The 57,671-nt window shown below is 33.4% G+C and carries 47 protein-coding genes, 1 other RNA gene and 1 riboswitch (2 of these 49 cut by a window edge); of the genes, 25 read left to right on the forward strand and 23 right to left on the reverse strand.

Going from position 1 to position 57,671, the window contains the following annotated elements; translation table 11 throughout:
• Window positions 1-161, reverse strand: the beginning of a protein-coding gene (locus BUE95_RS11655; protein ID WP_084530295.1) for a helix-turn-helix and ligand-binding sensor domain-containing protein. It extends 2,659 nt beyond the left edge of the window; 161 of the gene's 2,820 nt are visible here — the first part of the coding sequence; its start codon is at window positions 159-161; its stop codon lies beyond the left edge, outside the window.
• Window positions 162-323: 162 nt separating this feature from the next.
• Between BUE95_RS11655 and BUE95_RS11660 the strand changes: the two genes are divergently transcribed.
• The 6 genes from BUE95_RS11660 (at window position 324) to creD (ending at window position 4,236) form a co-directional block, all read left to right on the forward strand.
• On the forward strand, window positions 324-947 hold the full coding sequence (locus BUE95_RS11660) for a hypothetical protein (RefSeq protein WP_073584709.1): 624 nt from the start codon (window positions 324-326) through the stop codon (window positions 945-947).
• Window positions 934-1,575: a YiiX family permuted papain-like enzyme gene (locus BUE95_RS11665; RefSeq protein WP_200778620.1), complete on the forward strand. Its 642-nt coding sequence runs from the start codon at window positions 934-936 to the stop codon at window positions 1,573-1,575. The genes BUE95_RS11660 and BUE95_RS11665 overlap by 14 nt, the downstream gene beginning before the upstream one ends.
• Window positions 1,576-1,689: 114 nt before the next feature.
• A complete protein-coding gene (locus BUE95_RS11670) occupies window positions 1,690-1,986 on the forward strand; it encodes a winged helix-turn-helix domain-containing protein (RefSeq protein WP_073584711.1) in 297 nt (98 codons plus the stop codon).
• Between the two features lie 52 nt (window positions 1,987-2,038).
• Window positions 2,039-2,494 (forward strand): hypothetical protein, encoded by a 456-nt coding sequence (locus BUE95_RS11675; protein ID WP_073584713.1) that lies wholly within the window; start codon window positions 2,039-2,041, stop codon window positions 2,492-2,494.
• A 108-nt stretch (window positions 2,495-2,602) separates the two neighbouring features.
• The gene (locus BUE95_RS11680; protein WP_143165289.1) at window positions 2,603-2,920 is read left to right on the forward strand and encodes a hypothetical protein; all 318 of its coding nucleotides are present in this window, start codon (window positions 2,603-2,605) and stop codon (window positions 2,918-2,920) included.
• Window positions 2,921-2,940: 20 nt separating this feature from the next.
• Window positions 2,941-4,236 (forward strand): cell envelope integrity protein CreD, encoded by a 1,296-nt coding sequence (creD, locus tag BUE95_RS11685; protein ID WP_073584717.1) that lies wholly within the window; start codon window positions 2,941-2,943, stop codon window positions 4,234-4,236.
• A gap of 51 nt (window positions 4,237-4,287) precedes the next feature.
• On the opposite strand, the gene BUE95_RS11690 is transcribed toward creD, so the two are convergent.
• From BUE95_RS11690 to BUE95_RS11705, 3 genes are all read right to left on the reverse strand, one after another.
• Complete coding sequence (locus BUE95_RS11690) at window positions 4,288-5,598, reverse strand: Na+/H+ antiporter NhaC family protein (protein ID WP_073584719.1); 1,311 nt, start codon at window positions 5,596-5,598, stop codon at window positions 4,288-4,290.
• Between the two features lie 58 nt (window positions 5,599-5,656).
• A riboswitch (SAM-I-IV-variant riboswitch) is annotated at window positions 5,657-5,752 on the reverse strand.
• Window positions 5,753-5,878: 126 nt separating this feature from the next.
• Window positions 5,879-7,315: an MFS transporter gene (locus BUE95_RS11700; RefSeq protein WP_073584723.1), complete on the reverse strand. Its 1,437-nt coding sequence runs from the start codon at window positions 7,313-7,315 to the stop codon at window positions 5,879-5,881.
• A 220-nt stretch (window positions 7,316-7,535) separates the two neighbouring features.
• Window positions 7,536-8,738 (reverse strand): NAD(P)-dependent oxidoreductase, encoded by a 1,203-nt coding sequence (locus tag BUE95_RS11705; protein WP_073584725.1) that lies wholly within the window; start codon window positions 8,736-8,738, stop codon window positions 7,536-7,538.
• 170 nt (window positions 8,739-8,908) lie between these two features.
• Here BUE95_RS11705 and ssrA point away from each other — a divergent pair.
• From ssrA to BUE95_RS11725, 4 genes are all read left to right on the forward strand, one after another.
• Window positions 8,909-9,306, forward strand: a transfer-messenger RNA (tmRNA) gene (gene ssrA, locus BUE95_RS11710).
• Window positions 9,307-9,563: 257 nt separating this feature from the next.
• Window positions 9,564-9,947 (forward strand): Arm DNA-binding domain-containing protein, encoded by a 384-nt coding sequence (locus BUE95_RS11715; RefSeq protein WP_234977653.1) that lies wholly within the window; start codon window positions 9,564-9,566, stop codon window positions 9,945-9,947.
• Between the two features lie 125 nt (window positions 9,948-10,072).
• Window positions 10,073-10,792 (forward strand): glycosyltransferase family 2 protein, encoded by a 720-nt coding sequence (locus BUE95_RS11720; RefSeq protein WP_073584729.1) that lies wholly within the window; start codon window positions 10,073-10,075, stop codon window positions 10,790-10,792.
• A 54-nt stretch (window positions 10,793-10,846) separates the two neighbouring features.
• Window positions 10,847-12,793, forward strand: coding sequence for a tetratricopeptide repeat protein (locus tag BUE95_RS11725; protein WP_073584731.1), 1,947 nt, complete (start codon window positions 10,847-10,849; stop codon window positions 12,791-12,793).
• Window positions 12,794-12,846: 53 nt separating this feature from the next.
• Here the strand turns inward: BUE95_RS11725 and BUE95_RS11730 are convergent, their stop codons facing one another.
• The 5 genes from BUE95_RS11730 to BUE95_RS11750 form a co-directional block, all read right to left on the reverse strand.
• The gene (locus tag BUE95_RS11730) at window positions 12,847-13,362 is read right to left on the reverse strand and encodes a hypothetical protein (RefSeq protein ID WP_143165290.1); all 516 of its coding nucleotides are present in this window, start codon (window positions 13,360-13,362) and stop codon (window positions 12,847-12,849) included.
• Window positions 13,363-13,455: 93 nt separating this feature from the next.
• Window positions 13,456-17,244, reverse strand: a complete 3,789-nt coding sequence (locus BUE95_RS11735) for a T9SS type A sorting domain-containing protein (protein WP_073584735.1) — start codon at window positions 17,242-17,244, stop codon at window positions 13,456-13,458.
• Window positions 17,245-17,277: 33 nt separating this feature from the next.
• A complete protein-coding gene (locus BUE95_RS11740) occupies window positions 17,278-18,213 on the reverse strand; it encodes a methionyl-tRNA formyltransferase (protein WP_073584737.1) in 936 nt (311 codons plus the stop codon).
• Window positions 18,213-19,361, reverse strand: coding sequence for an ABC transporter substrate-binding protein (locus BUE95_RS11745; protein WP_073584738.1), 1,149 nt, complete (start codon window positions 19,359-19,361; stop codon window positions 18,213-18,215). The genes BUE95_RS11740 and BUE95_RS11745 overlap by 1 nt, the downstream gene beginning before the upstream one ends.
• Before the next feature lie 74 nt (window positions 19,362-19,435).
• Window positions 19,436-19,990: a phage tail protein gene (locus BUE95_RS11750; RefSeq protein ID WP_073584740.1), complete on the reverse strand. Its 555-nt coding sequence runs from the start codon at window positions 19,988-19,990 to the stop codon at window positions 19,436-19,438.
• Between the two features lie 158 nt (window positions 19,991-20,148).
• Here BUE95_RS11750 and BUE95_RS11755 point away from each other — a divergent pair, with 158 nt between their 5' ends.
• Window positions 20,149-20,658 (forward strand): hypothetical protein, encoded by a 510-nt coding sequence (locus BUE95_RS11755; RefSeq protein ID WP_073584742.1) that lies wholly within the window; start codon window positions 20,149-20,151, stop codon window positions 20,656-20,658.
• Window positions 20,659-20,661: 3 nt separating this feature from the next.
• Entirely contained in the window at window positions 20,662-21,354 is a 693-nt protein-coding gene (locus tag BUE95_RS11760; RefSeq protein WP_073584744.1) for an aspartyl/asparaginyl beta-hydroxylase domain-containing protein, read from the forward strand.
• Window positions 21,355-21,358: 4 nt separating this feature from the next.
• Here BUE95_RS11760 and BUE95_RS11765 read toward each other — a convergent pair whose 3' ends face one another.
• Together BUE95_RS11765 and BUE95_RS13675 are read right to left on the reverse strand one after the other, a co-directional pair.
• On the reverse strand, window positions 21,359-23,056 hold the full coding sequence (locus tag BUE95_RS11765; protein ID WP_073584746.1) for a carbamoyltransferase family protein: 1,698 nt from the start codon (window positions 23,054-23,056) through the stop codon (window positions 21,359-21,361).
• The gene (locus BUE95_RS13675; RefSeq protein ID WP_159433514.1) at window positions 23,013-23,153 is read right to left on the reverse strand and encodes a hypothetical protein; all 141 of its coding nucleotides are present in this window, start codon (window positions 23,151-23,153) and stop codon (window positions 23,013-23,015) included. The genes BUE95_RS11765 and BUE95_RS13675 overlap by 44 nt, the downstream gene beginning before the upstream one ends.
• A 117-nt stretch (window positions 23,154-23,270) precedes the next feature.
• Here BUE95_RS13675 and BUE95_RS11770 point away from each other — a divergent pair, with 117 nt between their 5' ends.
• Complete coding sequence (locus BUE95_RS11770) at window positions 23,271-24,179, forward strand: phytanoyl-CoA dioxygenase family protein (protein WP_073584748.1); 909 nt, start codon at window positions 23,271-23,273, stop codon at window positions 24,177-24,179.
• A gap of 1,093 nt (window positions 24,180-25,272) precedes the next feature.
• On the opposite strand, the gene BUE95_RS11775 is transcribed toward BUE95_RS11770, so the two are convergent.
• Entirely contained in the window at window positions 25,273-29,331 is a 4,059-nt protein-coding gene (locus tag BUE95_RS11775) for a PAS domain S-box protein (protein WP_159433515.1), read from the reverse strand.
• A gap of 390 nt (window positions 29,332-29,721) precedes the next feature.
• Between BUE95_RS11775 and BUE95_RS11780 the strand changes: the two genes are divergently transcribed.
• From BUE95_RS11780 to BUE95_RS11835, 12 genes are all read left to right on the forward strand, one after another.
• On the forward strand, window positions 29,722-30,561 hold the full coding sequence (locus BUE95_RS11780; protein WP_073584752.1) for an RteC domain-containing protein: 840 nt from the start codon (window positions 29,722-29,724) through the stop codon (window positions 30,559-30,561).
• A gap of 681 nt (window positions 30,562-31,242) precedes the next feature.
• Window positions 31,243-32,142: a hypothetical protein gene (locus BUE95_RS11785; protein WP_159433516.1), complete on the forward strand. Its 900-nt coding sequence runs from the start codon at window positions 31,243-31,245 to the stop codon at window positions 32,140-32,142.
• Window positions 32,126-32,785 carry a P-loop NTPase family protein gene (locus tag BUE95_RS11790; RefSeq protein WP_073584756.1) on the forward strand — a complete coding sequence of 220 codons (660 nt, stop codon included), beginning with the start codon at window positions 32,126-32,128 and terminating at the stop codon, window positions 32,783-32,785. The genes BUE95_RS11785 and BUE95_RS11790 overlap by 17 nt, the downstream gene beginning before the upstream one ends.
• Window positions 32,786-33,110: 325 nt before the next feature.
• The gene (locus BUE95_RS11795) at window positions 33,111-33,773 is read left to right on the forward strand and encodes a hypothetical protein (RefSeq protein WP_073584758.1); all 663 of its coding nucleotides are present in this window, start codon (window positions 33,111-33,113) and stop codon (window positions 33,771-33,773) included.
• Window positions 33,774-34,181: 408 nt separating this feature from the next.
• Window positions 34,182-37,883, forward strand: a complete 3,702-nt coding sequence (locus BUE95_RS11800; RefSeq protein ID WP_073584760.1) for a YobI family P-loop NTPase — start codon at window positions 34,182-34,184, stop codon at window positions 37,881-37,883.
• A 20-nt stretch (window positions 37,884-37,903) separates the two neighbouring features.
• Window positions 37,904-38,788 carry a phospholipase D family protein gene (locus BUE95_RS11805; protein WP_073584762.1) on the forward strand — a complete coding sequence of 295 codons (885 nt, stop codon included), beginning with the start codon at window positions 37,904-37,906 and terminating at the stop codon, window positions 38,786-38,788.
• Between the two features lie 22 nt (window positions 38,789-38,810).
• Entirely contained in the window at window positions 38,811-39,695 is an 885-nt protein-coding gene (locus BUE95_RS11810; RefSeq protein WP_143165292.1) for a hypothetical protein, read from the forward strand.
• Entirely contained in the window at window positions 39,688-41,487 is a 1,800-nt protein-coding gene (locus BUE95_RS11815; protein ID WP_073584766.1) for a DUF6119 family protein, read from the forward strand. The genes BUE95_RS11810 and BUE95_RS11815 overlap by 8 nt, the downstream gene beginning before the upstream one ends.
• A complete protein-coding gene (locus tag BUE95_RS13590; RefSeq protein ID WP_143165293.1) occupies window positions 41,488-42,684 on the forward strand; it encodes a putative phage abortive infection protein in 1,197 nt (398 codons plus the stop codon).
• Window positions 42,685-42,694: 10 nt separating this feature from the next.
• Complete coding sequence (locus BUE95_RS11825) at window positions 42,695-43,378, forward strand: hypothetical protein (RefSeq protein ID WP_073584770.1); 684 nt, start codon at window positions 42,695-42,697, stop codon at window positions 43,376-43,378.
• A gap of 11 nt (window positions 43,379-43,389) precedes the next feature.
• On the forward strand, window positions 43,390-44,448 hold the full coding sequence (locus BUE95_RS11830; protein ID WP_073584772.1) for a phosphoribosyltransferase-like protein: 1,059 nt from the start codon (window positions 43,390-43,392) through the stop codon (window positions 44,446-44,448).
• Window positions 44,449-44,481: 33 nt separating this feature from the next.
• Window positions 44,482-45,102 (forward strand): NADAR family protein, encoded by a 621-nt coding sequence (locus BUE95_RS11835; protein WP_073584774.1) that lies wholly within the window; start codon window positions 44,482-44,484, stop codon window positions 45,100-45,102.
• A gap of 466 nt (window positions 45,103-45,568) precedes the next feature.
• On the opposite strand, the gene BUE95_RS11840 is transcribed toward BUE95_RS11835, so the two are convergent.
• The 11 genes from BUE95_RS11840 to BUE95_RS11890 all read right to left on the reverse strand — a co-directional run.
• Complete coding sequence (locus BUE95_RS11840) at window positions 45,569-46,102, reverse strand: PIN domain-containing protein (protein WP_143165294.1); 534 nt, start codon at window positions 46,100-46,102, stop codon at window positions 45,569-45,571.
• Window positions 46,086-46,829, reverse strand: a complete 744-nt coding sequence (locus BUE95_RS11845; protein ID WP_073584776.1) for an ImmA/IrrE family metallo-endopeptidase — start codon at window positions 46,827-46,829, stop codon at window positions 46,086-46,088. The genes BUE95_RS11840 and BUE95_RS11845 overlap by 17 nt, the downstream gene beginning before the upstream one ends.
• On the reverse strand, window positions 46,819-47,223 hold the full coding sequence (locus tag BUE95_RS11850) for a helix-turn-helix domain-containing protein (protein ID WP_084530297.1): 405 nt from the start codon (window positions 47,221-47,223) through the stop codon (window positions 46,819-46,821). Before BUE95_RS11850 ends, BUE95_RS11845 begins: the two co-directional genes overlap by 11 nt.
• A gap of 1,425 nt (window positions 47,224-48,648) precedes the next feature.
• Complete coding sequence (locus tag BUE95_RS13745) at window positions 48,649-48,822, reverse strand: hypothetical protein (RefSeq protein ID WP_200778621.1); 174 nt, start codon at window positions 48,820-48,822, stop codon at window positions 48,649-48,651.
• On the reverse strand, window positions 48,815-49,108 hold the full coding sequence (locus BUE95_RS11855) for a hypothetical protein (protein WP_073584778.1): 294 nt from the start codon (window positions 49,106-49,108) through the stop codon (window positions 48,815-48,817). The genes BUE95_RS13745 and BUE95_RS11855 overlap by 8 nt, the downstream gene beginning before the upstream one ends.
• A gap of 30 nt (window positions 49,109-49,138) precedes the next feature.
• On the reverse strand, window positions 49,139-49,531 hold the full coding sequence (locus tag BUE95_RS11860; protein WP_073584780.1) for a DUF5675 family protein: 393 nt from the start codon (window positions 49,529-49,531) through the stop codon (window positions 49,139-49,141).
• 32 nt (window positions 49,532-49,563) lie between these two features.
• A complete protein-coding gene (locus BUE95_RS11865) occupies window positions 49,564-50,322 on the reverse strand; it encodes a hypothetical protein (RefSeq protein WP_073584782.1) in 759 nt (252 codons plus the stop codon).
• A 732-nt stretch (window positions 50,323-51,054) separates the two neighbouring features.
• Complete coding sequence (locus tag BUE95_RS11875; protein WP_073584786.1) at window positions 51,055-52,095, reverse strand: cysteate synthase; 1,041 nt, start codon at window positions 52,093-52,095, stop codon at window positions 51,055-51,057.
• A gap of 124 nt (window positions 52,096-52,219) precedes the next feature.
• Entirely contained in the window at window positions 52,220-54,355 is a 2,136-nt protein-coding gene (locus BUE95_RS11880) for a S9 family peptidase (RefSeq protein WP_073584788.1), read from the reverse strand.
• Window positions 54,356-54,441: 86 nt separating this feature from the next.
• Window positions 54,442-56,409, reverse strand: a complete 1,968-nt coding sequence (locus BUE95_RS11885) for a PA14 domain-containing protein (protein WP_159433517.1) — start codon at window positions 56,407-56,409, stop codon at window positions 54,442-54,444.
• Window positions 56,410-56,419: 10 nt separating this feature from the next.
• On the reverse strand, window positions 56,420-57,671 hold the 3' end of the coding sequence (locus tag BUE95_RS11890; protein WP_073584792.1) for a beta strand repeat-containing protein. The gene runs 2,072 nt beyond the window's last position; the window shows 1,252 of its 3,324 coding nt (coding positions 2,073-3,324); the start codon falls outside the window, past its right edge; the stop codon is at window positions 56,420-56,422.

The following is a 57,671-nucleotide window of genomic DNA, read 5'->3' on the forward strand; positions in this document are numbered from 1 at the left end:
ACAAATTGTTTTTTATCCTGCGCTATCATCCAATTCTGATTGCCAGCATTATAAGTGTTAGGGGCATATTTTACTATAGGAGGTAACTCTTGAGCACTACTTGCGATGACAACAAGGCATATAAAAATAGAGAAAATTCTTTTGCGTATAATTGAATTCATTGTACAATTTTAGGATAACAATCATAAAAGTATTGATAAAAAATAGAAAAGTAAAATAATACGTAAAGAATCCGTTAACGTTCGCCTCGTTTCAAAATAGTTTAGAAAAAATTTGGTCAAGAAAATATTTCTACTTTACTTTGCAATTCAAAGTACTTTAAAATGGAAAATCACAACTATCTAAATGACATTAGCGAAATTAAAAACTTGATGGACAAATCATCACGCTTTATTTCTTTAAGTGGTTTGTCTGGAATTCTGGCGGGTATTTATGCGCTCATAGGGGCTTGGATGGCTTATAAAACCATATACTTTGACACGTCAACAATGGGAAGTTATCGAGATTTAGTGATTTCGGAAGCAGCTGTAATGCGTTTATTAGCAATTGCTACTGTTGTTTTGGTAGCATCGATAGTAACCGGAATTCTATTAAGCATTCGAAAGGCTAGAAAAAGCAACGAAAATGTTTGGAACAGTGCTTCCAAAAGATTGGTAATCAATTTCATGATTCCATTAGCTACCGGCGGTTTTTTCATTCTTTTTTTAATTGAAAAAGAGATGTTGGGTCTCATCGCACCTCTTACCTTAATTTTTTATGGACTTGCCTGTGTAAACGCTAGTAAATATACCTTAGGCGATGTTCGTTATTTAGGTATTACAATGATCGCATTAGGTTTGTTATCAACATGGTTTTTAGGATATGGCTTGTTGTTTTGGGCACTAGGTTTCGGAGGATGTCATATTGTTTATGGAAGTCTGATGTATTACAAATATGAGAATAATTAATATGCATAATTCAATTGTATTTCTTTTTCTTGGGGTAATTTTTATTTCCCTCAATTGTAAAGAAAAGGAAGCTCAGCATATTAATTTTAAAAATGGAGATATTATTTTTCAGACCTCTCAATCCGAACAAAGTGAAGCAATAAAATTGGCAACCCATTCCAAATTTTCTCATTGTGGTATCCTCTTTATTGAAAAAGGTAGAACTTATGTATATGAAGCGGTTCAACCTGTTAAAATGACGCTATTAGAAGATTGGATATCTCGTGGAAAAGAAGGTAAATATGTTGTAAAAAGATTAAAAAGTGCTGATACAATTTTAACCAAAAAGGTTTTAGAAAAAATGAAATCATACGGAATGACAATGCGCAACAAAGATTATGATTTGTATTTTGAATGGAGCGATGCTAAAATCTATTGTTCCGAATTGGTTTGGAAAATATATAAATATGGTGCTCACATCGAACTATGTAAAACCAAAAAACTGAAAGATTTCAATTTGAAAAATCCTGTGGTAAAAAATATTATGACAGAAAGGTATGGAAATAATATTCCATTAAATGAAATTGTAGTTGCCCCTTCTCAACTATACGAATCCAAAATGGTTGTTACCATTTTCAACAACTTTTAAACCTGAAACTCCAAACTCAAAACTCAAAACTCCAAACTCAAAACTCCAAACTCAAAACTCCAAACTCCAAACTCCAAACTCAAAACTCCAAACTCAAAACTCAAAACTCAAAACATGCTCAACATCATCCAAAATATCAACAAAGCCTTTGACCACCGAATTCGTTTGGGGATAATGTCGATATTAATGGTGAATGAAAGCGCGGATTTTAACATGTTGAAAGAGTTACTAGGTGTAACCGATGGCAATTTAGCTTCCCACACCAAAGCGTTAGAATCCGAAAATTACATCCAAATTGAAAAACAATTTATTGGTAAAAAACCGAATACCAAATACAGTGCTACTATAGAAGGCCGTAAAGCTTTTACCGCTCATATTGAAGCGCTTGAAAAATTAATAAAGAGCAGTTAAACTATTTTTTTATCTATTTACTTTGAAATTCAAAGTACTTTAATAATTACTTATGAGAGCACTATTCATCGAAAAAATGTACGAAATCACAAAAAAGCCCTATCAAAAATTCTTTAAAAAAGGGAAAGCATGGGATATAAATGTCAATCAGTTGATACAACTGCCTAATGATAGCTTTGGTTTTCATTTAGGATGCTTTTTACTGAAATATAATTTTGAAATCCAACCCAAATTAGAAGACCATGATTGTATTCATGTGCTAACCAACACCGGAATTACAGTAGAAGAAGAAATTGGTATGCAATATTACTTGTACGGAAATGGCAAACGAAGCGTGTACTTGTGGATGGTAATTCTTTCCGGAACACTCTTCTACCCTACGCGATTTTCGTATTTCAAACAACAATATCAAAGAGGAAAGCAAGCACATGAATTCTACGGTTTGGATTTTTTAAATATGCTTACCATTCCTATTGCTAACATTCAACAAACCTTTAATATCAAATAGCATGAACCAACGCATCAACATTAGTATGAAAATTGGAATTTTATTCTTCATCGGAATGGAAATCAGCAAAAACGTAGCATCAGAAACAAAAACACAAATCCTTACATCGTGGAAAAAGATTTTTTAAAACTAGCACTACCCACTCAAATGGCAATGGTTTCATTTGGAATTGGGACATTATTATTTGGACTATTCTTTCTTTTCAAAACCTCAGACAATCTTATTAAAATAGGAATGATTTATATCGCAGTTGCATTTATTGCAAATGGTCTTATGCTACTAAAACTAATTTATGATGGTTTTTTTATACCAAATCAAAGATCAAATGCCATAAAGCAAATCTTGATTTTATTAATAAATCTGCCTATTGCATTCCTCTATTTTGTAATAATACTTTATACAATTCTTGACAATCAACCTTTTTAACTAACAATAAATCAAACATCATGGAAACACCTATGCAACAAGAACCAAAAGTACCGTTCTTTCAAACCACAACTGCAAAAATGATTATGGTAGGCTTACTCACCATAATTCTTATCATTCCACTCGCTTTAGTACAAGAATTAATCGTAGAAAGAAGCCAGCGCCAAAAAGAAGTCATTACTGAAACCACCGCTAAATGGGGAAATTCGGTTTATTTTTACGGACCCATTTTAAAAGTACCATACAAAGATCCGATCTCTGGGGCGAGTTGTAATGCCTATTTCTTTCCTGAAACTTTGAATAATAAAACCGAAGTTACTATGGTAAAGCCTTTGGAAAGAAGTATTTACAAATCAAATGTTTTTACCACAAAAATGCAATTTGATGGAAATTATACTACTCCAAATTTTGCTTCAAAAGGCATTCCTGCCGAAAACATTTATTGGAATCGCGCCAAAATTCTAATACGCACCACCAACTTAAAAAGTTTAAAAGATGAAGTAAAAATAAAAATGGGCAATCAGAACCTTGCTTTTGAATCGGTGGCCACCGGTTCAAATGATAGCATCGAAAGCCTAGAAACCAATTATTTTGAATATCAAAATCTTTCGAATCAATTAAAATTTAACTTTACGATTTCGTTCAATGGCAGCAAACAAGTAAAAATGGTTCCGATAGGGAAAACTACTGATGCCAAAATAACCTCCAATTGGAATTCACCCAATTTCAATGGTAACTTCTCTCCCATTTCAAGAGCAATTACCGATAAAGGCTTTGAAGCGAACTGGAAAATACTACACTTCAATCGTCCGTTTGCCCAAAACTATTTTGAAGTTTTACCTGAATTAGGCAAATACGCTTTTGCGGTTGATTTCATTACGCCTGTAGATGAATACCAACAAAGCGAACGCGCTTCTAAATATGGTTTCTTGGTCATTGGCTTAACGTTCTTAATTTTCTTCTTGATTCAATCGATAAGCAAAATCAACATTCACATTTTTCAATATTCAATGATTGGAATTGCGTTAATTATGTTTTACACCTTACTGATTTCGATTACCGAACACAGTACGTTTTCCTTAGCCTATTTAATTGCTGGTGCATCGGTCATTCTCATGATTGCATGCTACTCCATTTCCATTTTAAAAGATAAAAAGTTTCCGCTATTCATTGGCACTTCTTTAGCGGTGTTATATACCTTTATTTATGTAATTATCCAATTAGAGGATTACGCACTCTTAGTGGGAAGTATTGGTTTGTTCTTGATTTTAGCAGCTGTCATGTATTCCTCAAGAAAGATTGAATGGAACAAATAAAAAAAATACCTCCGATTGCTACTTTTCAATCGGAGGTATTGCTTTAATGGATTATTTAGCGTACTTCATAATGATACGATCCCAAAAATCACTATAAATGGCAAGTAGGATTACTAAAAATAGAAACAAATAATACCAAGCATTCAGAACTAAATCTGACCAAGACAGTAAGCCTTTTGAAAAACTAATAATCAATAAAACCTGAGCACCATAAGGCAATAATCCCTGAAAAATACAAGAAAATATATCTAGAATGGTGGCTGTTTTCTTCGGATTTAGCTCATAATCATCATTAATTTCTTTAGCAATTCCACCCGTTACCACAATAGAAACCGTATTGTTAGCAATGGCCACATTAACCAATCCTACAAGGGCACCTATGCCCATCTGTGCCGATTTTTTGGTCTTAATGCGTTTTTTAATTTGATGTAACAGATAAGTAATCCCTCCAGCCTTCTCCACTAATGCTGCCAAACCTCCTGTTAACATCGACAATAAAAAAATATCGGTCATGCTCGTAAAACCCTGATAAATCGTTTTAGAGAAGGTCAAAAGGGTAAAATCTCCAGTAAAGAATCCGATACTCCCAGCTGCTAGTATTCCAATAAATAAGGTAGAAAAAACGTTGATTCCTACCAAAGCCAAAACAATAACCAATACATAAGGAACTATAGCGATTAACTGATAATCCTCAGCAGTTACTTCCAACGGGCCTTCCCCATACCCTAAAAAAAGAAGTAAAAGAACCGTTAATACTGCTGCCGGAAGCGCAATAAATAAATTTACTTTAAACTTATCTTTCATTTTACATTCTAGGGATTGTGTCGCAGCTATGGTGGTATCTGAAATCATGGAGAGGTTGTCTCCAAACATAGCACCCCCCAACAAAGATCCGCCAATTAGCGGAAGAGAGGCTCCTGATTTATCTGCTAGCGAAATCGCAATCGGACCTAAAGCCACTATTGCTCCTACAGATGTCCCTGTAGCAGTGGATAAAAAAGCGGCAATGAGAAAAATCCCTAAAGGAAAGTAAGACGAATTAATATTTTCAATCCCCAAATTCACTACGGCATCTACCCCTCCCATGGTTGTTGAAACGGTTGCAAAAGCACCTGCTAAAAGATAAATGAGGCACATCGTGATGATTTTGGAATCCCCACAACCCGCTATCAAACGGGAAACCTTTTCGTCTGAAGTCCCTCTAAACAATAGAAAAGCAGTACAAATTCCTAAAATAACAGCGATTGAGGAAGGTAAGGCGTAAAAATCTTGGAGCAAAAGACCACTTCCTAAAAATGTAAAAATAAAAACAGCTAAAGGCAATAAAGCCAAAGAATTTCCTTTTTCAAGTGTTTGTTTCATGCGTATTTTTTTAAAATTACGTATCACGAAACCCCAAATAAAACCATGAAAAATGAGATGAAACAACATTTTTTCCAAAAGTATTGGCTTATCGTTTTAGCACCTTGCTTGTTGTTGCAGGTTGCTATCTTTGAAAAGATTCGTGATAACGGGCGCAAAATTAAAGTAAAAAAGGGGGAAAAAAAATATTTTACAAAACGATTAACACTACTATAAAAAAACTCCGTCAAAACCTAAAGGTATGACGGAGTTGTATCGATTGAGAAATTTTAATCTTTAATTAATGCCCCCCAGAGACTTTCTTATCAAAACTAATCCCTTGATTTTTTAGGATTCCCGTTACGCTCCAAGCATAGAAAGCTAAATAAGCAAAACAGATTACGCCAACTACATAACTGGCGTGAATGGTGGTTTCATCAGCTACAACGCCTTGCAACCAACTCACAATACCTCCACCCATAATCATCATGATTAAAAAGCTACTTCCTTGACTCGTATTTTTTCCCAAACCACTAACCGCTAAAGTAAAAATACAAGGCCATAAAGTACTACAGAACAAACCAACGGAAGTAAAGGCATAAACACTTGTCATACCCGTTGTAGCCATTCCTATCAATAAAGCAAGAATTCCTAAGACAGAGAAAATCAATAACATTCTAGCAGGATTTCCTTTACTTGCCATGTCGGCACCTATCAGTACTAAAATAATTAAAGCATAAATGTAAAAAGGAGTCAAATCATGTTTGGCGATCGCGTTTACCAATAAAAACACGCCAAATGCCAAATAAGGAGCTATAAAACGCAATATTTTTTGCAAGTCCATTTTATCCGTAAAAGCCTCCACCGCACCTGTCCATCGACCAATCATTAAACTCGCCCAATATAAAGAAATATAAGGCGCAATATCTTTAGTTAAAAAACCCAAATCTTTTTCCATGTAAGCAGGTAAATTACTCGCCGTTGAAACTTCCACCCCAACATAGACAAAAATGGCGATCATCCCTAAAATTAATTGGGGGTATTTAAGGGCATGTCCTCTGTCGTTAGCAATAGAGGAATCCGTTGCAACAACAGCTTCTGGTTTATCAGGTAAGGATGAAAATTTAAGAAAAACGGCAACAAATAAAAATGCTGCTCCCAAAATCAAATATGGAATCTTAACGCTTTCTATATCCAAAGTAGTGTTCCCTGAAGTAGCTGAACCAAATATCGCAAAACTAACGATTAAAGGACCTATAGTAGTTCCTAAATTATTAATACCCCCTGCTAAGGTTAGCCGCTGTGAACCTGTAGTGATTGGTCCTAATGCAATTGCTAAAGGATTTGCAACAGTTTGTTGAAGTGAGAAACCCAAACCTACTACAAATAAACCTGTTAGCATCAATTCAAAAGAACCAGAATTTGCCGCAGGATAGAACAATAAAGTACCCAATGCTGAAATTAGCAAACCTAAAGCCAATGAATTTTTATACCCAATTCGGTTGATTAAATCCCCTTTAGTAAGGTACGAAATAATCATATATATAATAGAACCTACAGTGTAAGCCACATAAAAAGCAACAGAAACCAACTGGCTTTGCCCTTGAGTTAAATCAAATGCTTCTTTAAAAACAGGAATTAAAATATCATTACTAGCCGCTACAAATCCCCAGAAAAAGAAAACTGTTACGAGTGGAATGAATTGACCCCAATTTGTTTTAATTTGATTAGTTGACATAAAGTATAATTTGTAAAAGTTAAGGTTGGCTTAGCAATAGCATATTGTGAATTCAAGAATTATTATTGCTAATTTTTGCTAAATATACATTTATTCAACCTTAGGAAAAGAAATAATTCTATAAATTTATTAACGAAAACGTTTTCGTAACTTCTTTACCATGATGCAAAAATAAAATAGCCCGAAGAAAATCGGGCTACTATAGCTAAGATCTTTGTATTTATTTTTCGTCTACATACGATTGCAGATAACTAAAACGAGGGGTCAACTTTCCATTTTCAGTTATTTTAGCCCGTTGCAGAATGCCGTCCTTGTCTCCATTAAAGAATGCCGGAATGACATGCTCCATAAACATTTCTCCAAAACCTTCACTAGCATCCTTAGGCAATTCGCAAGGTAAATTATCAACCGACATGACCATGATGGAAGCAGGATGTGTATAGGAAACTTCTTTATGCTCACTAGGCAAATACCCAAAAAATGGTTCTGCAATAGTTGAGGCTTTGATGGTACAAGCAACAGGACCATCCACATCGCAAGAAATATCTGCCACAACTTGGATTTTATTATCGGCAGCCTGTAACATGGCACGCGTCAAAATATCAGGAGCCCCATTACCGTAAAAATGCCCAGCAATGTAAAGGTCGGCTACTTTAGTAAAACGCTCAAAATCGGAAACATAATCTTGCGGATTTTTATAAAAATCTTCGTTGTTTACTACCTGACCATCCTTACGCTTGTTGTAATCCAACACGTCGATTTGGGTATAAACGGGTTCGGTATATTTTTTATTCAAAAAGTCTTCTACAGAAACTTGTTTGATTTTAATTCCGTCTAAAATTTCCTTAGCACCCATCCCTACCTTCCCATGTCCGGTAAGTACAATTTTAATATTGGGTAGCGTTTGGCGTTTTAAGCGTGCAATTAAATCATCTTTTCCTGTCAAAGTTTCCGCTTTAGGCAAAGTAAACAAATCATATTTGATCCCAAACCCTCTAAAGCCATTATAAGCTCCAACCAAACCAGCATAACGACCAAATCCGATCAAACGGTGATTTGAGGCATTTACAATTGTTTCATGATCGTATAAATCGATTTTTTTATCTAAAATTGCTTGTAACAAGTGGCGATTATACGGTTGCTTTTTAATGGTATGCGAAAAAAAGAAATATTTTTTATTTGGAATCAATGCCGCTACAGGCACTTCTTTAACTCCAAAAAGCACATCACAATCCGATACATCAGCGGTTACCGTAAGTCCTAAGTTGCGATATTGATCATCAGAAAAAATTCGAATATCCGAACTTTCGACTTTAATTTCAGCTTCGGGATATGTTGATTGTAAACGAATTAACTCTTCTGGAGCAAAAACTACTCTTCTATCGGGCGGATTTTTTCTTTCTTTGATGATTCCAAACTTCATAACAAACACTATATTTAACTGAATATCGACTTAATGTTACAAATATAACTTTAAAGATGTGACTGTGCAAAGTTTTTTTTATTGAAAAAAAGAATGTAATTTTGGCTCACTTTTTGATTTATCAATACAAGGTCAGCATATTCAAAAATGCGACGGAACACTCAAAAAATGGGGTCGACTGGTTTTGACAGCGAGTGGAATTGAATAGTAAGCACGTCGAGCATTGTATGTTTAGCTCGTAAATCCAAACATACGAACCTATAAACGGCGAAAATAATTACGCTTTAGCTGCTTAATTCTGAATTATAGTAAGAATGCCTAGTCCCGACCAGGTCGGGAAGCTGGATTCTCCTCAAAAGCCTTGGTTTATGGCGGTTGGTACAGGAGAACCGTAAAAGTAGACCTAGGAACGGTAATGCTTTAAATCCGTTCTGACACTGACAGAGCTAAGCAAAGAGTGGCGGTTTCTAGCCTTGCTCTTTGTCGAAAATTCAAGAAGAAACTAAGCGTGTAGAAAGCTATTGGATTGCTTGTTTGGACGAGAGTTCGATTCTCTCCGACTCCACTAAAACAAATTCAAAAGAGTACAAAAGCCTGCAAATCGTATGATTTACAGGCTTTTTTGTTTTTTAACCTATTCAAATTATTCATTAATCATCGTATGGTATTGTGAAAAATCGGGTACCCTAAAATTTTTATAATCAGGGTAACCGAATTTCTCGCTAAGCCAACAATAGCAAGCCGTTCAGAAGATGAACATCTTGTGAAATGAACTCAAAAAATGTAAATTGAATAATAAAAGGTTACCAGACTATGAAACACAAAATGTCAATACTTTTCTACGCGAAAAGTGCTAAAGTTGCCAAAAATGGCTTACTCCCTATTTATTTGCGAATAACTATTAATGGTGCGCGAATCGAGTTAAGTACTTCACGATTTGTTGAAAAAACAAAATGGAATGCTGAAGCTTGCAAAATGAAAGGTAGTTCAGAAGAAGCTCGATTAATAAATACACATCTTGACACCCTAAGAACCAAAGTGTATGAAACCGAAAACTGGATGATCAACAACAATCAGGAAATAAACTCACAATTCAAAGAACTGATAACTTCTAAAACGCTTAAATATTTTTTTATTATATTTGAAATGGGTATTGTTTTATTTGGCGACATCAAAATTCTGAAATTCAGCATTTTGAACAATATATAAAGCGTTTTTCCTACCCTTTAACTCATGTTTTTTTCTCAAGTGGTTATACCCAACGGGTTAATCTTAAATACTTTTTTAATGATTATAATATATCATTCACGGATGTTCTTGCAAAATTCTTTTAAATGAAAAAACTTTCAATTGTAGTTCCCTGTTATAATGAGGAAAAAACGATAGTTCAAATATTATCAAAAATTAAAGATGTTGCTTTATTGGAAAATACCAATAAAGAAATTTTAATTATTAATGATTGTTCAACTGATACTTCTGAAGCATTAATTAAAAAATTTATTGATACACATCCAGCACTTTCCATAAACTATTTTAAAAATGATAGCAACAAAGGAAAAGGAGCTTCTATTCAAATTGGAATAAAAAATGCAACAGGTGATTTTGTAATTATTCAAGATGCGGATTTAGAGTATGATCCTAATGAATATAATGTATTATTACAACCTATATTGGATGGTTTTGCCGATGTTGTATATGGTTCGCGGTTTATGGGAAGCAAGCCGCATCGAATTTTGTTTTTTTGGCATACCATTGGAAACAAATTTTTAACATTTTTATCAAATATGATGACAAATTTAAATTTGACAGATATGGAAACTTGTTACAAAATGTTTACCTCCCCGATTATTAAAAGTGTTTCTTTAAAAGAGAAAAGATTTGGTTTTGAACCAGAAGTCACTGCGAAAATTGTTCGGTTTCCTAATATTAGAATCTATGAAGTTGGTATTTCCTATTATGGCAGAACTTATGCAGAAGGAAAAAAAATAGGCTGGAGAGATGGTTTATATGCTATTTATTGCATTATTAAATATGGGCTTTTCAAAGCAAATTAATTTAGGTTATTGTGATAAAAATGTGAAGAAATAGAAATTGATTATAAAATTATTATGGCTAAAAAGAAGATAACTGTTCTAAATTCCGATGAAAGAGTTGATACGAACAAAAAGGATATTTCAAAAAAGATGGTTTGGTTTTTAGCCATCGTTTCATTTTTATTGTATGCCAATACTTTGAACCACGGATTTGTGCTAGATGATATAGCCGTAATTGAACAAAATAGTTTTGTTAAAAAAGGTTTTGCAGGAATTTCAGAATTATTTTCAACTCTTTATTGGCAAGGATATTGGGATTCGAATGCTGGATTATACAGACCAATGTCGTTGGTGTTTTTTGCTCTGGAATGGCAATTGATACCCAACAATCCTTTTATACATCATTTTTTTAATGTTTTTTATTATGCTTTAAGTATTGTTTTACTATTCAAAGTCTTGCATCATTATTTGAAAGCGTATTCCATTTGGATTCCTTTTTTTATAGCACTACTATTTGCTGCTCATCCTATTCACACTGAAGTAGTTGCCAATATTAAGAGTAGAGATGAAATTTTTTGTTTCCTCTTTTTTATGCTAACCATATACTTTTTTTTAATCAAAGAAAGGAAATTATATCAAGTTCTTGGAATAGTTTCTTTTTTATGCTGTTTGTTGTCTAAAGAAGCCGGAATTTTATTTTTACCAATCCTTTTGTTTTTGGTTTGGTTAAAATTCAAAAAAGACAAAAGTGTTTTTCTAATCAAAATAATTCCAATTATTTCTGTTAGTACCTTTTGGCTTATTTTACATCGTTATATCATTTTAAGTTCCCCTTTTAAAAGAATTCAATATACGTACTTAGATAATTCCTTATTGGGTTGTAATGATTTAATCGCTAAAATAGCAACAGGATTTACCATATTGGCTAGATATATTGTTAAATCTATTTACCCTTATAATATGAGTTATGATTATTCTTTTAATCAAATTCCTTGTGTAACAGTAAGTTCCTTTTCGTTTATAATAAGCTTATTGCTAGTAGGAGTAGTTTTCTTTTTGATGTATTTTTTTAGAAAAAGAAATAGCTTGGTTAGTTTTGGTATATTCTTTTTTTTAACAACGATTTTTTTAGCTAGTAATATTGTTATTTTTATTGGAACAACAATGGGAGATCGATTGTTATATACTCCCGTTTTAGGGATTATTATTGCTTTGGTTTTTTTAGTATTTCATTTTTCCAAAAATATAAGAGTAATATCATTTTCTCATCCATCACGCTATTTTTTAGCTGTTGTTGTTTTGCTGTTTTCATTTAAAACATTCAAAAGAAATAAAGATTGGAAATCAAATGCCACTTTGTTTACCCAAGATTTATTGCATTCGCCAAACAGTGCACGAGTAAATTTTAACTATGCAACAGTGTTTTTTAACCAATTATCATCAGATATCGAACTTCAAAAACAACAATTACCTTTCATAATTGATTCTTACAAGAAGGCCCTAGCTATTGATCCGAATGAAAAAGGAGCTTTAACGAATTTAGGAGTTTGTTATTATAAATTAAAAGACTACAACACATCAATATATTATACAAAAAAAGCCTTAGCATTGGCAAAAACCGACTATTCTTTGCAATCAAACTTAGCCGATGCTTATTTTAGAAATAATAATTTAGATGAGGCTATTGCAAATTATAAAGAATTGATTCAAAATAATTACAGTCAAGAAAACACGTATAATTATTATGGAGTAGCTTTATTTAATAAAAAAGAGTATCCAGAAGCAATTACTGCTTTTAAAGAAGGAATTAAACGAAATGCTAGTTCGGTTGAATTATGGATGAACTATGGGAATTCTTTAGCAGCATCTGGGAATCTTAATGAAGCTATAACTGCATTTGAAAAAGCCTATGAGTTGAATCCAAATGAGAAAAATTCACTAAAGTTTTTAGCAATGGCGTACCAACAATTAGGAAATAGTGAAAGGGCTAATTTTTATTATTCAGAATTTGTTAAAAAATAAAAAAGAGGCTTCGTTTTATGGAAGCCTCTTTTGTAAAATTACCCTTTACGAATTTAGATTTTAACTAAATGAAAATTAAAAGAGGATATTGTTTCCTTTTCAGATCTATTATTCTTGGGAATAAACGCTGATTTAAAATTTGGATTATAATTCCATTCTTCAGAATGAATATAGCATCCTCCAGCAGACAAATAAATAGTATTTTTATAAGGTTTATAACCTGCTGCTTCTATTTGAATGCTTATTTTTTCATTGACTTTAGTATTACTTACATTAAAACCAGACGCAATAGAATAAGAACCATCCGTAGACTCTAATGATTGATTCAACGGGAAAAAGCGATTTTTTTTAATCTTGGCAATTAATTTTACTGAACTTATTGGTTCAAAAGTTTTTGAATCAATGAAGTTTCCTTTTAAAGTAATTTTATTATCTACTAAAGAAAAAGGGGTGAAATCAATAGTATTTTTGGTCGTATTAGCTTCTAAAGCATATATATTTGAACCTGATAATACCAATGTACCTGTGGTGAGAACGCTAAGTCTCTTTACGAATAATCTTCTTTCCATTTTTTTTGATTAATTGTGATGGTAATCGTAATTTTTCTAATAAATAAAATAAAAAAGGATTGTTATGATATCATAACAATCCTTTTATCTAGATTACTTTTTTATTATTAGTTTTTGAGAACTAATTTGAGTTCCATTAGTTCCTTTGATATAGTATATACCATCAGCCAAACTTTCAACATTTATACTATTTTCTATACTAGAATTTACTTTAAATGTTTTCACTGTTTGTCCTAATTGATTAACAATTAAAAACTCCCCATCAAAATTGGAATCAATGTTTAATAATCCACTATTTGGATTAGGATATATTACAAACTGGAATTTGTTTTCAAAAGTACCTGTGCCCAAAGTAGTAACTGTGAAACAAGTAGATTGAACTGTACAAGATCCAACGGTTACTTCTACTCTATAATCACCAAGAGTTGTAGGTGTAAATTCTTGATTTGTTTCACCAATCAATAAATTGTTAGGACATTCATACCATTGGTAAGTAGCACCAACTTCATTAGCTGTTAATATCCCTGTTGTTAATTCAGAAATAGTATTATCAATAGCCGTTGGTTCAGTAATAGTAAAGTCACGAGTTGCAGTACAACCATTAGCATCTGTTACTGTTACTGTATAAGTTCCTGCAGCAAGTCCAGTAGCTGATGCTGCTGTTCCACCTGAAGGTGACCAAGAGTAAGTATATCCAGGAGTTCCACCAGAAGGCGTTACTGAAGCTGAACCATTAGTTTCACCATTACAAGAAACATTAGTTTGGGAAGTAGCTGTTAATGAAATAGCCGTTGGTTCAGTAATCGTAAAGTTACGAGTTGCAGTACAACCGTTAGCATCTGTTACTGTTACTGTATAAGTTCCTGCAGCAAGTCCAGTAGCTGTTGCTGCTGTTCCACCTGAAGGTGACCAAGAGTATGTATATCCAGGAGTTCCACCAGAAGGCGTTACTGAAGCCGAACCATTAGTTCCACCGTTACAAGATACGTTGGTTTGGGAATTAGTTGCTGTACTTAAAGCCGTTGGTTCAGTAATAGTAAAGTCACGAGTTGCTGTACAACCGTTAGCATCTGTTACTGTTACTGTATAAGTTCCTGCAGCAAGTCCAGTAGCTGTTGCTGCTGTTCCACCTGAAGGTGACCAAGAGTATGTATATCCAGGAGTTCCACCAGAAGGCGTTACTGAAGCCGAACCATTCGAGCCACCGTTACAAGATACGTTGGTTTGGGAACTAGTTGCTGTACTTAAAGCTGTTGGTTGCGTAATAGTAAAGTCACGAGTTGCAGTACAACCGTTAGCATCTGTTACTGTTACTGTGTAAGTTCCTGCAGCAAGTCCAGTAGCTGTTGCTGCTGTTCCACCTGAAGGTGACCAAGAGTATGTATATCCAGGAGTTCCACCAGAAGGTGTTACAGAAGCTGAACCATTCGAACCACCGTTACAAGATACGTTGGTTTGAGAATTAGTTGCTGTACTTAAAGCTGTTGGTTCAGTAATCGTAAAGTCACGAGTTGCAGTACAACCGTTAGCATCTGTTACTGTTACTGTGTAAGTTCCTGCAGCAAGTCCAGTAGCTGTTGCTGCTGTTCCACCTGAAGGTGACCAAGAGTATGTATATCCAGGAGTTCCACCAGAAGGCGTTACAGAAGCTGAACCATTCGAACCACCGTTACAAGATACGTTGGTTTGAGAATTAGTTGCTGTACTTAAAGCTGTTGGTTCAGTAATCGTAAAGTCACGAGTTGCAGTACAACCGTTAGCATCTGTTACTGTTACTGTGTAAGTTCCTGCAGCAAGTCCAGTAGCTGTTGCTGCTGTTCCACCTGAAGGTGACCAAGAGTATGTATATCCAGGAGTTCCACCAGAAGGTGTTACAGAAGCTGAACCATTCGAGCCACCGTTACAAGATACGTTGGTTTGGGAACCAGTTGCTGTACTTAAAGTCGTTGGTTGCGTTACTGTAAAGTTAACAGAAGTGGTACAAGCGTTTGCATCCGTTACGGTACAAGTCCAAGTTCCTGCAGTTAATCCCGTAACAGAAGGTGTTCCATCACCCGTTGGGTTTCCTGGAGTCCAATCATAAGTATAACCACCGGCACCACCAGTTGCAGCATTTACAGCAGCAGCACCAGTTGCACCACCATTACATGCAACATTAGTTTGCGAAGCAGCTGTTAACGAAATAGCGGTTGGTTGTGTAACTGTAAAGTTAACAGAAGTGGTACAAGCGTTTGCATCTGTTACGGTACAAGTCCAAGTTCCTGCGGTTAATCCAGTAACAGAAGGTGTTCCATCGCCCGTCGGGTTTCCTGGAGTCCAATCATAAGTATAACCACCGGCACCACCAGTTGCAGCATTTACAGCAGCAGCACCAGTTGCACCACCATTACATGCAACATTAGTTTGCGAAGCAGCTGTTAACGAAATAGCGGTTGGTTGTGTAACTGTAAAGTTAACAGAAGTGGTACAAGCGTTTGCATCTGTTACGGTACAAGTCCAAGTTCCTGCGGTTAATCCAGTAACAGAAGGTGTTCCATCGCCCGTTGGGTTTCCTGGAGTCCAGTTATAAGTATAACCACCAGCACCACCAGTTGGAGTATTCACAGCAGCAGCACCATTCGAGCCACCATTACATGAGACATTGGTTTGCGAAGCAGCTGTTAACGAAATAGCCGTTGGTTGCGTAACTGTAAAGTTAACAGAAGTGGTACAAGAATTTGCATCCGTTACGGTACATGTCCAAGTTCCTGCGGTTAATCCAGTAACAGAAGGTGTTCCATCGCCCGTTGGGTTTCCAGGAGTCCAATTATAAGTATAACCACCAGCACCACCAGTTGCATTATTTACAGCAGCAGCACCATTTGCACCACCATTACATGCAACATTAGTTTGCGAAGCTGGTGTTAACGAAATAGCCGTTGGTTGTGTAATTGTAAAGTTTACAGAAGCGGTACAAGAATTTGCATCTGTTACCGTACATGTCCAAGTTCCTGCAGTTAATCCAGAAACAGAAGTTGTTCCATCACCCGTTGGGTTTCCTGGAGTCCAGTCATAAGTATAAGGAGCAGTTCCACCAGTTGCGACATTTACTGTTGCAGCACCAGTTGCACCACCATTACATGCAACATTAGTTTGCGAAGCAGGCGTTAAGGCAACGTTACATACTGGAGCTTCAAATAATCTGAAGTTATCAATTCCCCACTCTTCGTTATTTCCTTCAGAATAAACACGAATACGTAAATTCATCGTAGTTCCTGTGCCTGCAATAGTCTTGGTGAATTCTCCAAATACATTTGTTAATTGGATACCATCACCACAACCATCATTGTTTGTGTCTTCAAATAAATATTTATCTCCTGTTCCAGAAGCACTTCCTCTATTATAAAAGCGAATTAAGTTTGAGTATGGTCCGCCATCAATGCTATATTCTAAAATAATATAATCTGTATTAGTAGTTCCTACACCACTAATACATGCATTTTGATTATCCCATGGTTCATTTGTGCTTGCTGCTGCAAGTAAACCACTAAAGCTTAACCCTGACTTTCCAGAAATATTAATACCCGTCCATTCTATTTGAAGTTCGTTTAATGGATTATTCGCAGAAGTCCCTTCACCAGGAAAGCCACTTCCCGGGCCATTATGATCTTCTCCAGCCCAATAATTATTTCCCTGTTTTCCTGTAAATGGAACTATTTGTGAAATATTGGAACCATCAGTTAATCTGAAGTAACCGGTAGTTGTTCCACCATTTACTTCAGGAACTCTAGTGCCACTTGAAGGACTACCCTCAAAGGTATCGCTCCAAAATTGCGTCTGTGCATATGTACTTATGGAAAATAAGCACATCATGACTAAAAGAAAAGTAATTTTTTGTTTCATGTGTTATTAATTATTGATTAAAATTCAGATTTTTTAGTTGAATGTATTACCTATTATATTTACTTTGTTGCTAAATTGTTTTGCGGTCATGATACCTTCATCTGTACTCAGTATCGCTATTGCAATTTGCTTATTGTCTGAACAAGCAACAGTAATCGTGTTTTCTTCAGTAATTGCTATAATTGTACCTGGGCGACTATTATTATGGGGCTTGTTACAATGTTTTGCTGCTATGATTTTTGCTTGTTCGCCCATAAATGTTGTATCAGCTCCATTATTCCATGGGTTACAAGCATTTATGAGGGATAGTATTTCTTCGGAATCCATTCTTTTCCAATTTATATAGGTATCCGAAAATTGAGGTTTCTCATAGTAATAAGCTTCATTCTCATCTTGTGGATAATTAGGTATTTTACTAGCAAATTGAAGCATATTAGCCATATTCAGAGCTACTTGAGCAACTCTATTACTTAATTTGACAGTCAATGTACCATAAGTATCTTCTTTTTCTATTAGTACGGGATCATTGAAAATTATATTTCCTTCGTCAAAATTAGCATTCATGAAATGTACACCAATAGCAGTTTCTGATTCCTGATTCTTTAGCACTTCAAAAATGGGCATCACTCCCCTATATCTTGGTAACGGACCAGGATGAAAGTTTATAAATTTATCTTTACCATACATTAAAACGTCTTCAGGAATTAAAAAAGGGAATGAAATAGAAAAAATATAGTCGGGTTGTAGGTTGTTTATCCAAGTCTTCATTTCTGAAATACTTGCTTTGTTTGGAAATGATTTGAAAGCTATTTTGTTTTCTTCACACGCGCTTTCTAATGCATCATTAATAATTTCTGTTCCTTTGCCAATTGCTACTCCAAAAAGGAATTTTTCATAAGCTAATAGTTGCAAAGCTTTAAAAGCAAACTTTCCTCCACATAGCAATACTATTTTCTTTTTATTTTCCATTAAATACAAGTATAACTATTGTACCAAGCCGAAGTTACATTATTGAGAGATAGCTCACATAATTTGTCAAACTCTTCTTTTATATTGTTTACTCTTTTGCCTAATTCTATTTCACTCATTCCATTCTTTTCAATTAATCTTACTTCATATAGATCAGAAATGGTAGTATTTGTTTTTTCGTCAAAATAAATTTTCCCTCTTGGGCCATTAAACTCAAATTTTTGTAGTTCACTTGCTATTTTAGGAATATTGTTTTTTTGTTCAATTAGTAACTCAAGTACTTTTGTTACAATTGATGCAGCTTCCCAACTAATCAAAGAAAATAAATTTGGTTTTCTACCTGATGCTTCAATAGTTTCAATAAAAAGCTTATTTTCTTTATTTTCTATTTTTTTTGACCAAGAAACAATACCGCTAACTAAATTACTAGGAAAAACAGCATTTTCTAACATTGTTTCTTCAAAGCCAAATGGCGTTAAATAAATTGGTAAATTTTGATTACTAAATCTGCTCTTTAGTTCTTTAAAATACCACTGTACAAAGTCCCCGCTAAAAAGGCTTAGAAATGCACTATCTGAATTTTCATTTATGTAATGTTGAAGAGGCTCCATAGTAAAATCATTTTCCTTATATCCCGTTGCATGGTTAAAAAAAATTGTTCCACCTGCATCTTCAAAACTTTTTGAAATACTATACGTATGCAAATACCCACCATCGTAATATCCTGTTACCATTGCTCCTTTTTTATAACCATCATTAGATGCTTTTTGTGCGGTAAGCCAAGCTCCCAACGAATTGTGAAGGGAATGATAGAAAATATTTGCACATGTTGGCCATTCGTTTGGTAAATTAGCCCCAGCATCTAAAACAATTAAAATTTTATTAGCAGCTAAAAAAAGAGGTCTAAGTAATTCAGCGGTACGATGCCCTATAAATGCAAGAACTAAACTTACATTTTCTTCTAATAGTAACTTTTCGGCTGAACGATAACATTGTTGTTTATCTGCCCCAAAACCAATATTCTCGGTTACTATTTTGATGTCTTTTTCTCCAATTGCTTCTAAGCCTAACTTAAGTCCTTCATAGATATCAAAACTGATGGTCTCATAATATGTTGATCTGGGTAAAAGAACTCCAATTTTTTGCATGTTTTTATATAAATAAGAATATCGAAAGGATGTTAAAAACGCTCATTTTTTAAGGTATCCTTTTATATATTGATTTAATTTCTACTAGGGAAAATTCCGTATATAGCAATCGAATAATTAATAGTTAAATATGGATTTAATATTGAAATTGGAATATTTGATCCAACTATGCTCGTTTGACCGGATGCACTTAATGGTGCATAATTTGCTCCTGGAGTAGGTTCGCTTGAAAAAACTTCACTTCCATTGTTTGCTAAATAAGCTCCTTGTGGAGAATCTGTATCTCCACCAGCATTAGAAACAGGCATATTAACTGTGATACCTTGTGCAGCATGAGTATGAGCTGGTAAATTTGATGTTAATATGGTAACACTAGTAGTTCCACTTAGTTGCCCCATACTATAATTAGGCAATCCAGGACCTTGTCCTTGACCTATCGGCATTCTTCCTCTTAAGTCTGGTAGAGCAAAAGTAGTTTGACCATTGCCACCGTATGTTGTCCCTAAAAGAGAAAATAAAGCAGTATTTTGTGCAATAGACATAATTTGACCGCTACAAAGTTGGTAGCTTTGGGGAGCGAAATTAAAGCCGAAAATCTTAATTTCTCCAATAAATGGTTCTGTTGACATAATTTTACTTTTTAGATTTTATGTGATGAATTTTTGTTAAAATTAAGTAAATATATAAAAAATTATTATAAATTGCCTATGAATAATTTTTTTTTATTTAAAAAATACACTTTAATTTAAATTATTAACAATAACTTTATTTTTACTTAACACTCCAAATGCCTACCAAGAAAAAACACTCAGAAACAGAAAGAATATTGCAATTTCTAGAAAAAATAGGAATTCAAATAATCGAGAAAAGATTAGATACAACTACTTTTTTACCAGGTCTTGATTTGGGTTCGAATTGTATCTATATTGATTTTGAAAAGCTAAAATATCCAGGAGATTTACTTCATGAGGCGGGTCATCTAGCTGTTACTGATGGTGAAAACAGAAAAAAAATTGGAACCAATACTATCGCAAAGGATTGGCCAACACAAGGCGAAGAAATTGCAGCAATACTTTGGTCTTATGCCGCTTTAACTCATTTACAACTTGATCCTGCATTTGTTTTCCATCCAGACGGTTACAAGGGAAATTCAGAATGGTTTATTGCCAATTTCACAGATAAAAACTATATTGGCTTGCCTTTCTTAGAATGGACAGGAATGGCCCTAAGCAACAACAGCGCTCTTGAAGAGGGAAAAGAAGCTTTTCCAACAATGCAAAAATGGATTAGAGATTAGATTATGGATAAATTAGTACGCTCAATAAAGTTTCCGTTTACTTTTGATAAAAAAAAATTAGTAAATGATGTTACTAAAGTAATGAGCAGCAAATGGATAGCGCATTACAATGCTAACGATTACTCAGGAAAATGGACATCTATAGCCTTAATGTCTAAAGGAGGTAAATCTAGTAATATAAATGCGTTTTCAAATAGCACAGAAGATTTTATCGCTACAGATATTCTAGAATTCTGCAGTTATTTCCAAGAAATTCTTGATGGCTTTTTATTCGATAAAACCGCTGTTCGTCTCTTAAATCTTGGTAGCGGAGCGGAAATCAAGCCTCATACCGATTATTGTTTAGGCTATGAAGACGGTGTCTTCCGATTGCATATTCCTATCATTACAAATCCAGATGTAACGTTTATTTTAGACAAGCAACGGCTAATCATGAACGTAGGTGAATGCTGGTATATAAACGCTAATTTCACCCATTCCGTAAAAAATGGTGGTAAAAACGACCGCATCCACCTTGTTATTGATGGAATACGAAATGAATGGACGGATCAGCTTTTCTTAAAAGAAACTACTATTGAACAGTTTGATAAACCAACTCCTGTTATTGATGAAAATCAAAAAAAACTCATGATTGCCGAATTGGAAAGAATGGATTCTGCAATAGCCAAGGAATTAATAGCTAATTTAAAAAAGTAGTGGTCTATTTCTCAATTAGTGTGTTTTCTAAAACCAGTATATCCAAAGCGGTTTCTTTAAATAAATTTATAGCTTCTAATGGTGTTTCAACTATTGGCATCCCTTTTTTATTAAAGCTTGTATTTAGTAAAACGGCAATTCCACTATGTTTGTAAAATTCAGTTATTAATTTTGCAAATTTCGGATTCCATGTCTCGTCTACCGTCTGAACCCTGGCTGTCCCATCACAATGCGTCACATTGTTTAATTGTTGCAGATATTCTGGTTTTGTTTTATCAACTAAAATCATGTAAGGACTATGTCGTCCAACTTCAAAATATTCAGTTACGCTATCTTTTAAAACTGCCGGAGCAAAAGGACGAAAATCTTCTCTAAATTTTATATTCCTATTGATGTGATTTTTCATATTTTCAATTCCTGGATGAGCAAGTATACTTCTCCTTCCAAGGGATCTTGGACCAAACTCAGATCCTGATTGAAACCAAGCTACTGTTTTTCCTTCATTTAACTTTTCAGCACAATAAAGTAGCAATTGCGCTTCATTCTCAAAAAATATTTTTTTGAAATTTTCATTCAATTCCTTTTTTACTATTTCATTTATTTCTTCCTGTAAATATTGTTTACCAAAACAAGTATTACCGTCATGCATTAATTTTGGTTTTTTTAGATGCGCTATCCATCCATAAAATGCGCACCCTAAGGCTAAACCATTATCTCCCGCTGCAGGTTCAAAAAAAACAGTGTTTTCTGAAAGACAATCTTGTAATTTAGCATTTGCAACTGCATTAAGAGCAACTCCTCCCGTATAGCATAAATTCTTATGTGGAAATCTTTTAATTCGATAATTCAAACAATTTACTATTGCTTTCTCCACCTGTTCCTGAGCCCATTTCGCTACATCTGCATAATAAGAAAAATGTTCCTTAAAATAATCGTACCCTTTGGATGGATTTGTAAAATTATTTTTCCAATCCTCTTTTACATATAAGCGTTCAGAGACAAATTCAAAAGCCTCAAAGTTAAACTTGTTTGTCCTTCCAAAAGGAGCTAGCCCCATTAGTTTTCCAACATCTTCCATATCGCCAAAAATATAGTTACTAATTGCTGCATAAAACCCTCCTATTGAGTGTTTGGTTGTAGGCATTCTTAAATGATCGTTTGTCAATTCCTCCATTTCACTAAAATCTTTGAATAAAGGAGTTAATTTATTGTCATAAAAATGATAAAAACTATCTTTTTCACACCTCATTTGACTTTCATTAATCAAATTGACATCAATATTCTTTTGCTCTTCTGGGTGTAGAGCAAGATATTGACTTAAGGGACTGCCGCAACCATCAATAACCATGACAGCACCTTCTGAAAAAGGGGAAGTTCCGATAGCACTGTATGCATGTGCAAGATGATGTGAGATGGTAATGATTTCTGGACTATTTTCATCATTAAAAATTCGCTTCCCTTTAAATTGTTTTGGATTTGGAATATCAAAATTAGCTGTCTGAACTACTAAACTTACATCACTCAACTTGATTCCCTCTGCTTCCAAACAATATTTTATAGCAAGAGCATCATTACCTCCATCGTGTTTAATACGCGTTAAACGCTCTTTTTCAATTGCAATACAGATACGCCCGTCTTTTAATAAAACAGCTGAACCGTTATGTGAAAGTCCCGTGCCAATAATATAGATAGGTTTCTTCATACGCTAGATAGGTTTCTTCATACGCTAGATAGGTTTCTTCAACAATTAGAAAAAATAGCAAACGCATTTCTCCCTTATTTTCAATTGATTCGTACAATTTAAAACGTAACACTTTAAAAAAAACGCATTAAGTTTGCTAAGTGCAATTATAAATAATTATTTTTATCATAAGTTATTAATTCGTAACTAATTTATTCAGATAGCATCATTTACTATGAAATTAGATTTAATAGAAAATTTTTGGAATCGAATTTTAAATGGTACCGCTACACTCGAAGAAAAGTCGGATTGGCATACTGAAACTGGCCATTTATACCAATTGGGTATCAGTATGGAAGAAACCTTGCAGTATCTTCATAAGGAAAGACCCTCTTTAATAACTTTCATAGATTGGATAGCATCAAAAAGTACAAATGTTTCAAAATCAATTGATATTGAAAATGTTCTTTCAGAAAAAGACTTAGCTTTCTGGGAGGCCAATGGTTATATCGTTATCAAAAATGCTATTCCAATCGAAGATTGTAAAGCTACCCAAAAGGCCATTTTGGAATTTTTAGAAAAAGATATAAATGATAGTAGTTCTTGGTACAAACACCATGAAAAACAAAGCGGATTAATGGTGCACTTTTACAATCATCCTACATTAGAAAAAAATAGAGCCTCAGTAAAGATTCAAAAAGCTTATGAACAGTTATATCAAACTACTAAAATCTATAAAACGATAGATAAAGTAAGTTTTAATCCTCCTGTATCTAATGATTATCATTTTTTGGGAAGTAATTTACACTGGGATGTTAGTCTAAAACAGCCTATCCCTTTTCGATTACAAGGCTTATTGTATCTCTCAGATTGTAAGGAAAATGAAGGTGCTTTTCATTGTGTTCCTAATTTTCATCATCAAATTGCTTCTTGGATGGAGGCACTTCCTTCTAATGAAAACCCAAGAGAATTCGCTTTAAAGACATTAGTTTCCAAGCCCATTATTGGCAATGCAGGGGATTTTGTCATTTGGCATCAAGCATTACCTCATTGTGCTACTCCAAATTACGGAAAGCTGCCAAGATTTGTTCAATATTTTACTTATTTTCCAGAAAATTATACTGAAAGTATTGAATGGATTTAATATCTTTTTTTTGACAAAAACACCTTTTTAAACTATGTTGAAGTTTTGCTAAAGCGAAGGTTGATGGGAATGGATTTCATTGATTTTTTGTTTCAGGTTTCAAGTTTCAGGTTTCAAGTTTCAAGTTTCAGGTTTCAAGTTTTTGAGGAACACGGATTTTATAAATTTTTATCATCTTTAAAATTTAGAACGCGGATGACACGGATTTAACGGATGATCGCGGATGTATTAGTGTTTCTTTGCGGTTAAATAAGGATTCGCTAAAGCGAAAGCGGATGAGGACGGATTTTATATGGATTGCGATTAAATAAGGATTCGCTAAAGCGAAGACGGATAAAGGCGGATTTTTTTGGAACACGGATTGTAATAATTGGAAAAATCTTTAAAATTTTAATTGAGTATAAATCTTTAAAATTTGGAACGCGGATGACGCGGGTTTGCTTTGGCAAAACGCGGATGGTGACGGATTCGCTAAAGCGAAGGTGGGTGATGACGGATTTTTTGGAACACGGATTGGAGAAATTTAAATAATCCTCGTGTGCTTAGTGTAAATCCTTTGTACGCTTAGTGGTTAAGTAGTTTTTGTTTCAAGTTTCAAGTTTCAGGTTTCAAGTTTCAAGTTTTTGAGGAACACGGATTTTAGAAATTTTTATCATCTTTAAAATTTAGAACGCGGATGACACGGATTTAACGGATGATCGCGGATGTATTAGTGTTTCTTTGCGGTTAAATAAGGATTCGCTAAAGCGAAGACGGATAAAGGCGGATTTTTTTGGAACACGGATTGTAATAATTGGAAAAATCTTTAAAATTTTAATTGAGTATAAATCTTTAAAATTTGGAACGCGGATGACGCGGGTTTACTTCGGCAAAACGCGGATGGTGACGGATTCGCTAAAGCGAAGGCGGATGAGGACGGATTTTTTTGGAACACGGATTGGGGAAATAAGTCCCTCTAAATCTAAAAGACTTACTGATTTACTCTTATTGAAATTCGCTTCAAAATAAAAATACACCACCATTATATTTACAATCAATACCAGTACAGCTGAATAAAACACTACTTTCTTCATATATCCATTTAAATCGTCTTTTACTGCTTAGGAATCGAGAAAAAGACCGTGGTACCCTTCCCTACTTTTGACTCCACCCAGATGTTTCCTCCCCAGGAGTCGACGTGTTTTTTTGACAATGCTAGGCCAATACCCGTGCCATCGTATTCTTCTCTGTTGTGCAATCGTTGAAAAATAACAAAAATTTTATGGTAATACGCTTTTTCAATTCCAATACCATTATCTTCAATAGCAATAATCCACTTGCCTACTTTTTCCATAGCGGTCACCTTTATTACAGGAGCAACATCGGGTTTCGAGTATTTAATCGCATTGTCCAATACACAGTGAAGGGTTTGTAGTAAGGGTACTTTGTAAATCGAAATTTTAGGCAAGTCCGCTGCCAGTATCGTGGCGTTTTTCTCAAAAATGATTTGGCTTCTTAAAAGTTTAAAATCGGATATGATTTCGTTCATATCCACAACCTCAATACCTTCATCGGTTCTTCCTGCTCTTGAATATTCTAACAAGTCCACAATAATTTGTCGCATACGCTTTGCCGCATCAGTAGCAAAATGAATATACAATTGGGCTTTATCGTCTAATTGGTCATGATATTTGCGCTTTAATTGATCTAGAAAAGAAGTAACCATTCGCAAGGGTTCTTGCAAATCGTGTGAGGCAATAAAAGCAAACTGCTCTAATTGTTCATTGGTTTTCTCTAGCTTTTCAGTATATTTTTTGAGGGATTGATTTAATTCCAGCGCTTCTGCTTCATGCCATTTTCGCTCTGAAATATCGGTCATAGCTCCTACCATTCGAATTGCCTTCCCATCATGATTTCTTACTATTAGTCCTTTATCAACTACATAGCCTATTTGTCCATTTTCTTTCAATATACGGTATTCCATCTCCCACCGCAAAGTATTGGGGTTTTGAATTGCTTCGTTCAGACTTTCTTGAATCAATTTCAAATCATCAGGATGGAAATTATCTTTCCAAAAATTATCGGGATATAACAACTTAGGACTTGAAGAACCAAAAAAATTCTCAATGCCTTGGCTTCTAAAAAAAGTACCGTTTTCAATATCCCAATCCCAAATAACATCATTGGTAGCTTGCGTTACTTTTTCAAAACGTTCGTTCGCTTTTTGCAAACGTAAGTCGGCTTCTTTTCTTAACGTAATGTCTTTAAAATACACCGACAATCCTTCATTTGATGGATAAGCCGTCACTTCAAACCATTTAGATATCAAGGGGTTGTAGTCTTCAAAAAATACCGTATCCCCAGTCTCCAATGCCCTATTATATTGCCTGTTAAATTCGGAATCTTGCAGTTCGGAATAGAGTTCCCACAAATTTTTAAAAAGAACTTCCTCCCGTTTTTTTCCTAATAATTGTTCGGCTTCTTTGTTCCAATAGGTAACCGTAAAATTTTTATCCAAAGCAAAGAAACCATCACCTATACTCTCTAATATTTTATTTTTATCTTCAAACGATTTTAACAAGAGTTCTTCCGACATTTTTTTCTCGTGTATGTCCTGAAAACTTCCATAAATGCGTATGCCTTTGCCGTCTAAAAATTCGGCTTGCCCCAAAACTCGTACCCAGCGTTCTTGCTTTTTGAAGGTAATGATCACGGCTTCAATATTAAAAGATTTTCCTGTTGCAATACATTGTTGCACGCAATCAGTTACCCTATCTTTGAAATCCTCCCGATAAAAATTTATTCCATCTTCTAGCGACGGAAAATAGGTATTGGGGTCCGTTTCATGCAATTCATGTACAATTGGAGACCAAAAAAGTTTGTCTTTAATTAAATCGATTTCCCAACTCCCTATTTTTGCAAGAGAAGAAGCCTCTTCATGGAGTTCGGATAATTTTTTCTCTTCCGTTATATTTTTAGCCGATGCATAAATAAGCCCTTCAGAAACTTCCAAATTACACGTCCAACTCAACCAAAGAATTTCCCCTTTTTTGGTGAGGTATCGGTTTTCCAATTTAAAAATATGTCCGCCCTGATGCCATGCGCTAAGATTACTTATCGTTTTATCTCGGTAGTTGGGATGCACAAAATCATCAAAGGTCTTCAATAAAATTTCGTCCTCTGTATACCCTAATAAATCACACCCTGCTCTGTTTATTTTAAGAAATTTACCTTGATAATCGGTAATACAGATGATATCGGGGATGGCTTGGAACAAATGAACCAAATTGGACTCTAGTGATTTTCGATTAATTTCTGAACCGATAAAAGTTTCTAATTTTTGGAATATGTGCAAATAATGATGGAGTTCGCTTACTGACTTTGAAGAACCAAAAGCTAACACCCCAACGACTGTATCTTTAAATAACAATGGAATACTTATAACCGTAGCAATACCGGCACTTTTAGCAGCTTCTTGCCGCACAAAGAGAGCGTGATTTGTATTCAAATCCAAAACAACTGCCTTTTTCGATTCCATTACATTTCCAATCAATCCGTATCCAATTTTCAATTGCTTTAGTGTTTCTGAATATTGATAAAACTGGGTACCCACATCTGAATATTCATGAAAACTCATTAAATGAACAAGGGAGTTCTCTATATTGGGAATCCAAACTTCTACAAAATCAAAATCGCCATAGGAATCAAATATACCACACAAACGCTGGGTTGCTTTCTTTAATTTCTTTTCCTCATTAAATATTTGACTTATTTTACTCAATAAGTTTTGTTCTAATTCATGTATCTTTTTATCGGTTATATCCCGTTCAATGGCTACCCAGTGCGTATAAATTCCTTTTTCATTGGCTATGGGGGTTACATTAAAATTAGCCCAATATTCTTCTCCGTTCTTCTTGTAATTTATGGTGGTTACTTCACAGGGTTCATATTCATCTAATGCCGCTTTTAGTTTTGCCAATGCTGCTTGATCGGATTTAGGCCCTTGCAATAATCGGGGACTTTTGCCTATTACTTCATCGGCTGTGTAGCCTGTCATTTTCGTAAATGCTTCATTAACAAACAGTATTTTCCGCCCTGATGCGTCTTTTTTATTCGCATCAGTTATCAAAATAGCATCTGACGTATTGGTCACCACACTCTCGAGAAGTTTAAGACGGTTTTGTTCGTTTATTTGTTCGGTAATATCTCTCGAATTTGCCACAATCCCTTTAATCGTAGGATGCGTTGTCATATTGGTCAAAACGGTTTTAATCCATCGCCACTCTCCCTTATTGTTCTGAAATCGAAAAGGAGTAATTTCAACACGATGTTGCGTTTCTGTAAGTCCTAAACAAGCCAATACATTTTCGGCGTCATGTGGATGAATGAAATCAAAAGGGCTTTTTCCTAAAAACACCTCTGGATCAATTCCTAAAACGCGCTTTGATGTTGGACTCACATAAGAATACTTTCCGTTTGCATCTAATATTCCAATGAGGTCCAAACCTTCTTGTACGAGCGATTTGAAACGGCTTTCACTGTCAATCAACACTTGCTCTATTGCCTTTTTTTCAAAACCGTCTCGTGCCACGGCATACATCACTTTTGAAATCGGATCCCAATAAGCCGACCACAGATTGTAAGCTATAGTCCCCTTTTTTGTGATATACCGATTTTCGAAAGTCGTGTAATTTTTTCCTGCTATAATTTCGGCAGCAACTTTATTCGTTATGGCTACATCCTCAGGGTGAACTAAATCCATATAAGCAATGCCCTCAAGCTCTTCTGGTGCATAGCCCCAATGTTTTAAAGAGGCCGCACTCACTTTTATGAACCTGCCCTTTTCATCAATGGAGGTAATTACATCTAAGGAAGCATTTAATAAGTTTTCAGCAGCCGAAGTGGCTTCTTGCTTTTTCTTGAATTCCGTACATGTGAAGGTGATGTATTCGTTGGAGAAATAGCCTTTTAATTCTATTTCAAAAGCCTCCCCATGCATCTTATGGTGCGTATAAACTCCTAAATCAATACTCCCTTCTCTTTCGGAAAAGCCTGTTAATTCCTTTTGTAATTTGGCTACCTCCCCAACTGAAGTGATACTTATAAGGGTTCGTTTTAAGAGCTCCTCTTGCGGATAACCATATAAAATTTGAGCCGCTTGGTTTACCTCCAAAATTTTTAAGGTCCCCCTTTCACAAAAGAAACTGGGCAACGGATTTAAATAAAAAAAACTGCTAAGATTTGGAGTATCAGTCATTCAATACGTAAAAAATTCAAACTACTGGTTCATTAGGAGCACCCAATTCAAAACTAAACCCACTTTCCTGTGGCGCTCATTTTTTAAAGTAGTGCTCTTACTGAACCAAATGTATTAAAAACATTTGATTACAACAATTTGTTTTCTTTATATCCATTACGCTTTTTTTTAAATAATTAAAACTATTTATGAAATTACACCCACTATTTTAAAAAAATAAGAAAATATTGTAAAATTTTTAGGATTTTATTTACAAAGTCTCTACTTCAATTTCGCTTATTTTGCCCCTCTAAAATCTATTTTTTTATGATTGCGACTATAAAAAACAATTCGTTGTTAGATTTTGAATACGAGCTTTCTTTAATTCTAAATGCTAACGGTAACGAAATAGAAAAAGCCAAAAAGTGCATTATTTTTACCCAAGACGTTGTAATACAATTGAACGAATGGCTCAAACATCATGAGTTTGAATCACTTCAAGACGAGATTACATTCTTCAAAGAAATCAAACCGCATATTATGGCCCAATACATTTTCTACACGGAAATCTTGGAGCTGCTGACGACACTGCCTTTAGACAAAAGCAAAAAGGTGAAACACTATGAAAAAAAGAAAGACGCGATTCACCAGTTTTACAGAAAGCATAGAGAATTCATCAAATACATTAAAAGTCAGGCTACTCATTTAGATGCCCTTTACTTTACTCGAAAACGCCATAGTGCTATTTTTGTAGACGATTATAAGACAATCAATCAAGATGCAACAGTATGCACGTCCCATGATTATTTGCTGGCGGAAGTCATTGCTTACGAATTGCTTGCCTTACACATCGAAAACTACATTGATCATGAGAACCAATCCTGTGCGGTAACCCAAAATCAAATTCAATCCAGCTTGCATTGGACGGCTAAAAAAATTGATTTGATCGAACTCATTTATGCTTTGTATGAATCCAAAGTTTTCGATAATGGTCAAGCCGAACTCAAAGAAATCACCCACGTATTTGAAAAAGCCTTCCAAATCGATTTGGGAGACAACATCACCAGAAGCTATATCGACATCAAAAATCGAAAATCAGATGCGGTTCGCTTCCTGAATCAACTCCAAACCGCTTTAGTTAGTAAAATCGGAAGCGATATAAACTAAAAAACACCCTTTTCCTCCAAAAAAAATAAAAAAATCGTTCCCAAGTTGGTCCCAACTTGGGAACTTTTGTTTTGTAAATGCCTTTGTTTTGTCCCATCAATTTTAAAAACAAAACGAATGCCAATAAAAATCCGTTCCCACCCGCCTTCGCTTTAGCGAATCCAAATTTAACCGAAAAGAAACACCAATAAATATCCGCGATCATCCGATAAACCCGTGTCATCCGCGTTCCAAATTTTAAAGATTTCTAAAATCTGTGTTCCAAAAAACCTGAAACCTGAAACAAAATGAACAAAATCCGTCCCCACCCGCCTTCGCTTTAGCGAATCCTCACACGCAAACAAAGAAAATCCCTAACCATCAGCGCTTCGCCTATGCGAATCTGTTTCATCCGCGTTCCAAATTTTAAAAATTTCTAAAATCTGTGTTCCAAAAAACCTGAAACCTGAAACCTGAAACCTGAAACTTAAAACAAAAAAAAAAATGAACTACATCAAACACCTCAACAACTTCTTCGAAAAAGTAAGTACCGACTTCGACCTGAACCCTACCCACATCAGTCTTTACATGGCAATTTTCCAACTGTGGAATCAAAACCGTTTTCAAAACACCCTTAGCGTGTCGCGAGACGAATTGATGCAGATTAGTAAAATAGCTTCTACGGCAACTTATCACAAGTGCATGAAAGATTTAAGTGAACGTGGTTATATCGTTTATAACCCATCTTTTAATCCGTTTAAAGGATCCACGTTGGAAGTCTGTTCTTTAGATTCGTATGCGTCAACAACATCTAAAAAAGCGTTCCAAAAGCCTAGATGCTGTTCAAAAAATGAACCCGTTGTTGAACAGGCTAATGAACAGCTTACTGAACAAGCTCTAAACAAGCATCAAACAAGCTCTAAACATGTACCTTATATAAACATTATAAACAATACAAACAGTATAAACTTAGATAAGCAAGAAATTTCAAAAAATGAAGAAAAATTAATTTCAGGAAATTCAAATTTTAATGAGGTTCAAGAATCGGATATAAAAATTGAAAAAGAAAATGAAATGCATGCATTCGATAACTCCGATGAAAAACAAACTGAAAAAAGTTGTCAAAAAAAGTTGCGCGAAAAAAAGAAATCCAATTTGGATTCACCGACTCCAAAAGCAAACAATTTTGAAACTGGAGGTAAAAAGAAAGATGAAAATTATTCGACTGTCACTTCGAGCGAATGCCAGTCCCGACCTATCGGAATCGAGAAGCTTGTTTCAAAATTTTCAAAACCCACTTTGGAAGAAACCCAAATCTACTTCCTCGAAAAGAACTTTGCTGAAGTCGAAGCCCAACGCTTTTTCAACTATTTTGAAAGCAACGGCTGGCTAGTTGGGGGCAGAGCCAAAATGAAAGACTGGAAAGCCGCTGCCCGAAACTGGATGCTCAATGCTAAGAAGTATGCCGAAAATGCAACTAAAAAATCCGTGGCAGCTATACGCACAGAAGGGAGTTCCAACCCATTGGGATCCAAAACCTTTTCTTTAAATCCAAACCACTTACATGTAACGAATCACAAAAACTATGGAGAAGCGCTTTAAAAACATCGTCGATACTTTTGACGTTCAAAACGGAGTGAAAGTTTACAACTTCAATGCGTGCTTAAACTACATTGAGCAACAAGGCAAACGCATGTATGGCCGCTATTTTCAAATTGAGCCAATCGACTACCCTACGCTGTTAAAATTGATTATCTATGCCATCCGTGATGCAAAAATGGCAGATGAGTTAGGCTTAGACCTCAACAAAGGCATCATGTTGTCGGGCCCGATTGGCTGTGGAAAAACGTCGATAATGGCGTTGCTACGCCCTTTTTTCTATCAAAAGCACCATTACAAAATCAAGACCTGTAGGGAAGTAGCGTTCGAGTTCGCAAAAAATGGGTTTGAGACCCTGCAGCAATACACCCAAAAAGAGCACACCCAAGCCCGGGTTTCGGGCTACTGCTTTGATGATTTAGGTGCCGAACAAAACATCAAACACTATGGCAACGACCTCAACGTCATGGCGGAGATCATCTTGTCGCGTTATGAAGATTTCGTGCAAAACCAATCCGTGACCCACATCACCACCAACCTTTCCGCCAGTGAAATCGAAGCCCACTACGGCAATCGCCTTCGATCGAGAATGCGCCAAATGTTTAACCTCATCACCTTCAGCAATGACTCCAGAGATAAAAGATGATTCCTTTTTTTGTCCAATGAGTTTGTTATACCGCACGAAGCCAGATATCTCCTACGAAGTAGGCTTACTCTTTTAAGCGCAGCTTAAAACAAAACCTGAAACCTGAAACCTGAAACTTGAAACTTGAAACCTGAAACAAAATGAACAAAATGAACAAAATCCGTCCCCACCCGCCTTCGCTTTAGCGAATCCTTACACGCAAACAAAGAAAATCCGTAACCATCAGCGCTTTGCTAAGCAAATCCGCGTCATCCGCGTTCCAAATTTTAAAAATTATAAAAATTTCTATAATCTGTGTTCCTTAAAAACAAAAATTCGTAAAAAAATGAATCAAGAACTAACCCCTCGCCTAATGAAAACCATTTATAACTTTTGGTTTTGGTTCGAAGACAACGAACAAGCCCTATACAACGCTTATAAACTAGACAGCAACAAAGCCGAAATGGAATGGCATTTCAAAAGAAATCTCAACTACGTTTCAAGAAGAATCAAATTTTATATTACAGACGACCCACAAATAGCCAACAAACTAAAGTTATTTATAACCGCCCATGATTACAGAAAACTGTTTCCTAAAATCAACGCATTAGAAGAAAACAGGCCTTTTTTGGACCACTTTTCTATTCAGTTTTACATACCTCCTTTTAACCCAGAAAACCCTTCCATACCAAAGAAATTAATTGAGACCATTCAAAACACCAAGGTAAAATTAGAGAATTACAACATCGCTACAAAAAAAGTAATCTTGACCTTATATCTCCAAGAATACGAAATGAAGGAAACGATTAAAAGTATAAAACAACAAGGCTATTTGTTGTTGCTCTTCACTCTAGGGGAAGTCAATTACAAAAAGTATATTCATGATTTTGATTGTCAAAAATTACCACAACATCCATCCGATCTATTAGACCTAACCGAACTCCCAGAATTACTAGAAAATCTGTCTGAAATTGACTACAGTAGAAAACTAAAAATTTTCTTTGAATAATTTAAAACGTCTTGTCATTCAGAGTTTACTCGGAATCTCAAACAAAGTAGACTCCCTCACTTTTATCATTCCGCCAAAATAGGAATCTCCTACAAAGTAGGCTATCCATTTAAGAGCAACTTAAATCAAAACCCATTACCCAACACCAAAAGAAAACACAAAATACGGTTTTCCACATTTTTATCTCAACCACTTTATTTACCTTAGCTATCAAAAGCACTCTGTAAAAAACATATAGTATTGAAAATAAGGTAATTGAACAGTTTGTACATGTGCTTTTTTTGTTATTTTTGGGAATTATACTACAAATTAAGCCAAACGCATGGAGTTTTTGTTTGAATTGTATCGGAAATATACAGCCAGGTTGTTTGTGAAGGAGAAGAATAAGAAGAAATAATTTTTTTAATTATGAGAAGAATTAATAATAAAGATTTATTACCAGTTTGGTTAAGTATCAATAGAAAAGAATCAATAGAAATTGCTTCTTCAATTTCTTCTTTAGCTCCAAAAGTGCTCACAAAAAAAGAAGATCTTGAAAAGATTCAACCATACCTAGATAAATTAAAAGATACAATTGACACAAAAGGTGTAAATAATATAGCTTTAACCGGAGGATATGGTTCTGGAAAAAGTACTATAATCAATACATTTAAATCTTTAAATTCACAATATGAATATCTAAATATCTCATTAGCTTCATTTAACAAAAAAAAGGAAGAGAAAAATAACAAATTAACGCTTGAACAAAAGAAAATACAACGAGATGAACTTGAACGGCTTTTAGAAGTTAGTATTTTACAACAAATCTTTTATCATGTAAAACCTTCAGAAATACCAGAATCACGTTTTAAAAGAATAATTAACATCCCTGATTGGAAAATATGGACTATTTCATTTACATTTATTTTATGGATTTCTAGTTCCATCTTATTATTAAAATATAACTATTTAGACAAAATCAATCCAATAAATTGGAGTAATACCAAAAATTTCGATTGGTTTGCTCTCTTGATTCTTATTATTGCATTTAGTGGTTTAGGATTGTTATCAAAATTAGTAGTTAAATTATTTAGTAATTCTCAGATTAATAAAGTCAATATTAAAGGTGAGTTAGAATTAGGAAATAATGTTAATAAATCTGTTTTCAATGAACATTTGGAAGAGATTTTATATTTTTTTGAACGAACTAATTTTAATGTTGTCATAATTGAAGATTTAGATAGATTTGATAGTACAGATATCTTTACTAAACTCAGAGAAATCAACATATTATTAAACAACTCGCAATTGATAAAACAAGAAATCAATTTTATATATGCTGTGGGAGATGCTTTGTTCAATGATAAAAAGGAAAGAGTCAAATTCTTTGAGTATATCATTCCAGTTATACCTTTTATTAATTCATCAAATGCCCAAGAACAACTGATGAATTTAATTAAAGAATCTGAATTAGAAGACAATATACTTTCTTCAGAATTTTTATCAGATATAACTACTTTTATTGATGATATTGATATGAGGTTATTAATCAATATTTTTCATGAATTTGCAATTTACAGAAACGTACTGAAACCAGATTTAATTAAAGGGAGTGAGGCTGAATTGTTTGCAATCATTACTTATAAAAACCTTTATCCAAAAGATTATGATGCACTAAATAGTAATAAAGGAAAATTATTTGAATTAATTAACAATAAAAAAAAATATATAGAAGATTATGTTTGTGAAATAGAAGAAGATATTAAAAATAAAGGTTTTCAAATAAATGAAATTGAAAGTGAAACAATAAGTAATATTAGAGAACTCAGAAGCATTTATACAAATCTAGTTTTGTCAAAAATCCCTCATGAAGCTTTAGTCTTGAATATTAATATTCAAGAATTAGATGAAGAAGAATTTAATAAAATTATAAATAATAATGTAGAATATGTGACTTACAATCATTATAATGGACATTATTATACTCGTTCTGCTGTACAAAAGCTTAAGTATAGCTTTGCTTCAATTGAAAAAGAAATTAATTCTAATTATAGCTTTAAAGATAGGATTGGATTAATAGAATCAAAAAACAGCAACAAAATTAATTTACTAAAAAACGAGATTGAGGCATTAAGAAAAAAGAAAATAGAGATTGAAAGCTGGGATTTAAAAAAAATATTTAAAGAAGTTAGTATAGATAATTATTTAACAGATTTTGTTAATAGTGGGTTAATTAGAAATTTATTATTGGAAGGTCATTTAAATGAAAACTATAGTGATTTCATCTCGTTATTCCATGAGGTTTCATTAACAAAGGAGGACAAAAAATTTGAAAGAAGTGTAAAAAGTGGAATTAATGAAGAATTTGATTATAAATTAACACAAATTGAAAATCTTATTGAAAATCAAATTGATTTAAGATATTTCAATAGAGAAAGTATTTTAAATTTTGATTTAATTAACTTTTTAGGAGAGAATTACAATAAGTATTCTGATAAGTATGATGCTTTAATCGATTTATTATCAAATGAAAAAGTAAGATCTATAGATTTCATTGATAGATACATATCTTTAGAAAATATACCAATAAAAATATTTTTTGAAAAATTAGTTAAAAATTGGTTAGGCTTTTGGGATTATATTTCATTAAAGAGTAATTATTTACCTGAAAAACAGTATAAATATTTGTCACTAATTATCATGTTTGGATTAATAGATGACATACTTTCATCACAAAATAATAATACTCTTGCATCTTCAATAAATCAGAAAGCTCATTTTCTTTCTTTAATTAAAAATACTGAAGAATTAAACTATTTAAACAAAATTAAAAAGCTAATTGAAAAGCTTAATATTGAATTTGAAGAATTAGAAAATCCAAATAATGAAACAAAAAAATTATTTGATTTTGTTTATGAGAATAATCATTATAAAATAAATATTGTAAATCTTAAACAAATGATTTATTTATATGGAAAAAAGGAAGAAAATGATGTATTTGAAACTTCTAACTATTTTACGATTTTAAATTCTAATTGTGTTCCATTAATTGACTATATAAATTCAAACATAAATACTTACATTGAGGATGTATATTTAAAGTTAGACCTAAATAATTATGAAAATGAAGATGCTTTAATAGAACTATTAAATAATGAAGAATTAGAGGATAAATTGAAATTTAAAATAATTCAAAAAATAGAAACTCTTATATCAGACATAAGTAAGATAGAAAATTTTGAAATAAAGAAACAATTATTAATTAATTTAAAAGTTATTGCTAATTGGGAAAATGTGATTGACTATTATTCTAATTGTGATTTTCAAATAGACGATAGTTTGGTTAATTTTTTAAATATTGAAAATATATATTTAAAACTGTCTAAAGAAAAAATGATAAAAGAATCAGAAACATTTGATTATCCAAATTTTAGAAAAAACATTTTGTTGTGTAATGAATTGTCTATTGAAAGTTATACTAAAATTTTGGAAGAAAATTTATATACTCGTGGTAATCTATCATTTGAAAATCTCGAGACCAATAAAATTAACTACTTAGTTTCCAGAATTTTGACTTTAACAAAAGATAATTATGATTTGTTAAAAAAGAATTTTTCAAATTATCACATTGCATTAATTGAAAAAGACTTTAGAGAGTTTCTATTAAATTTTGATGATTTTGAGATTGAAAATAAAGATATTTTAACGATATTAGAATCTAAAAATATATTTAACGATTATAAAATAGAGCTTATCACAAAGTTGCCTTTGCAGGTTTTAATTGATGATAAATTAATATCAAGGAAAGTTGGTGAAATCATTTTAACTGCATCCAGTAAAATTAAATTTGAATACAATATAATAGAATCGATAGTTAAAAATACTATCTTGCTTGAAAATAAAATAAGCTTGGTTAATCTATATTTTAACGATTTAGATGATTCAAACATCATTACACTTTTAAATAATATTACTGGATATGATAAGCTTTTTCAAAAAGGAAAACCTACTTATTTAAAAACCGATTTTAATAATTCATTATTTGAAAAATTAATGGTAAGAAAACTTATTAAAAAATATTACGAAGACAAGTGGAATAAATCAAATTTTAGAATTACAACAAATTATTAAAAATAATTAAGAATCTAAAAATGTCACAATTTATAACAGGTAAAGATTTAGACGATAAACTTACCGATATAATATGGAATGCAAAAAAAGAGTTAATCATATTATCACCTTTCATTCACCTAGATGATTACTGCAAAGAAATCTTCAAGAAAATTAACAATAATCCAGATTTAGAACTAGTAGTGGTTTTTGGAAAAAATGAAAGCCAAACGCACAAAAGTTTAAAACCTGCCGATTTAGATTTTTTTAAGCAATTTCATAATGTAGTTATTATCTATTGCGCAAATTTACATGCTAAATTTTATGCAAATGAAAGCGAAGCTTTGCTAACATCATTAAACTTTTTAGATAAATCCATGACGGGTAACATTGAATATGGTATAGCTTTTAATAATTCTGCGTTAAACTTAGATAAGCTATATAAAGAAACCTACGAATACACGAATGAAGTCATCAAAACTAATATATGTGTTTTTGTAAAACGACCAGTTTACAAAAAAGCTAATCTTGGATTTTCTAAAAAGTTTGTTGAATCAGTTGTAATTTATGATGTCACAGACAAGCTGTACAACAATCAATTTTTTAAATACAAACATTACGATGACTTCGAATATGAATTCATTCAAAGTGATGAAAAAATAACAAGAGAAGAATTTTCTAATATGCATCAGGAAGAAAAAATATTCAACAGAGGCAAACAAGAGAATTACAATAATAATCAAACAGATGGGTATTGCATAACAACAGGAATTAAGATTCCATACAATCCAATGAAACCAATGTGTTATGATGCTTATCAAGTTTGGGCTGCATATGAGAATTATTCATTTCCAGAAAACTATTGTCATAAAACAGGTAAACAATCAAATGGTAAAACCTCAATGGCAAAACCCGAATTGTATTAATTTTTTAATAAAAGACACAAAAATGTTAACCTATAATGAATTAATCGAATTACGAGAAAAGTTAATCAATGGAGAGATTGATGTTGAAACTGCAAAGACTTTATATGGTAATGATTTAAAAGAAGGGAAACGTTCTTGGGATACAAAAGATTGGAAATTAAGAAGAGCTGAGGTTATAAAAGATAAATGTGAAATATGTAGTAGTACAGAGGTAATAACATTACAGCATCTCTCACATCCCAAAAAATTCAACGATTACCTAGTTGAACTTAAAAGAGCATATACGGAAAATCACATTAAATTAAATTCTGAAATTGATAAATCAGTGTTTACTCAGCACGTAATAAATAGGTATGAGTATTTGCCAGTACCATTATGTCCTAATTGTAAGAGTAAAAATCCTAGTGAAAGAGTTAGAAAACTTCCAAAATATCGTTGCACAGATTGTAAACATGAATTTGAAGAAGCAACTAATTACTCGGTTTATGAACTTGTCGAAATGTTTTATAAAAACAATGATGCATATGAAGTTTATGACAAATGTTTTGTAAGTAAAGATAAATGGCAAAATAAACATAACTTATCTAATGTAATGTATTGGTTACTTAGAAATAATGCTACTGAAATCAATGCGGCAACAATAGAAAAAGAAGCATTTTTACTTTATTTAAATGACGATATTAAATATCTTTCATTTGAAGATACCATAACTGCTTGTAAAAAATGTGCTTCAAGTTATGATTTATTTAATATGGAGTTATGTCCTAAATGCAAAATAAATTACAAAAGTATAGAGTTTAAAACTTGCTTTGATTGCTTGCCAGAAGAACAGCAAAAGTTTGTTTTGGAAAGTAGAGAATTAGCTAAACAAATGAGAGAAATACATAGAAAATTAGATATTGACTAATCAATCTATTACAGCAATGAATATTGAAAAACCAGAATACGATATAAAAATATATCAGATCGATACAACTCATTATGAATTCAAAAAAAATGAATTGAACGGTAATGCTGATATAATTAATTATATTGTAAAAAAACACAGAGAAAAAGTTAATAAAGCTGATGAAAACTTTAGATTGTTTCCTAATAAAATTGATGGCATAGAATATTACACTTACTCTTACACTGAAGAAAAAGAAACATATTGGAAAAATTTTATTCCTGAAACTTTATCAAAAACACATGATTTTTCGGTTAAACTTATATCTTTTGTTTTATTTGCTTGCATAGAAAATAATATTTACGCTATTGTTGGTGGTGGCGGTAGTAGAGTTATTATTAGGTATCAATATCAAAGATTTGGATTAGATTTTTTTGAACATATAACAGATTTAGATGAAGAAGTATTGTCAATTGAATTTAGAGGTATTTCAGGTAAATTATCAAAAAGAAAAGATATTTTTAAAGATGGTTTAAAATTAATTGATGTATTAAATTTTACAAATATTCCTTCTAAAATAAATATAAAACTTAAACAAGAAATAAAAGATAGTGTATTTTCATTCATAGATTTTACAGATAGAACAACTATTATTGAAATTGGATCATACTTTAATATAAAGCATAAAATTAGTTTCAATAATTTACACAATATTTTTATTACTATCAATGAAATATCAAAAGGGAAAGATAAAAAAAAGTTAACCTCATTTGTAGAAATTAAAGATAAAGGCTCTATCAAAGATGTTTACAAAAAAGAGTTAATATTTGTTTTGTTCAATTATATGAATGAATTATTTTCTCCTGGTAGAACAGATTTTCCTAAACACCCCGAAATCGAATTTGTTCATCCTTCTAATATTCAAGATTTTTATGAAAGCGATTTGTATGTTTTTAAACTAAAAGATATAAATAAGAAGTTTGAGTTTAGAGATAAAGAAAAATTACTATATCAAGGGTTAAAAATTATATACGAAAACTATGAGAATCTTGATTTAATTGAGTTTAGAAGAATAATTAGTGGTTTATGGCTTTATGGTTTAAGAAAAAATAAAACATTAACTAAAGGAGTTTTCCTAGACCATATAATTTGTGAATTAAATATTGAAAATAAACCAATTTTTCAAATCGATACAAGATGGTTTAAAGTAGAGGATAATTTTACTACTTCTATTAACGAATTATGTAACAGAATGATAGAACTAAATTATTTAGATCAAGATATTTTAACTGAAAAATGGGATTTTTCTAAAAATGAAGATGAAGGTTGTTATAACAGAAAATATCATTCTAAAGAAAATTATTGGGTTTTTGATAAAGCTTTAGGTCAAAATATTGAATTATGCGATATTCTTTATGAAAGTGATAATGCTCTATATTTTATCCATGTCAAAAAGGGGTTTGATGGTAAAATAAGAGATTTGAGTAATCAAATTCAAGTTTCAGCAGCAAGATTTAACAATGATGTAAGTTCTGGCAATTTAATTTTTATTAAACAAGTCATTGATTCTTATAATAATAGAGTTGAAAATAAAAATAAACTAATTGATAAAAAAACTTTCATAAGCAAATTAACAAACAAAAATAAAAGAATTGAGTTCGTTATGGCTTTTAAATCAGATGCAATTAAAACCCCTTTAGTAAAAGGTAATGTAGAATCTATAAAATCTAATATTGCTAAATATTCATTAATTCAATGCGTAAGAGAAATGAACATGCTTTCATTTCCAATTAAAATAGTTGAAATACCGTAAATGAAATGCTTACCAATATTATTATCTCTAATTTCAGCTATTTCATTTGGGCTAGCTATTTATTTTATTTTTATGAATACAAATCAATTCAGTAACAAGATAAAACACAATAAAACCATCATTGTATCATTAATATTACTGGCTATTTCTTTAGTTATAATTGGATTTACAATTGATTACATCATTGATATTTACAAAGAGCCACAAGATTTCAAAAAAGATTTTAGCAAAATCGGTACTTATGGCGATTTTTTTGGAGGTATATTAAACCCTATTCTAGCTTTTATAGGTATTATCGCAGCATCACTTGCATTTTACGCACAATATGAAGCAAACAAACAAGTTCAAGTTCAATTCGAGGAACAAAAGAAAAACGATTATGTTCAAAAATTTGAAAGTAATTTTTATAATTTATTATCTATACATCATCAAATAGTAAGTGATATTGATTTAAAAACAAAAAAAATCTTTCATTTCAATAAGGAACTAGAGTCTTTTATTAAAGAGAATAAATTCGTTGACGAATCTTTTGCTGAGAATATTATTATTGAATCTGAATCAAGCTCAAGAGATGCTTTCGTTTATATTTTTGATTTATTAGATTATTTTTTGTGGATTGACATGGAAATTTACTATGGAAATGATGTAGAATACATAAAAGGTAATATAAAAGATGTAAATAAATTTCATAATATTTTCAAAAACAAATATGAGATTAAATGCAATGGTCACATTCTTGTTTCAAAATTTCCAGATATATACAATACTATTTATTCAGCGGTAAGTTCTGATTTGGGGCATTACTTTAGAAACTTATATAGAATTGTAAAATATATAGATAACGCTAATTTCTCTTCTAATTTAATTCAAGACTATAAAATAAAATATGATTACACATCTATACTTAGGGCTCAAATTTCTGATGCAGAATTAAAAATTTTATTTTTGAATTGCATATACTACCATGGCAATGAAAAATTTAAACCATTACTTGAAAAGTATACTTTTTTTAAAATAATTAATAGAGCTAATGAAGAAAACAATTTTTTTAAAAATTATTCGCCATTGTACAAAGAAGAAGCATTTATCAATTCTAAAAATGATTCTATTATAAAAGAAATATTAGATCAAAAAAACTTTGAAAAAGTGATAATAAAAAGGATAGTTGAAACATCAGGAGAAGTTGAACAAGCTTAAATAACTTAATTTGACTGAAAAAAATATAATACAACTAATAAACAAACTAAACCGCTTTCCAAATTATAAAGATTGTGTAAAAGTTGGTATTGGTAAAAATGTAGAATTAGTGCATATATGGTATAAAGAAGGTTTTTCAGATAGCCATGTTCCATATACGTATTTCCTAATAAAAGATAACGATAATTATGTTGGTGCTGTTTTAGATATGACACATGATTTACATTGGGTTATTTTACCAAAACATCGTAAAAATGGGCATCTTTCAAAAGCTTTAAAACAAGTTATTTTACCGTATCTATTAGAAGAAACTGATAGGTTTGAACAAAAAATCACAATAAAATGTAATGAAATTGGAGAAACTAATTATCAAAATTCATTAAGAGTAGCTTTAAATATTGGATTCAAACAAATAGATGAAGAAAATTTGTTATTTGATTATAATGCACTATGTGAAAAAGAATATGAATTAGATTATAACCATAATGGTTTAACAAGAAAAGAACTTGAATTAGAAATTAATAAATTACAAAAAATAGCAAAAGAACTAAATAAAATAAGCTCAAAAATAGAATTTGCTTTTGGTAAAAAAATTGAAGAATATTCAAAACCATCATTAAACGATACAGCCAACAAGGTAGCTTATCTTAAAGAAGTTTTTAAAGACATTAAGTATGATTTTGATAAAAATTAAATAATTAAGCATTGGAACAGATAGCAGAAAATATTGTAGTAATAACAAAAGATTATCATTCAGATTATGATGAAGGTTTTGTTATGTCATCTAAACACGTTTTAGATTGGGTAAATCAATTTGACGAGCAAGATCAAGAGTTTGTATTGAGTGAACTATTGCATATTTTAAATCAAGGAGTTTATATCTCAAAAGAAAAAGCAAAGGAAATACTTTGGGAATTTCTAAATAAAGCTACTACATTTTTTGGTTATCAAAATGTTGAAACTTTTATGAGAGAAACACATTTTATTAATTCACAAGCAGAGCATAAGAGTCAATCTATTCTATTGAGTTTAATTAATGATATAATGTTAAATAAAACAGGTTTCACAATTGAAATATGTGGTTCTTTAGGAGTAAAAAATTATATTTATTTAGATGATGTTTTAGCAAGTGGAGGTACATTCAAATTTGCGATAAAAAAGTTTATTGAAGAGAACAGTTTATTAAAACCGTTAATTAATAAAGAATTAAGAATATTATCATTCTTTTTCTGTACACATTCTTGGGGTTTGGATAATACGAGATATTCTTTAAAAAAGTTATTTGGTGATGAAAATTATTTTTTAGACGTTGCTAAGTTTCCTATTGGTTGTTATTATAAAATTGAAAATAATTTAAAAGGGTTTAATCCAAAATTAAATTTAGTATATCCAGAAAAGTCAAAAAATGAATACGATGCTTATTTAGTAAGTTTAGAAAATGCTTCTGTTCAATCAGATAAAGCATACCGAAAAGCAACTCAACCCAGTCAAGAGGCGTTTTTCTCTTCAAAAGAAAATAGAAATAGATTAGAGCAAATATTTTTAGACAAAGGAATTGAAATCATTAGTAAAATTCAAGATGAAACAACAAAACAAAAACATCGTCCTTTAGGAAAAACCTATCCGAGTTATAAAACATTTGGTACAGGTACATTGTTTTTTACTTGGAGAAATATAAGTAATACATGTCCAATTGTATTGTGGTGGGATAATCAGGCACACAATTGGAAAGGACTTTTTCCGTTATATAACAGAGGAAATTAAAATTATTTATTTATATTTACCTAAGTTTGCACTATGAATATCAGAAACTACAACGCAAAAGAGGCAATTGTCTTTAGAAAAACAAAAGAGCCATTTGGAGGTTTATCTAATATGGCATCGGGTTATGCTTTGTATATTAATGAAGTGATAATACCTTCTTCAGAGCATTTATATCAAGCAATGCGTTATCCAACAAATCCTGAAATTCAATTTGAAATTATTAATCAAGATAATGCTATGAAAGCTAAAATGATTAGTAATAAATACAAAGCACAATATTCTCGTCCTGATTGGGAAAAAATCCAAATAAAAGTAATGCGTTGGGTATTAGAGATTAAATTAGCTCAAAATTGGGATAAATTTAGTGCAATACTTAAAGAAACACAAAACAAATCAATTGTTGAGTACGCTACTGATAATAAAATATGGGGAGCAAAACCAATAAACAACGATGAATTAGTAGGTGTTAATGCTTTAGGCAGACTATTAATGGAATTAAGAGAAAAATACATATCAGAAAACAACCGTATTTTTTGTGTTAATCCTCCAGATGTTCCTGCATTGCTATTATACAATCAGCATATTGATATTATATGTGACGACATGATAATTGACTATCACAATGAAAGTCTTTTAGAAGATAGTTTAGTATAACAATTACCTCATTCACCTGCACAAAAATAGCTCCTAAGCCTGTGCCGATAGCTATCGGTATACAAGTATTCCTAGCTCAATGCTGCCTGTTGCTTCATTTCGTTAATTAACAATAATAAAAAGAGTAACTACTAGAAAATTTTTGCGAAAAACAGGTCTATAATGGAAAATACAATACTATTTTCCACTAAAAATAATTTTTGCTAAATATAAAGTTCACAGTTCTAGGATTAAAAGTCTTACTGCGGTCTCTTATGGCACCATGTTGATCACTGTCTCCAGCTTTACTATTTTTTGTCTTAGTACAAATGATTTTGTCCCACCAAACAATTGAATACTGAGGCATTTGGTTAAAAATCAAGGAATAATTAAGTAATAAAAGAATGCTACTACTTTTGCAGAAGAAATCAAACAGCGTCCAAACATTTAATTGCAACTGACCGAGCCATTATTCCTTTTGCTTCGGTTATTTTTTTACTTTTTCTTCATATTGCTTAACGGTATCAATACCATCAATCAACTTACTATCTTTGGATTTAACTTCTTTAATGAAAGCATCGCATTGCGCTTCACTCATAATCCCTTTTTGATAGGCTTCCAAAAGAATATCCATAGTAGTTAAATAAACAATTCCAAAATAATCACAATACGCTTTAATATCTTTTAAATTACTACTTGCAATATAATCTTTAGTGTGTTTGGCTACTGCCATACAAGCTGCTTCACCATCACCCATACTAGATTTTAAACGCGCATATTCAATTAGAATTTCCTTCTCTTTAGGAAAAGGAATTACTGCTATTTTCGACCATTCTAAAAAATGCTCTAGAGCTACAATACTCTTCTTCCGCTTATCCAACTCTGCCTTAACCTTATCCAAAATCACAAAACGATCAGGAAATATCTTAGGCAATTGCAATTGTTGTCCCGCTTTCGTAAAATGTATGATAACATCGCAATCCAACAAAATTCTGGGTTCAGCACTAATTTTCTTTACCATCATCATTAAATTTTGGATCATCAATATCTAAACCAATATCCAGCATCAAAGAATGATAATGACTCTCTGAAATTTTATCTGCATCATACAAAGCTTTTACTTTTGTACCATAATCCCCTATTACATTATTCGCATCATTTCTTACATATAAATCAGACGAATAACCATGTTCAACAGCACTTTTAATCACACCTTTCAAATAAGGTTTGTAATCATCATAATGTATATATTTTGATTTGCTTAATCGAACCAAAAGAGCAGCTCTAGAAACACCAAAATACTGTTCCATTTTAATAATGGTAGCTAGTGAAAGTGTTTCACCCCATCCCAATTCCTTTTCAGGTATTTGTTTCATTAAAGCCGCATCGGGCATCAAAAAATAAGAACTAAAAACATCTGCATTATATTCTTCTTTGTCTTTCTTATCAAACTTACCAGCATTACACATCTGGAAATTGAAATCGTGTTGAATAAATAAATGATACAATTCATGTCCAATAGTAAAATTTTGCCTACCTACTGGCAATGCAGAATTAATGAGCATGAACAAATTTTCATTCGTCTTAAGCGCCATACCTGAAAATTCACTCTCTAATGGCATATACACAGTCAAAACACCTAAATTCAACAAAAGCTTTTCAAGATTAATGGAAGTCTCGGTTCCTAATCCCAATTCTCTTCGGAACTTATTAGCTTTAGCTTCTAGTATTTTGTCGTTAAAGGCCATGATACAAACGATTAATCTTAATATAATTTTTTACAATCTTGCCAAACTCTGAAAGTTTTTCCATATCACTTTCAGTAACAGAATCCTTTCTAAAAGCAAAAACCACCTCTGCCATGGCTTCTTCAACTGTTTCACTAAAAAAAACAGCCAATTCAATTCCAAATAAATCGGATAATTTTTCTAAAACATCTAAAGGAACTTCTCTTTCATTATTTTCATAAAAACTAATCATTTCTCTTTTTACTTCAAGAAAACTTGCCAATTTTTCTTGTGTATAACCATATCTCTCGCGAAGTCCTTTTATTACTAATCCAGTTGTTGCTTCCATGATTCCGTTATTATTGTTTGTTAGTGTTTGATTTATTTCATCAAATTCTGTTACAAAATTAATCAATTTTATTAAATTCCATATAATTGTACAAAATATTTTTAAAACATGTAAGCATGCATTACAGTCGTAAATCCGATTACATATAGAATATATAAATCCGCTAAACACTTATAAAATAGAGACTATCACAGTAACAAGAGAAACAATTTTACGATTTGGTTTAGTCAAAAACACTAGCTAAATTAACCGAAGAACACGCATACACAAATGAAGGAATTAAGAAAATTTGTAAAGAATTTGATGTCGCTGTACCTGGTGATATAAAATGTATCGAGAACTACTTAAAATAAATCGCTTCTACAGTTCTCGATACAATTTTTAAAAGCAAAAATTAGCATTTTTCCTTTTAAAAATCACTCGAAGTGACGATAGTGTGGTTCGTGGTTTTTTTGATGTAAGTGATTGCTAAGTGTTTCTTTTCTGTAATCTTTAAATGCTTTGCTTAACATCTCTCAATTCAGCATTTCCACCTCCGTCACTTCGAGTGTTTTGTGTTTGTAAAGCCTAAGATTTACAAGCACAAAATGTATCGAGAACTACTTAAAAATAAATCGGTTCTACAGTTCTCGATACCATTTTTAAAAACAAAAATTAGCATTTTTCCTTTTAAAAATCACTCGAAGTGACGATAGTGTAGTTCGTGGTTTTTTAGATGTAAGTGATTGCTAAGTGTTTCTTTTCTGTAATTTTTAAATGCTTTGCTTAACATCTCTCATTTCAGCATTTCCACCTCCGTCACTTCGAGTGTTTCGTGTTTGTAAAGCCTAAGATTTACAAACACAAAATGTATCGAGAACGAATGAAAGTAAATCGGTTCTACAGTTCTCGATACAATTTTTAAAAGCAAAAATTAGCATTTTTCCTTTTAAAAATCACTCGAAGTGACGATTGTGTGGTCCGTGGTTTTTTAGATGTAAGTGATTGCTGAGTGTTTCTTTTCTGTAATTTTTAAATACTTTGCTCAACATCTCTCAATTCAGCATTTCCACCTCCGTCACTTCGAGTGTTTTGTGTTTGTAAAGCCTAAGATTTACAAGCACAAAATGTATCGAGAACTACTGAAAATAAATCGGTTCTACAGTTCTCGATACAATTTTTAAAAGCAAAAATTAGCATTTTTCCTTTTAAAAATCACTCGAAGTGACTATAGTGTGGTTCGTGGTTTTTTAGATGTAAGTAACGTTTGAGTGTTTTCAAATTTACAGTATAAGTGTTCTTAACAAAACATCTTTTAATCACTTAATTCCACCTCCGTCACTTCGAGTGTTTTGTGTTTGTAAAGCCTAAGATTTACAAGCACAAAATGTATCGAGAACGAATGAAAACAAAACATTGCTACAGATCTCGATACCATTTCAAAAACAAAAAAGCCTGAACTTTCATTCAGGCTTTCTCCTACTCAATAAAGATTACCAATCCAAACTGAGCTTATTTCTTTTTTGATGTCAATTGCTTTAATAGCAAGGTAACACCAAAACTCACTACTGCTCCAATACAGGCTAAAACTATCGTTTTTAAGACATCGGCTGAGGTGAGGTTCGGTATAACACTCAACGCGAATCCGCCAAAAGTCCCTGCCTTTAAGGATAAAGAATTATCCATTTTCTTTCGTGTGGGTTTCGGGCTGTGCCTCTTCTTTTTTGTTGCCCAGGATAGTATTATCCGCTACGGTTGCTGAGCTTATCGAAGTATCAACGGTAATTTGGCTTACTGCAGATAAAACACCACCTGCAACGGCAGCATAACCCGCAACGGTTACAATAACAGCAGGTAAAGCTACTGGAGCAGCTACAATGCTTCCACTTACTGCTAATAAGGCTAATCCAATGGTGCGCAACACCTTAAAAAATTTCGGAGTGGGTGCCTTAGCACGTTCTACTACATTCATAATCTTTCTTTTTATAATCCTGCAAAGGATCTATTGTACAATCAATTCCACACTTTCTTTGTTATCCAAAGCTTTATAAACTAAGTCTTTCAACTTCTTAAAAGCTTTTCTAGACATAAAACCTATTCCAGGTCCAGAAAGTTTCGTAACAGGAGCAATACAGCCACGCAATTCCTTTTTCGCATTATTAGCAGGATGTATCAAAATATAAGTTCTGTTCGGTACATCCACCAATTCCAAATGCCATTGGTATTTCGCACTATATCGCTTTCTAATAAAATATTTCCCTTCAGGAATACAGGAAATCCCTCGTTCATTTTGCTTCCACGGCAATTCAATCGTATAACTAATCAATTTGCCCTCACATTCCAATTTTCCATTCGTTCCTTCAGGGAAATAAGTTCTGGTTAAAAACAGTATCATAAACTCCCAGCTTCTAACTTCCAGCTCCCAGCTTACACGCCTCCATCAACCGCCACTATCGATAAAGGATTAAACGCTCCATTTTTCAACGGATACATTTGCCCATTAATCTCTTGGTAAAACTCTACTCCCAGTGCCAAAACAAGGGGATGCGTAGCGTTTGCCGTCACCGCATTACTCAAGTTAATTGCCGTTGTAGCGGAGGTATCCCAAGGCATAATCGCCGTTTCTGAAGTAGCTACTACATAGGTTTCTCCCGTAAAGTCAATTAAAGCACCTCCAGAGATCACTTTAAAATGCGTCGTTCCACTTGGAGCCGCAATCATATTCGCTGGAATAAAAGAAGGAATACTAACATCCAAAGTTCCCGCCACACGGTCAATATCCGTAGTAAAAGGAGCAAACAATGAAGTGCCTAATTTCCCACGAATATTAAATTCAAAACCCAGAACCAGTTCAATTTCCCCATCAATTACATTTCGCATTCCTCTGGTACTCACCGCATCCATTTGGATGACCTTGACCATTTGTTGGGTCAAACGACTCACCATTCTACCATCTGAGGCTTTCAACAACAAAGGACGTAAAGCGGTTCGTAAAAGTTTACCGGCCTTCCCTGCCCTACCAAATTCGGAACCGTTCTCACGTGTTCTTTGAAACGCAGGATCACTCGCAATTCTACTGGCTTCAACACCTCCTTTTTCACGTGCCAAATGTCCGTCTTGTGTTTTGTAAAAAGTAATATCCCCGATGGTACCTTTTAACTTGATAATTCCGCTTTGTCTAGCCATAACATAAAAATTTTAGTTCTACATTTTTTTTAACTTCTCAAATCATTCAAAACTCGGTTGCAACACTTTCTGAATTAATTCTGAAGCAAATTTGAAACAAATAGCAAATGAAAAAACGTCACCCTAATCAAAACGTACCTAAGTGTGTGCTTTTGTCTTAAAATGTCCTAACGAAAATTAAATCGAGTACCAAAATCGGCGTAAAAGAAACAAGAATATGCTGTACATTTGGAATACGCATAAGAGATGGAATTTAGTACATCCTATCCAGCAAGTCAAATTTGAATTAATACTAGCATTTCAAAATATGAACAGAACCACAAAAAGAGTTTGTATTTATCCTAAGGATATTCAAATGATCACAGGAAAAAGTTACCGCCAGAGTACTCGAATTTTAAACGAAACCCGAAAGTTATTCCGTAAACCCGCAAAAAGTAGGGTTAGTGTAGAAGAATTTTGCACGTATACCGGCTTAAATTACGAACATGTCTCCAAAGTCATACTCGATTGATGGCAATTCTTCACGAAGCACCATAAAATTGCATTTAGAGCGCAACCGATAGCAATTGAAAAGTAAAGAAGTTCAGTCTTTATCGGGTTTTATCACCTTACAAATGAACCAACATTTGATAAATCTGTGTAAAAAAAAAAATGGAAGCGAAAAATATGCTTCCATTTTTAGTATCGAGTATAAAGTTGTGGCACTAGAATTAGTACCCAAACTTTAGGGTATTATTTAATAATTTCGATTTTTAATGCTTCTTCTTGGTTAACCGAATCAAAGAAACCTTGCTCGCTCATCCAATCGTCACTGAATACTTTACTCATGTAACGTGACCCGTGGTCTGGGAAAATGATAACCACTTTACTGTTGGCATCAAATTCGCCTTCTTCAGCATACTGTTTCACCGCTTGGAAAGCAGCTCCCGAAGTATACCCAACAAACAAACCTTCTTTTTTTGACAATTCTCTTGCGGTGTGCGCACTGTCTTCATCCGAAACTTTGATAAACTTGTCAATCACATCAAAATCAGTCGCGGTTGGGATTAAGTTTTTACCTAAACCTTCTATACGATAAGGATAAATCTCAGCGTTGTCAAACTCTTTGGTTTCGTGGTATTTCTTTAAAACCGACCCAAAAGCATCCACACCTAAGATTTTAATATTAGGGTTTTGTTCTTTTAAGAAACGTGCCGTTCCAGAAATCGTTCCTCCTGTACCACTACAAGCCACTAAATGCGTAATTTGACCTCCTGTTTGTTCCCAAATTTCAGGACCTGTAGATTTGTAATGTGCGTCTACATTCAAGTCATTAAAATACTGGTTGATGTAAACCGATCCTTTTGTTTCTTCGTGTAATCGCTTGGCTACATTGTAGTACGAACGTTCGTCATCAGCAGAAACATGTGCAGGGCAAACATACACTTTAGCTCCCATCGAACGCAACATGTCAATTTTATCTTTAGATGATTTTGAGCTCACGGCTAAGATACAATCGTATCCCTTTATAATACTCACCATGGCCAAACTAAAACCTGTATTCCCTGAAGTCGTTTCAATAATCGTGTCACCTGGTTTAAGGATCCCTCTTTTTTCTGCTTCTTCAATTATATATAATGCGATACGATCTTTGGTAGAATGACCTGGATTAAAGGCTTCAACTTTTGCATAGAAATTACCTGGTAAATCAGCTGAAATTTTATTCAATTTGATTAAAGGGGTATTCCCTATTAAATCTAAAACACTATTGTAGGCTTTTATTTCTTCTTTCATATGAAGATATTGTTTTTTTATGTTTTTAAAATACTATGCTTTACTAGTATTTACAACTATTAGATGTTAAAAATGTCGTATTTGACACCTCCAAAACCTTGCAAATTTAACAAAAAAAGTTTAACTACTTCTTAATTTTTTCCAAATCTAATAAAAAAGCGAATTCTTTGGCCAATTCTTTTAACGCTTCAAAACGTCCAGAAGCACCTCCGTGACCCGCATCCATATTCGTATCTAAAAACAATTGTTTGTCATTTGTTTTCATCACACGCAATTTAGCCACCCATTTTGCAGGCTCCCAATATTGCACTTGCGAATCATGAAGTCCGGTTGACACATACATATTTGGATAATCTTGTTTTTTTACTTGATCGTAAGGCGAATACGATAACATATAATCGTAATACACCTTATCATTTGGATTTCCCCATTCGTCATACTCTCCCGTAGTCAATGGAATCGTATCATCTAACATCGTCGTAATTACATCCACAAACGGAACTTGTGCTATCACACCGTTGTACAATTCTGGGTTCATATTAACGATGGCTCCCATCAATAAACCTCCTGCCGAACCTCCTTCTGCATACAAATGCGCTGGAGAAGTATATTTTTCAGCTATTACAAATTTCGAACAGTCAACAAAATCAGTGAAGGTGTTCTTTTTCTTTAAAAGTTTACCGTTTTCATACCATGCTCTTCCTAAGTCCTCACCTCCTCTGATGTGGGCAATGGCATAGATAAATCCTCTATCCAATAAACTCAAACGGGTTGATGAAAAATAAGGATCCATTGTAGCGCCATACGAACCATACGCATATAACAACAAGGGGTTGTTACCATCTTTTTGGATGCCTTTTCGGTACACCATCGAGATTGGCACTTTTGTTCCATCGGTTGCAGTTGCCCAAACGCGTTCTTCGATATAATTGTTCTTGTCGAATTTTCCACCCAATACTTCTTGCTCCTTTAAGACTTTTTTCTCCTGCGTTCTCATGTTGAAATCAATCACAGAAGAAGGCGTTGCCAAGGATTGGTAACCATAACGAAGAATCTCCGTATCAAAATCTACGTTGGTAGTGGTGTATGCCGTATAGGTTTCACTACTAAAAGGTAAATAATATTCCCCTGTTCCACTCCAAGGCATAATTCTAATCTTGTTCAAACCATTCGAACGCTCTTCTACTACTAAATAGTCTTTGAAGATTTCGATTCCTTCTAGCAACACATCGTCTCTATGTCCGATTAAATCGGTCCAGTTTTCAGCTGCAGTAGCCGTTTCTGGCGTTTTCATCAGTTTGAAATTCGTCGCTTTGTCCTTATTCGTTACGATATAAAAACTATCCCCATAGTGCGAAATGGAATATTCCAATCCACGAGTTCTCTTTTGGAAAATTCGAAACGCTCCATTTGGATTTTTCGCCTCTAAAATCTGATATTCAGAAGTCAGCGTACTTGAAGAACCAATTACTAAATATTTTTTTGACTTTTCTTTGTATACAAACGTATTGTAAGTGTCGTCTTTTTCGTGAAAAACCATAGTATCTGAAGTAGCATCAGTTCCTAAGGTATGCTTGTAAATTTTATCTGAACGCAAAGTTTGCGCATCTTTACGAGTGTAAAACAAGGTTTTGTTATCTCCAGCCCATGTAGAACCTCCAGTGGTGTTTTCTAATTTTACAGGAAGAATTTCGCCAGTCTCTAAGTTCTTAATTTGGATGGTGTATTGTCTTCTCGATACCAAATCTACTCCAAACGCTACCCATTTGTTATCTTCGCTTACATTGATTCCCGCTAAATTGAAATACGATTGTCCTTTTGCCATTTCGTTGCAATCAAACATGATTTCTTCTTTGGCTTCTAAACTGCCTTTTTTACGGGAATAAATCGGGTAATCTTTTCCTTTTTCAAAGCGGGTAATGTAGTAATAACCATTGTAGAAATAAGGAACCGAACTGTCGTCTTCCTTGATTCTGGCTTTCATTTCCAAAAACAATTCGTCTTGTAAGGGTTTGGTGTGCGCTGTTGCTTTTTGGTAGTATTCGTTTTCTTTATTCAAGTAATCAATAACCTCTGGGTTTTCTCTTTCGTTTAACCAATAATAGTTATCAATTCTTTTGTCGCCGTGCTTTTCTAATGTTTTAGGAACAATTTTAGCAACTGGTGGCTGTGATTTATTAGACATCTTTTTTGTTTTATTTTGACTGTAAACGGGAGCAAAAATAACACAACCTAAAAGGAAATACGTGATTTTTTTCATGAAATTTTATAATAGTTATGAAATGCTAATTTAGCATTTTTGTCGAAATAAAAAAAAGCCATCTAAAAAAGATGGCTTTGCATTTGTTATTCCGAACTCAGTTCTTCTGGATATAGGAACCAACCTGATGCATCGGAGGGTTTTCTCCAAAAAACACGTAACCCCTCACCACCACCATTTTCTTGCATTCGAGCTCTGAATGTATATTTAATCCCTTGGGTTAAAACAATAGTCCCTGTATGCGAACCTAAATTATCAATTCCATGCCCTCCATAATGATTGGCTACATTAACCCCATTAATAAATAAATCAACAGCATCATCCCCTTCGCAAGTAAACGTGTAGGTACCTGTTTCAGAAGGAATAAAAAATCCCGAAGCTACAAAACTAAACCCTTCGCCTCCATTTGGAATAACGATACCTTCATTTGTTAAAACGGTGGCATTGTTCCAATCCAATATAAGATTCGGACTTTTCACTCCTGAGCTTACTAAATTTAGAGGGTCTGTATAGGCAGCAAATTCGGTTTCATTATTGGGATGACTAAAAGGAGCCGTAAAAACTTGATAATTTAATTCTTCATCCACACCAAGCGAGGAACTCACTTTTCCGTAGCGATTGAGATAAGTAACTTCATTTACTTTTCCATTTTTAGAAATGCCTTCAGTAAAATTGGAAGTTAGCGCACCCGAAGGCGTTACGCCCAATTTATTGACAATCAAACTCAACACTTCGGTGGCGGTACAACCAAATTCGTTGGTTATGGTAACCGTGTACGTTCCACTTTTCGTAAAATAATTCGTAGCCGAAGTTGGTGCTGTTCCTCCCGACCAAAATATAGAAGCAGCACCCGATACCGTTAATGTAACCAAATCATTATTGGTAGTATTACCCGAAATAAGAGCCACTGGAGGGGCTTTCACCGTTACAGTTACGGGAACAAAACTTGAAACTTGATTGCAAAATTCGGTAGTTACATAAAAGGTAGTGGCATTAATTAAGGCATCTGTCGTATAACTGCTGCCCGTGCCCAATAGATTGCCGTTGATGGCATCATACCATTTTATTTCACCAATTCCTGAAGCCCTTAACTCCACCGATTGGTTGCAACAAACAACTCCATCCGTAACCAAAGGATCCGTTGGTGGATTACACGGAAAGTCAGGGTTTGTAAACGTGAATACCTTACGAACTCCGCCAGGAGTATATCCTAAAAAATAAAGATTTCCATTAAAATCGGAGACCATACTGTTAACATCATTCACATTCACGTCGATTTCTGCATACAAATTGATAGTGCCAATGGCATCCATTTTATAAACCGTATACGGATTGCTATTTTGGTTTAAAGCATAGGTATTTCCCAAACCATCGGTTGTAAGGGATTTTATATAGAATCCCGTATTACTGATATAATTGGAAAGAACCCCTTGGGGTGAAATCTTGTAGATACTGGTATTGGAATTGGCATCTACAAAAACCAGATTATCCTCAGAATCAATACTAATCGAATTGATGTAATAAGTACTATCGCTAAAAAAAAGACTGGCATTGCCATTTGTATCCACTTTATAAATGGTGTAAGGCCAATTCATTTGGTCAACAAAATACATATTCCCCTGACTGTCATGAACCAAAGCCTTAGGATAATAATTTCCTGAGAGATAATTGCTAACCACCCCATCTGGTGTTATCTTATTTAGTACTGGTGGCCAATTGTATTGATCCACATAGTAAAGATTGCCATTTTGATCTACCGACATGGAAGCCGCACTTGGATAGTCCCAACTATAATTAGGAAGATAGAAGGGAGTACCATTGTAAGTCGTTAATTCGCCATTAGACGAAAGCTTCTTAATTTGATTGGGATAGGTATATTCATCCGCAAAATAAAAAGTACCATTCCCATTGGTAATCAAAGAAAACGGATAGGTCTCGGTTCCCAAATCATAATACGTCTGTGCCGTAAGCGGTTGGGCCACAGTCGTATTTAGAAACAATGCTGTAAATAAGAGAAATAACCATTCTCTTAATTTCTGAAATGTTGTGTTCATGGGGTGCTTTTTAGTAAGCATAGTCAAATTGAATACGGTCGTTCAGCGATAAAGCATAAGCACCATTATTAGCAGGGATATAGTTTACCGTATCGCCCGTAATCGTATACGCCGTATTGCTAATTCTGATTCCGTTCACATACATTTTTACTTTGCTAGTAGCGGAAGGAACATGCGATAGGGTAAAACTGGTTTGCGATACAGTAGCGAGATATTCATCCGCTGCCTCATTCACAGCAGCCCCTCCAGCTACACTAATTGTACCACCACTAATCAAAATTCCAGTTCCTTGTGTGAGCACAGAACCATCCGCAGCCAATACTTCACTTGAAGTACCTCCCGTTTTTACAAATGCATTAGCGGTAACTGTTGCCGAAGTATTCACATTCGTTACAGAAGTATTTCCCAATTGAATGGTGTTACTTGTTGCTACTACAGCATCCGAACCAATGGCTACCGAATTGTTTATTGAGCCATTAGCAGGATCATCTACTCTTGCATTAGATCCTAAAAACGTATTGTTACTTCCCGAACCTAAATTGTTTCCAGCTCGCGATCCTAAAGCCACGTTAAAATTTCCTGTAACACTGAACAAGGATTGATTTCCAATTGCAGTATTTTGTTCTCCAGAACCAACAAAAAACATGGTTTCTGCTCCTAATGACGTATTGCCATATCCTGTAGTTAACCCAATCATATTGAAATAACCTACTCCCGTGTTGTTGTCAAAGCTTGTTCCTTGATAATTTTGTAACGCAGCTGTACCTACAGCGGTATTTCGAGACCCTGTTCCTGTTCCTAATGCTCCGCCTCCGATTGCTGTATTCTCAGGGTTTTGTCCTTGACCTCTTCCGATAATGAGTCCGTTCACACGAATATCATTTGAGAAGTTCTTGTTTCCCCCAATTGTTTGATCGGTCGTTAGATCTACAAAACTAGAAGCTGCTGAAAGCGAAGTTAAATATTCGTTCGTATCAACACTCCCATCCGCTTTTAAAAATTCAGTGGCTACGCCTCCTGATTTCACAAAAGAATTGGCCGTTACAGCAGCATTTGTATTCACATTCGTAACCGTTGCATTCCCCAATTGAATGGTGTTATCAGTAGCAACACTCGCACCATTTCCAATGGCCACAGAGTTGATTCCACTCGCTTGTGCATCGTATCCTAAAGCTACCGAATAAGCTGCTTGATTGTTATTTCCCGCAAAGGAACCAAGGGCTACTGCGTTCTCTCCTTGATTGTATTGCGCAGCTGCATAT

The sequence above is a fragment of the Flavobacterium cucumis genome, from assembly GCF_900148835.1.
GTDB lineage: Bacteria > Bacteroidota > Bacteroidia > Flavobacteriales > Flavobacteriaceae > Flavobacterium > Flavobacterium cucumis.

What these genes read in the sequence shown, in the direction of transcription:
- BUE95_RS11660 (WP_073584709.1), top strand. Translation starts at nt 324, where the DNA reads ATGGAAAATCACAACTATCTAAATGACATTAGCGAAATTAAAAACTTG.
- BUE95_RS11665 (WP_200778620.1), top strand. Translation starts at nt 934, where the DNA reads ATGAGAATAATTAATATGCATAATTCAATTGTATTTCTTTTTCTTGGG.
- BUE95_RS11670 (WP_073584711.1), top strand. Translation starts at nt 1,690, where the DNA reads ATGCTCAACATCATCCAAAATATCAACAAAGCCTTTGACCACCGAATT.
- BUE95_RS11675 (WP_073584713.1), top strand. Translation starts at nt 2,039, where the DNA reads ATGAGAGCACTATTCATCGAAAAAATGTACGAAATCACAAAAAAGCCC.
- creD (WP_073584717.1), top strand. Translation starts at nt 2,941, where the DNA reads ATGGAAACACCTATGCAACAAGAACCAAAAGTACCGTTCTTTCAAACC.
- BUE95_RS11690 (WP_073584719.1), bottom strand. Translation starts at nt 5,598, where the DNA reads ATGAAACAAACACTTGAAAAAGGAAATTCTTTGGCTTTATTGCCTTTA.
- BUE95_RS11700 (WP_073584723.1), bottom strand. Translation starts at nt 7,315, where the DNA reads ATGTCAACTAATCAAATTAAAACAAATTGGGGTCAATTCATTCCACTC.
- BUE95_RS11705 (WP_073584725.1), bottom strand. Translation starts at nt 8,738, where the DNA reads ATGAAGTTTGGAATCATCAAAGAAAGAAAAAATCCGCCCGATAGAAGA.
- BUE95_RS11715 (WP_234977653.1), top strand. Translation starts at nt 9,564, where the DNA reads ATGTCAATACTTTTCTACGCGAAAAGTGCTAAAGTTGCCAAAAATGGC.
- BUE95_RS11720 (WP_073584729.1), top strand. Translation starts at nt 10,073, where the DNA reads ATGAAAAAACTTTCAATTGTAGTTCCCTGTTATAATGAGGAAAAAACG.
- BUE95_RS11725 (WP_073584731.1), top strand. Translation starts at nt 10,847, where the DNA reads ATGGCTAAAAAGAAGATAACTGTTCTAAATTCCGATGAAAGAGTTGAT.
- BUE95_RS11730 (WP_143165290.1), bottom strand. Translation starts at nt 13,362, where the DNA reads ATGGAAAGAAGATTATTCGTAAAGAGACTTAGCGTTCTCACCACAGGT.
- BUE95_RS11735 (WP_073584735.1), bottom strand. Translation starts at nt 17,244, where the DNA reads ATGAAACAAAAAATTACTTTTCTTTTAGTCATGATGTGCTTATTTTCC.
- BUE95_RS11740 (WP_073584737.1), bottom strand. Translation starts at nt 18,213, where the DNA reads ATGGAAAATAAAAAGAAAATAGTATTGCTATGTGGAGGAAAGTTTGCT.
- BUE95_RS11745 (WP_073584738.1), bottom strand. Translation starts at nt 19,361, where the DNA reads ATGCAAAAAATTGGAGTTCTTTTACCCAGATCAACATATTATGAGACC.
- BUE95_RS11750 (WP_073584740.1), bottom strand. Translation starts at nt 19,990, where the DNA reads ATGTCAACAGAACCATTTATTGGAGAAATTAAGATTTTCGGCTTTAAT.
- BUE95_RS11755 (WP_073584742.1), top strand. Translation starts at nt 20,149, where the DNA reads ATGCCTACCAAGAAAAAACACTCAGAAACAGAAAGAATATTGCAATTT.
- BUE95_RS11760 (WP_073584744.1), top strand. Translation starts at nt 20,662, where the DNA reads ATGGATAAATTAGTACGCTCAATAAAGTTTCCGTTTACTTTTGATAAA.
- BUE95_RS11765 (WP_073584746.1), bottom strand. Translation starts at nt 23,056, where the DNA reads ATGAAGAAACCTATCTATATTATTGGCACGGGACTTTCACATAACGGT.
- BUE95_RS11770 (WP_073584748.1), top strand. Translation starts at nt 23,271, where the DNA reads ATGAAATTAGATTTAATAGAAAATTTTTGGAATCGAATTTTAAATGGT.
- BUE95_RS11780 (WP_073584752.1), top strand. Translation starts at nt 29,722, where the DNA reads ATGATTGCGACTATAAAAAACAATTCGTTGTTAGATTTTGAATACGAG.
- BUE95_RS11785 (WP_159433516.1), top strand. Translation starts at nt 31,243, where the DNA reads ATGAAAGATTTAAGTGAACGTGGTTATATCGTTTATAACCCATCTTTT.
- BUE95_RS11790 (WP_073584756.1), top strand. Translation starts at nt 32,126, where the DNA reads ATGGAGAAGCGCTTTAAAAACATCGTCGATACTTTTGACGTTCAAAAC.
- BUE95_RS11795 (WP_073584758.1), top strand. Translation starts at nt 33,111, where the DNA reads ATGAATCAAGAACTAACCCCTCGCCTAATGAAAACCATTTATAACTTT.
- BUE95_RS11800 (WP_073584760.1), top strand. Translation starts at nt 34,182, where the DNA reads ATGAGAAGAATTAATAATAAAGATTTATTACCAGTTTGGTTAAGTATC.
- BUE95_RS11805 (WP_073584762.1), top strand. Translation starts at nt 37,904, where the DNA reads ATGTCACAATTTATAACAGGTAAAGATTTAGACGATAAACTTACCGAT.
- BUE95_RS11810 (WP_143165292.1), top strand. Translation starts at nt 38,811, where the DNA reads ATGTTAACCTATAATGAATTAATCGAATTACGAGAAAAGTTAATCAAT.
- BUE95_RS13590 (WP_143165293.1), top strand. Translation starts at nt 41,488, where the DNA reads ATGAAATGCTTACCAATATTATTATCTCTAATTTCAGCTATTTCATTT.
- BUE95_RS11835 (WP_073584774.1), top strand. Translation starts at nt 44,482, where the DNA reads ATGAATATCAGAAACTACAACGCAAAAGAGGCAATTGTCTTTAGAAAA.
- BUE95_RS11840 (WP_143165294.1), bottom strand. Translation starts at nt 46,102, where the DNA reads ATGGTAAAGAAAATTAGTGCTGAACCCAGAATTTTGTTGGATTGCGAT.
- BUE95_RS11845 (WP_073584776.1), bottom strand. Translation starts at nt 46,829, where the DNA reads ATGGCCTTTAACGACAAAATACTAGAAGCTAAAGCTAATAAGTTCCGA.
- BUE95_RS13745 (WP_200778621.1), bottom strand. Translation starts at nt 48,822, where the DNA reads ATGGATAATTCTTTATCCTTAAAGGCAGGGACTTTTGGCGGATTCGCG.
- BUE95_RS11855 (WP_073584778.1), bottom strand. Translation starts at nt 49,108, where the DNA reads ATGAATGTAGTAGAACGTGCTAAGGCACCCACTCCGAAATTTTTTAAG.
- BUE95_RS11860 (WP_073584780.1), bottom strand. Translation starts at nt 49,531, where the DNA reads ATGATACTGTTTTTAACCAGAACTTATTTCCCTGAAGGAACGAATGGA.
- BUE95_RS11865 (WP_073584782.1), bottom strand. Translation starts at nt 50,322, where the DNA reads ATGGCTAGACAAAGCGGAATTATCAAGTTAAAAGGTACCATCGGGGAT.
- BUE95_RS11875 (WP_073584786.1), bottom strand. Translation starts at nt 52,095, where the DNA reads ATGAAAGAAGAAATAAAAGCCTACAATAGTGTTTTAGATTTAATAGGG.
- BUE95_RS11880 (WP_073584788.1), bottom strand. Translation starts at nt 54,355, where the DNA reads ATGAAAAAAATCACGTATTTCCTTTTAGGTTGTGTTATTTTTGCTCCC.
- BUE95_RS11885 (WP_159433517.1), bottom strand. Translation starts at nt 56,409, where the DNA reads ATGAACACAACATTTCAGAAATTAAGAGAATGGTTATTTCTCTTATTT.